This is a genomic window from Methylobacterium longum, assembly GCF_022179385.1.
Classification (GTDB): domain Bacteria; phylum Pseudomonadota; class Alphaproteobacteria; order Rhizobiales; family Beijerinckiaceae; genus Methylobacterium; species Methylobacterium longum.
The window spans coordinates 1-57001 of sequence record NZ_BPQS01000001.1 but is presented as its reverse complement, the minus strand read 5'-3'; the positions used below and the strand labels follow the sequence as shown (position 1 = coordinate 57001).

49 protein-coding genes and 1 pseudogene (1 of these 50 cut by a window edge) are annotated in these 57001 nt (G+C 69.3%); 24 read left to right on the top strand and 26 right to left on the bottom strand.

Annotation, left to right across the window (positions count from 1 at the left end; translation table 11 throughout):
* Positions 1–303, bottom strand: partial view of an outer membrane protein gene (locus tag MFF58_RS00250; RefSeq protein ID WP_238284564.1) — the 5' portion only. Its footprint begins 564 nt before the window's first position; only the first 303 of its 867 coding nucleotides appear in the window; its start codon is at positions 301–303; its stop codon lies beyond the left edge, outside the window.
* Between the two features lie 418 nt (positions 304–721).
* Here MFF58_RS00250 and MFF58_RS00245 point away from each other — a divergent pair, with 418 nt between their 5' ends.
* From MFF58_RS00245 to MFF58_RS00235, 3 genes are all read left to right on the top strand, one after another.
* Positions 722–1120: a hypothetical protein gene (locus MFF58_RS00245; protein ID WP_238284563.1), complete on the top strand. Its 399-nt coding sequence runs from the start codon at positions 722–724 to the stop codon at positions 1118–1120.
* 188 nt (positions 1121–1308) lie between these two features.
* Positions 1309–2814 carry a DEAD/DEAH box helicase gene (locus MFF58_RS00240; RefSeq protein WP_238284562.1) on the top strand — a complete coding sequence of 502 codons (1506 nt, stop codon included), beginning with the start codon at positions 1309–1311 and terminating at the stop codon, positions 2812–2814.
* A gap of 103 nt (positions 2815–2917) precedes the next feature.
* Positions 2918–3976 (top strand): GGDEF domain-containing protein, encoded by a 1059-nt coding sequence (locus MFF58_RS00235; protein ID WP_238284561.1) that lies wholly within the window; start codon positions 2918–2920, stop codon positions 3974–3976.
* Positions 3977–4000: 24 nt separating this feature from the next.
* Here the strand turns inward: MFF58_RS00235 and MFF58_RS00230 are convergent, their stop codons facing one another.
* Complete coding sequence (locus MFF58_RS00230) at positions 4001–4378, bottom strand: HesB/IscA family protein (RefSeq protein WP_238284560.1); 378 nt, start codon at positions 4376–4378, stop codon at positions 4001–4003.
* A 122-nt stretch (positions 4379–4500) separates the two neighbouring features.
* On the bottom strand, positions 4501–5484 hold the full coding sequence (locus MFF58_RS00225; RefSeq protein ID WP_238284559.1) for a threo-3-hydroxy-L-aspartate ammonia-lyase: 984 nt from the start codon (positions 5482–5484) through the stop codon (positions 4501–4503).
* A gap of 224 nt (positions 5485–5708) precedes the next feature.
* Between MFF58_RS00225 and MFF58_RS00220 the strand changes: the two genes are divergently transcribed.
* The gene (locus tag MFF58_RS00220) at positions 5709–5933 is read left to right on the top strand and encodes a hypothetical protein (protein ID WP_238284558.1); all 225 of its coding nucleotides are present in this window, start codon (positions 5709–5711) and stop codon (positions 5931–5933) included.
* 45 nt (positions 5934–5978) lie between these two features.
* Here the strand turns inward: MFF58_RS00220 and lpdA are convergent, their stop codons facing one another.
* The 7 genes from lpdA to MFF58_RS00185 all read right to left on the bottom strand — a co-directional run bounded on the left by lpdA (position 5979) and on the right by MFF58_RS00185 (position 12857).
* Positions 5979–7418 carry a dihydrolipoyl dehydrogenase gene (gene lpdA, locus MFF58_RS00215; RefSeq protein WP_238284557.1) on the bottom strand — a complete coding sequence of 480 codons (1440 nt, stop codon included), beginning with the start codon at positions 7416–7418 and terminating at the stop codon, positions 5979–5981.
* Positions 7419–7431: 13 nt separating this feature from the next.
* Positions 7432–8847 carry a pyruvate dehydrogenase complex dihydrolipoamide acetyltransferase gene (locus tag MFF58_RS00210; protein ID WP_238284556.1) on the bottom strand — a complete coding sequence of 472 codons (1416 nt, stop codon included), beginning with the start codon at positions 8845–8847 and terminating at the stop codon, positions 7432–7434.
* 4 nt (positions 8848–8851) lie between these two features.
* Entirely contained in the window at positions 8852–9445 is a 594-nt protein-coding gene (locus MFF58_RS00205) for a Uma2 family endonuclease (protein ID WP_238284555.1), read from the bottom strand.
* A gap of 15 nt (positions 9446–9460) precedes the next feature.
* Positions 9461–9748, bottom strand: a complete 288-nt coding sequence (locus MFF58_RS00200) for a DUF5076 domain-containing protein (RefSeq protein ID WP_238284554.1) — start codon at positions 9746–9748, stop codon at positions 9461–9463.
* Between the two features lie 69 nt (positions 9749–9817).
* Complete coding sequence (locus MFF58_RS00195; RefSeq protein ID WP_238284553.1) at positions 9818–11260, bottom strand: pyruvate dehydrogenase complex E1 component subunit beta; 1443 nt, start codon at positions 11258–11260, stop codon at positions 9818–9820.
* 58 nt (positions 11261–11318) lie between these two features.
* Positions 11319–12407: a pyruvate dehydrogenase (acetyl-transferring) E1 component subunit alpha gene (pdhA, locus tag MFF58_RS00190; protein ID WP_238284552.1), complete on the bottom strand. Its 1089-nt coding sequence runs from the start codon at positions 12405–12407 to the stop codon at positions 11319–11321.
* A 138-nt stretch (positions 12408–12545) separates the two neighbouring features.
* Positions 12546–12857, bottom strand: a complete 312-nt coding sequence (locus MFF58_RS00185; RefSeq protein ID WP_238284551.1) for an FtsB family cell division protein — start codon at positions 12855–12857, stop codon at positions 12546–12548.
* An 80-nt stretch (positions 12858–12937) separates the two neighbouring features.
* Between MFF58_RS00185 and MFF58_RS00180 the strand changes: the two genes are divergently transcribed.
* The gene (locus tag MFF58_RS00180; RefSeq protein WP_238284550.1) at positions 12938–14173 is read left to right on the top strand and encodes an adenylate/guanylate cyclase domain-containing protein; all 1236 of its coding nucleotides are present in this window, start codon (positions 12938–12940) and stop codon (positions 14171–14173) included.
* A gap of 288 nt (positions 14174–14461) precedes the next feature.
* Here MFF58_RS00180 and eno read toward each other — a convergent pair whose 3' ends face one another.
* Positions 14462–15751, bottom strand: a complete 1290-nt coding sequence (eno, locus tag MFF58_RS00175; protein ID WP_238284549.1) for a phosphopyruvate hydratase — start codon at positions 15749–15751, stop codon at positions 14462–14464.
* A 166-nt stretch (positions 15752–15917) separates the two neighbouring features.
* Positions 15918–16145 (bottom strand): hypothetical protein, encoded by a 228-nt coding sequence (locus MFF58_RS00170; RefSeq protein ID WP_238284548.1) that lies wholly within the window; start codon positions 16143–16145, stop codon positions 15918–15920.
* 142 nt (positions 16146–16287) lie between these two features.
* Between MFF58_RS00170 and queF the strand changes: the two genes are divergently transcribed.
* Complete coding sequence (queF, locus tag MFF58_RS00165) at positions 16288–16740, top strand: preQ(1) synthase (RefSeq protein ID WP_238284547.1); 453 nt, start codon at positions 16288–16290, stop codon at positions 16738–16740.
* A 621-nt stretch (positions 16741–17361) separates the two neighbouring features.
* Here queF and MFF58_RS00160 read toward each other — a convergent pair.
* The gene (locus MFF58_RS00160) at positions 17362–17703 is read right to left on the bottom strand and encodes a hypothetical protein (protein WP_238284546.1); all 342 of its coding nucleotides are present in this window, start codon (positions 17701–17703) and stop codon (positions 17362–17364) included.
* Between the two features lie 350 nt (positions 17704–18053).
* Here MFF58_RS00160 and MFF58_RS00155 point away from each other — a divergent pair, with 350 nt between their 5' ends.
* Positions 18054–18731 carry a class I SAM-dependent methyltransferase gene (locus MFF58_RS00155; protein WP_238284545.1) on the top strand — a complete coding sequence of 226 codons (678 nt, stop codon included), beginning with the start codon at positions 18054–18056 and terminating at the stop codon, positions 18729–18731.
* 4 nt (positions 18732–18735) lie between these two features.
* Here the strand turns inward: MFF58_RS00155 and kdsA are convergent, their stop codons facing one another.
* Positions 18736–19590, bottom strand: a complete 855-nt coding sequence (gene kdsA / locus MFF58_RS00150) for a 3-deoxy-8-phosphooctulonate synthase (protein WP_238284544.1) — start codon at positions 19588–19590, stop codon at positions 18736–18738.
* 10 nt (positions 19591–19600) lie between these two features.
* Positions 19601–20092 (bottom strand): hypothetical protein, encoded by a 492-nt coding sequence (locus MFF58_RS00145; protein WP_238284543.1) that lies wholly within the window; start codon positions 20090–20092, stop codon positions 19601–19603.
* Between the two features lie 646 nt (positions 20093–20738).
* Here MFF58_RS00145 and MFF58_RS00140 point away from each other — a divergent pair.
* Positions 20739–21533, top strand: coding sequence for a class I SAM-dependent methyltransferase (locus tag MFF58_RS00140; protein ID WP_238284542.1), 795 nt, complete (start codon positions 20739–20741; stop codon positions 21531–21533).
* A gap of 170 nt (positions 21534–21703) precedes the next feature.
* Positions 21704–22714, top strand: a complete 1011-nt coding sequence (locus tag MFF58_RS00135) for an alpha/beta fold hydrolase (RefSeq protein WP_238284541.1) — start codon at positions 21704–21706, stop codon at positions 22712–22714.
* Between the two features lie 197 nt (positions 22715–22911).
* Here the strand turns inward: MFF58_RS00135 and MFF58_RS00130 are convergent, their stop codons facing one another.
* Entirely contained in the window at positions 22912–24087 is a 1176-nt protein-coding gene (locus MFF58_RS00130) for an amidinotransferase (RefSeq protein WP_238284540.1), read from the bottom strand.
* A gap of 210 nt (positions 24088–24297) precedes the next feature.
* Here MFF58_RS00130 and MFF58_RS00125 point away from each other — a divergent pair, with 210 nt between their 5' ends.
* The 6 genes from MFF58_RS00125 (at position 24298) to MFF58_RS00100 (ending at position 30669) form a co-directional block, all read left to right on the top strand.
* Positions 24298–25410, top strand: a complete 1113-nt coding sequence (locus MFF58_RS00125) for a flippase-like domain-containing protein (protein WP_238284539.1) — start codon at positions 24298–24300, stop codon at positions 25408–25410.
* Complete coding sequence (locus tag MFF58_RS00120) at positions 25401–26012, top strand: MlaC/ttg2D family ABC transporter substrate-binding protein (protein WP_238284538.1); 612 nt, start codon at positions 25401–25403, stop codon at positions 26010–26012. The genes MFF58_RS00125 and MFF58_RS00120 overlap by 10 nt, the downstream gene beginning before the upstream one ends.
* A gap of 84 nt (positions 26013–26096) precedes the next feature.
* Entirely contained in the window at positions 26097–27305 is a 1209-nt protein-coding gene (hpnI, locus tag MFF58_RS00115) for a bacteriohopanetetrol glucosamine biosynthesis glycosyltransferase HpnI (protein WP_238284537.1), read from the top strand.
* Positions 27306–27362: 57 nt separating this feature from the next.
* Positions 27363–28796 (top strand): hopanoid biosynthesis associated radical SAM protein HpnJ, encoded by a 1434-nt coding sequence (gene hpnJ / locus MFF58_RS00110; protein ID WP_238284536.1) that lies wholly within the window; start codon positions 27363–27365, stop codon positions 28794–28796.
* 122 nt (positions 28797–28918) lie between these two features.
* Positions 28919–29761, top strand: a complete 843-nt coding sequence (gene hpnK / locus MFF58_RS00105; protein WP_238284535.1) for a hopanoid biosynthesis-associated protein HpnK — start codon at positions 28919–28921, stop codon at positions 29759–29761.
* 32 nt (positions 29762–29793) lie between these two features.
* The gene (locus MFF58_RS00100; RefSeq protein WP_238284534.1) at positions 29794–30669 is read left to right on the top strand and encodes a helix-turn-helix domain-containing GNAT family N-acetyltransferase; all 876 of its coding nucleotides are present in this window, start codon (positions 29794–29796) and stop codon (positions 30667–30669) included.
* 19 nt (positions 30670–30688) lie between these two features.
* On the opposite strand, the gene MFF58_RS00095 is transcribed toward MFF58_RS00100, so the two are convergent.
* Positions 30689–33355, bottom strand: coding sequence for an MMPL family transporter (locus MFF58_RS00095; RefSeq protein WP_238284533.1), 2667 nt, complete (start codon positions 33353–33355; stop codon positions 30689–30691).
* Positions 33356–33972: 617 nt separating this feature from the next.
* Here MFF58_RS00095 and hpnH point away from each other — a divergent pair.
* Positions 33973–35136, top strand: coding sequence for an adenosyl-hopene transferase HpnH (gene hpnH / locus MFF58_RS00090; protein WP_238284532.1), 1164 nt, complete (start codon positions 33973–33975; stop codon positions 35134–35136).
* 81 nt (positions 35137–35217) lie between these two features.
* Here hpnH and MFF58_RS00085 read toward each other — a convergent pair whose 3' ends face one another.
* Genes MFF58_RS00085 through MFF58_RS00070 form a run of 4 tightly spaced genes read right to left on the bottom strand, consistent with a single transcriptional unit; the run spans position 35218 to position 37924 of the window.
* Positions 35218–35838 carry a GNAT family N-acetyltransferase gene (locus MFF58_RS00085; RefSeq protein ID WP_238284531.1) on the bottom strand — a complete coding sequence of 207 codons (621 nt, stop codon included), beginning with the start codon at positions 35836–35838 and terminating at the stop codon, positions 35218–35220.
* 33 nt (positions 35839–35871) lie between these two features.
* Entirely contained in the window at positions 35872–36654 is a 783-nt protein-coding gene (locus MFF58_RS00080; protein WP_238284530.1) for a hypothetical protein, read from the bottom strand.
* A gap of 23 nt (positions 36655–36677) precedes the next feature.
* A complete protein-coding gene (locus MFF58_RS00075) occupies positions 36678–36878 on the bottom strand; it encodes a hypothetical protein (RefSeq protein ID WP_238284529.1) in 201 nt (66 codons plus the stop codon).
* A complete protein-coding gene (locus MFF58_RS00070) occupies positions 36875–37924 on the bottom strand; it encodes a hydantoinase/oxoprolinase family protein (RefSeq protein WP_238284528.1) in 1050 nt (349 codons plus the stop codon). The genes MFF58_RS00075 and MFF58_RS00070 overlap by 4 nt, the downstream gene beginning before the upstream one ends.
* A gap of 9 nt (positions 37925–37933) precedes the next feature.
* On the opposite strand from MFF58_RS00070, the gene MFF58_RS00065 reads away from it, so the two are divergent.
* Entirely contained in the window at positions 37934–38665 is a 732-nt protein-coding gene (locus MFF58_RS00065; protein WP_238284527.1) for a HisA/HisF-related TIM barrel protein, read from the top strand.
* 68 nt (positions 38666–38733) lie between these two features.
* Entirely contained in the window at positions 38734–39336 is a 603-nt protein-coding gene (leuD, locus tag MFF58_RS00060) for a 3-isopropylmalate dehydratase small subunit (RefSeq protein ID WP_238284526.1), read from the top strand.
* 66 nt (positions 39337–39402) lie between these two features.
* Here leuD and MFF58_RS00055 read toward each other — a convergent pair whose 3' ends face one another.
* A complete protein-coding gene (locus tag MFF58_RS00055; protein ID WP_238284525.1) occupies positions 39403–40074 on the bottom strand; it encodes an O-methyltransferase in 672 nt (223 codons plus the stop codon).
* Between the two features lie 94 nt (positions 40075–40168).
* On the opposite strand from MFF58_RS00055, the gene MFF58_RS00050 reads away from it, so the two are divergent.
* Positions 40169–40822, top strand: a complete 654-nt coding sequence (locus MFF58_RS00050) for a TetR/AcrR family transcriptional regulator (RefSeq protein ID WP_238284524.1) — start codon at positions 40169–40171, stop codon at positions 40820–40822.
* A gap of 55 nt (positions 40823–40877) precedes the next feature.
* Here MFF58_RS00050 and MFF58_RS00045 read toward each other — a convergent pair.
* Positions 40878–41219, bottom strand: a pseudogene (locus MFF58_RS00045) (carboxymuconolactone decarboxylase family protein).
* Between the two features lie 171 nt (positions 41220–41390).
* Between MFF58_RS00045 and MFF58_RS00040 the strand changes: the two are divergent.
* Complete coding sequence (locus tag MFF58_RS00040; protein WP_238284523.1) at positions 41391–42605, top strand: lytic murein transglycosylase; 1215 nt, start codon at positions 41391–41393, stop codon at positions 42603–42605.
* Complete coding sequence (locus MFF58_RS00035; RefSeq protein ID WP_238284522.1) at positions 42602–42985, top strand: RidA family protein; 384 nt, start codon at positions 42602–42604, stop codon at positions 42983–42985. Before MFF58_RS00040 ends, MFF58_RS00035 begins: the two co-directional genes overlap by 4 nt.
* Before the next feature lie 191 nt (positions 42986–43176).
* Here MFF58_RS00035 and rplS read toward each other — a convergent pair whose 3' ends face one another.
* The 3 genes from rplS to argB all read right to left on the bottom strand — a co-directional run bounded on the left by rplS (position 43177) and on the right by argB (position 45594).
* On the bottom strand, positions 43177–43575 hold the full coding sequence (gene rplS / locus MFF58_RS00030) for a 50S ribosomal protein L19 (RefSeq protein ID WP_238284521.1): 399 nt from the start codon (positions 43573–43575) through the stop codon (positions 43177–43179).
* Positions 43576–43815: 240 nt separating this feature from the next.
* Positions 43816–44565 carry a pyrimidine 5'-nucleotidase gene (locus MFF58_RS00025; protein ID WP_238284848.1) on the bottom strand — a complete coding sequence of 250 codons (750 nt, stop codon included), beginning with the start codon at positions 44563–44565 and terminating at the stop codon, positions 43816–43818.
* A gap of 135 nt (positions 44566–44700) precedes the next feature.
* On the bottom strand, positions 44701–45594 hold the full coding sequence (gene argB / locus MFF58_RS00020; RefSeq protein ID WP_020095286.1) for an acetylglutamate kinase: 894 nt from the start codon (positions 45592–45594) through the stop codon (positions 44701–44703).
* A 323-nt stretch (positions 45595–45917) separates the two neighbouring features.
* Between argB and MFF58_RS00015 the strand changes: the two genes are divergently transcribed.
* The 3 genes from MFF58_RS00015 to MFF58_RS00005 all read left to right on the top strand — a co-directional run bounded on the left by MFF58_RS00015 (position 45918) and on the right by MFF58_RS00005 (position 56422).
* On the top strand, positions 45918–47258 hold the full coding sequence (locus MFF58_RS00015) for a UDP-glucose dehydrogenase family protein (RefSeq protein ID WP_238284520.1): 1341 nt from the start codon (positions 45918–45920) through the stop codon (positions 47256–47258).
* A gap of 357 nt (positions 47259–47615) precedes the next feature.
* Positions 47616–55058 carry a type I polyketide synthase gene (locus MFF58_RS00010; protein ID WP_238284519.1) on the top strand — a complete coding sequence of 2481 codons (7443 nt, stop codon included), beginning with the start codon at positions 47616–47618 and terminating at the stop codon, positions 55056–55058.
* Positions 55055–56422 (top strand): aminotransferase class I/II-fold pyridoxal phosphate-dependent enzyme, encoded by a 1368-nt coding sequence (locus tag MFF58_RS00005; protein ID WP_238284518.1) that lies wholly within the window; start codon positions 55055–55057, stop codon positions 56420–56422. The genes MFF58_RS00010 and MFF58_RS00005 overlap by 4 nt, the downstream gene beginning before the upstream one ends.
* Positions 56423–57001 lie beyond the last annotated feature (579 nt).

Genomic DNA, 57001 nt, shown 5'->3' with positions numbered 1-57001 from the left:
GTTGTAGCCGATCTGCGCGCCGCCGGTGAAGCCGTCGTTGTTGCTGCGGTTGTTGACGCTGACCACGGCGTTGGTGTTGCCGGAATTGATCAGCGAGCCGGCGGGCAGCCCGTAGTTGGCGGTGTTGCGGCTGCTGGCGTCGAAGCCGTAGCCGGCGTTCACACCGAAGTAGAAGCCAGTCCACGTGAAGACCGGGACCGGCGTGAACACTGGCGGCGGCGCGGCGCGGCGGGGCAGATCGGCCGCGGATGCTGCAGCGGACATGCCGGCGAGGACGGTCGATGCGAGGAGAAGCTTCTTCATGGTTCCAAAGGTCCTGGTTAGCTTGAGCCGGCAGCCTTCTAGGCGCTCTCGGTCGGCAGGTCTGTCGCTTTCCTGCAACAAGCCAGTTGAGACTAGGACGATCACGTCAACGAAAGGTGAAGACTAACGGAACCCAACCTCAGCACCCGCCGCGGACGCGCCATGCGGATCGGGTAGAAGGTGGTGAAACCGTCCGACACTTGCTGGGTCTCGATGCGACGATGTTCCGGAAGATCGGGCCGGATCCGATGCGATGGTTCATCTCTTCATTGACGCACGGCGAAGGCTGCCGTTGTATTTTGGCACATGCGACGCCGCGGGGTCGGCTCGGCCGTAAGCGTGCGGTTAACCGTGTTGCTGAATGGTGCGCGCGGGCCGGCACCATGTCGGGCCGGAAGGACCGCCGAGGAATCCGCCCATGCACAGCCGCGACGACCGGGGCGTCCAGCCCTTCGGCAGGCGCCGGCCCCCGGACGGCTCGACCGGCCCGGGGGGGCTCCGGACCTCCGATCTTGTCCGCTCCGACGTTCCGGGCTCCGACGTCCTGGGCTCCGACTTGGGGAGCGTCGGCCGCGCGGCGACGCCCCTCGCCTGGGCCCTGCGCGTGTCGGCGGGTGTCGGACTCCTCGCCGTGGTGGCCACGATGCAGCTCGCCCGGCTGAGCGGATCGGACGAGACCCCGGTCCGCGTCACCCTGAATGCCGCTGCTGTGCCAGCCGACCCGGACACGACAGGCGCGATCCTGCCGGCCGGAGCTGCCCGGGCGACCCGGCTCAACCCGTGCCTCGTCCCGGCCGCGGACCACCTCCGGCCCTGATCGGCTGTGCGCGGCGGCGACGTGGCGCGCATTGCGTGATTGACAAGACGCGCCAAGCCCCTAACTGACAGGAACCATGCGCCCTGCGGCCCCGGGAGCATCCGAGCATTCCCGTGCGTGCCTTCCCCAGCCGTTGCCGCGACGGTGTCCATCGCGCCGGCCGGGCGCGCAACGGTTCCTGAACGCAGATGCCTTTTTCCGACCTGGGACTGAGCGATAAAGTCCTGAACGCCGTCGAGACGGCGGGTTACACCGAGCCGACGCCGATTCAGGCGGAAGCCATCCCCCACGTGCTGGCTCGCCGCGACGTCCTCGGCATCGCCCAGACGGGTACCGGCAAGACCGCAGCGTTCACGCTGCCGATGCTGACGCTCCTGGAGAACGGCCGCGCCCGCGCCCGGATGCCGCGCACGCTCATCCTGGAGCCGACGCGGGAACTGGCCGCGCAGGTGGTCGAGAATTTCGACCGCTACGGGACCAACCACAAGCTCAACGTGGCCCTGATCATCGGCGGCGTCTCGTTCGCCGACCAGGACGCCAAGCTGATGCGCGGCACCGACGTGCTGATCGCGACACCCGGCCGACTCCTCGACCATTTCGAGCGCGGCAAGCTGCTGCTCACCGGTGTCGAGCTCCTGGTGATCGACGAGGCCGACCGCATGCTCGACATGGGGTTCATCCCCGACATCGAGCGCATCGTGAAGATGGTGCCGTTCACCCGGCAGACCCTGTTCTTCTCCGCGACCATGCCGCCGGAGATCGAGCGGCTGGCGGACATGTTCCTGCACAACCCGCAGCGGGTCGAGGTGGCCCGGCCAGCCTCCACGGCGACGACGATCACGCAGCGGCTGGTCGCAACCGGTTCGGAGGGGCATGCCAAGCGCGAGCGCCTGCGCGACCTGATCCGCGGCGAGGGCGAACTCAAGAACGGGATCATCTTCTGCAACCGCAAGCGCGACGTCGCCCTACTGCAGAAATCCTTGGTCAGCCACGGCTTCGACGCCGCGGCGCTGCACGGTGACATGGACCAGCGGGCCCGCACCACCGCCCTCGACGCGTTCCGCAACGGCGAAACCGCCCTGCTGGTGGCCAGCGATGTCGCCGCCCGCGGCCTCGACATCCCGGCGGTCAGTCACGTGTTCAACTTCGACGTGCCGCACCATCCCGAGGATTACGTCCATCGGATCGGGCGCACCGGGCGCGCCGGACGGTCGGGCACCGCGTACACGCTCGTATCCCCGGAGGATTCGCGCTCGCTGGGCGCCATCGAGGCGCTGATCGGCCAGCCGGTTCCTTGGTTCGACGGCGACTTGTCGACGATGGCGGACGCGTCCGCCGATACCGGCACCCGGCATCGCGGCCGGTCCGGCGAGGCCCGTCGCGGCGGGCGAACGGCCAAGGGCACTGGCCGGAGCGCCCCCGCCAAGGCCGCCGACGAGGGCGCGGATCGTACCAGCGCCCGGGGCAGCCGCGGCGCCGCGACGGCGCAGCGCGCCGAGGCGCGGCCTCCGGCATCGCGGCCCGAGGCCCGTCCCCCCGCATCGCGCGCCGAGGCTCGTCCTGCCCCGCGTCGCGACATCAACCGCGAGGAGCGGGGACGCCGTCCCGAGACGGATGGCGAGACGCCCGTAGGCCTCGGCTCTCACGTTCCTGCCTTCCTGCTTCGTCCAGTCTTGGCAAAAAAAGAGAAGTAACAGCAGCCTTTTCGGGTTTAACTCTCCGGCTACCATCCTGCTCTAGATTGATCTTCGAGCCACGGCGTATCGGAACGTCGGCGACTCCGGGCGGCGGGACAGGATGAGCCAGGATACCCCTTCGGATCGCGATCGCAGCTTCGCCCTGGCGAAGCGCGCCAACGATCTGATTCACGATTACGGCCCCTGCGCGACGCCGCGCGCCTACGCCGTCTGGTATTCCTACGTGTCGGGCGATCTGCCGCTGCTCGGCGACGCCGTGAAGCGCCTGACCGCGCAGAACGGATGCCTGACGGAATCCGACATCGACACCCTGCACGAAACCTACTTGGACGGCCGGAGGCTGGCGAGCGCCGCCGACGACGTCAGCCGCGTCGTGCTGAGCGAGATCGCGGCGGTGACCGAAATCTTGGACCTCTCGCTCGGCTCCACCGCCCAGTACGGCGAATCCCTGCGTGGCCTGGCGCAGGACCTCGCCCAGGGGGTCCCGAGCCGCGCGCGCCTCGGCGAGATCCTCTCGACGCTGGTCTCCACCACCCGCGAGGTCGTCGCCAACAATCGCATCCTGGAGGCCCGGATGCGCGACACCCGCGGCGAGATCGAGACCCTGCGCGAGAAGCTCGAAGCGACCCGGCTCGAGAGCCTCACCGACACGCTCACCAGCCTGTTCAACCGCAAGCATTTCGAGGAGACCCTGAAGGCCACGATCGACGCCGCCCGCGGACGGGCGACGCCCATGAGCCTGATCATCCTCGACATCGACTTCTTCAAGCGTTTCAACGACCTGTACGGTCATCTCACCGGCGATCAGGTCCTGCGCCTCGTGGCCATCGTCATGCGCGAGAGCGCGGGCAAGCAGGCGTTCCTGGCGCGGTTCGGCGGCGAGGAGTTCGGCATCGTGCTGCCCGGCGTGGATCGAGCCGCGGCCCGGCAGCTGGCCGAGACGGTCCGGGCCAGCGTGATGGGACGCGAATTGGTCAAGCGCTCGACGGGAGAATCGCTTGGCAAGATCACCGTGTCCCTCGGGATCGCCGTGCTCCGCCAGGGCGACACGCCGGCCTCGCTCATGGAGCGGGCCGACCTGTGCATGTTCGCGGCCAAGCGCGCGGGTCGAAACCGTGCCGTGGACGACACGGCCGAGTCGCTGTCTCAGGTGGCCTGAGCAGCCGCCCGAGTGGCGGCCGGTTCAGGCCCGGGCCGGCATCCGGTCGGCGTCGACCGGCGTGATCGCGACGGATTCGCCGCAGCCGCAAGCCGAGGTCTGGTTCGGGTTGTTGAACACGAACTGCGACGCCAGCTTGTTGGTAGTGAAATCCATCTCGGTGCCGAGCAGGAACAGGACCGCCTTCGGATCGACGAAGACCCGGACGCCGCGATCCTCGACCACGTCCTCGCCGGGCTTGACCGCCTCGGCATATTCCATCGTGTAGGACATGCCGGCGCAGCCGCCGTTGCGGACGCCGACCCGCAGGCCCGCGATCGGCCGGTCGGCCTCCGCCATGATCGCCTTGATCCGATCGGCGGCGCGATCGGTCAGCGAGAGAACCTTGAACCCAGTCGACATCGTCACCCTCCCGCCCAGCCGGGTTCAAGGCCCGGGGACGCGCATTCTGACAGCCACAAGATAAGCATCCGTCCGCGGACGGTCCACCGCGGCGGGGTCACACCCGCCCGGCATTCGGCGCGTCAGGCATCCGCGGCGGTGAGACGCGCGAAAGTGGCGAGGTCGACGTTGCCGCCGCTGATCACCACGCCCACGCGCTTGTCTTTCACATCCACGAGCCCGTGGAGCAAAGCCGCCGCCGCCAGGCAGCCGGTCGGTTCGACCAGGATCTTCATCCGGGTCGCGAAGAACCGCATAGTCTCGACGAGCTGCCCGTCCGTGACGGTGAGGATGTCGGTGACGTGCCGGCGGATGATCGCGAAGGTGAGGTCGCCGAGCGCTGTCGACTGCGCCCCATCGGCGATGGTGCGGGGCACCGGGATCGTCACCACCTGCCCCTCCCGGAACGAGCGCTGGCCATCGTTACCGGCCTCCGGCTCGACGCCGAAGACCCGGCAGCCTGGCGAGAGCGCAGCGGCGGCCAGTGCGCAGCCCGCGAGCTGGCCGCCGCCGCCGAGGCAGGCCACCAGAACGTCCAGGGGGCCCACCGTCTCGATCAGCTCCTGCGCGAGCGTCCCCTGCCCGGCGATGACGTCGCGATGGTTGAACGGCGGGATGACGGTCAGGCCCCGTGGGCCCGCGATCTCCCGTCCCAGCGCCTCCCGGTCCTGGCTGTAGCGGTCGTACAGGACCACCTCGGCGCCGTAGCCGCGGGTGGCGGCGATCTTGGCGGCCGGCGCGTCGCCCGGCATGATGATCGTCGCGGGGACGCCGAGGAGCCGGCTCGCCAGGGCGATAGCCTGGGCGTGGTTGCCCGACGAGAAGGTGAGCACACCGCGAGTGCGAGACGCCTCCGGCAGGGCGCTGATGGCGTTGTAGGCCCCGCGGAACTTGAAGGCGCCGGCCCGCTGGAGGTTCTCGGCCTTGAAGAACAGTCTCCCGCCGGTCATCGCGTCGGCCGTGCGCGAGGTCAGGACGGGGGTACGGTGCGCGATGCCCGCGATGCGCTCCGCGGCGCGTTCGACATCCGCGAAGGTGGGAAGGCCGTCCGTGTCCGCGTCCCGCATCGAATTCGCAACTTCCCTGTCTGCCGCTGCGCTACCCATAGGGCCGATTGCCGTCGGGCGCATCCCACCCGAGCCGCGTGTCCGAAGCGGAGCCATTCGGCAACTCACGGATTGTCGCTGCAGGGCAAACTTGGCCGGAACGCCGGGGGCGTGATCGGGATGCGGATGGAATCGTCGGACGGTCAGTGCGCGCCGGTCAGCCGGCATGCGCCGAGCAGGATCGCATGAGTGCCTGGGCGCGGGACCGGGCCTCGGGCGACGGGGAGACGGAGGTCACGTTCCGGGGACGGGGTCTGGCGCTCCGGTCCGGCACGCGGCTGATCCTGCTCGTCTGCCCGCTCTGCTCGCAGCGCAACGCGCAGCGGGGAGCCGAGCGGGGCATCTGCGAATGGTGCGCCTACGTGCCGTCCCCGGAGGAGGCGGAGCCGGTAGAGGCCGGGCGGGGGTGATCCGGGCGCCGCGACCGCCTTCGGCCGGGCGCCGCGACCCTGTTCCTACGTGTGGATCACCTTCCCATACGCATCGAGCACGCTCTCGTGCATCATCTCGCTGAGCGTCGGGTGCGGGAACACCGTGTGCATCAGCTCCTCCTCGGTGCTCTCCAGATTCATCGCCACCACGTAGCCCTGGATCAGCTCGGTTACTTCCGCGCCGACCATGTGGGCACCGAGCAGCTGGCCGGTCTTGGCGTCGAACACGGTCTTGATCAGCCCGTCCGGCTCACCCAGCGCGATCGCCTTGCCGTTGCCCGCGAATGGGAAGCGGCCGACCTTGACGGCAAAACCCAGCTCCTTGGCCTTGGCCTCGGTCAGACCGACGCTGGCGATCTGCGGCTGGCAATAGGTGCAGCCCGGGATCTTGGCCTTGTCCATCGGATGGGTGTGCAGGCCCTTGATGGTCTCGATGCAGATGACGCCCTCGTGCTCGGCCTTGTGGGCGAGCATCGGCGGCCCGGCGACGTCGCCGATCGCGTAGAGGCCGGGCACGTTGGTGCGGCCGAGCCCGTCGGTCACGACGATCCCGCGATCGATCGTCACGCCGAGCTTCTCGAGGCCGATACTCTCGATGTTGCCCACGACGCCCACGGCCGAGATCAGCTTCTCGGCGGTGATCTGCTGGGTCTTGCCGTCGCCGCCCTCGACGGTGGCGGTGACCGAGTTCGCGCCCTTCTCGACCTTGGTCACCTTGGCGCCGGTGAGGATCTTGATGCCCTGCTTCTCGAAGCGCTTGCGGGCGAGGCCCGCGATCTCGGCATCCTCCACGGGCAGGATTTGCGGCAGCAGCTCGACCACGGTCACCTCGGCGCCCATGGTCCGGTAGAACGAGGCGAACTCGATCCCGATCGCGCCCGAGCCCATCACCAGCAGGCTCTTGGGCATGGTCTCGGGGACCATGGCCTCGTAGTAGGTCCAGATCAGCTTTTTGTCGGGCTCGATGCCGGGGATCGCCCGGGGCCGGGCGCCGGTCGCCACGATGATGTGCTTGGCCTGATAGGTGCCGGCGCCCTTGGCGCCCTTCGGCGCCTCTGCGCGCTTGGTCTCCTTCACGGTGACTTGGCCGGGCTGGTTGCCCTTGGCGACGTTGTCGACCGCGGCCTCGCCCCAGATCACGTCGACCTTGTTCTTCTTGAGCAGCATGCCGACGCCGCCGTTGAGCCGGCCCGAGACGCCGCGGGAGCGCTTCACGATCGCGGCGGTGTCGAACCCGACCTTCTCGGCCGTCAGGCCGTAATCGCCGGCGTGCTGGAAGTAGTGGTAGATCTCGGCCGAGCGGAGCAGGGCCTTGGTGGGGATGCAGCCCCAGTTCAGGCAGATGCCGCCGAGATGCTCGCGGTCGACCACGGCGGTCTTGAAGCCGAGCTGCGCCGCGCGGATCGCCGTGACGTAGCCGCCGGGGCCGGCGCCGATGATGAGGACGTCGTAGGTGTCGGACATCGTGTGCTCCGGCTCAGACCAGCATGCCCATCGGGTTCTCGATCAGCCCCTTGAAGGCCGAGACCAGCTCCGCCCCGAGCGCCCCGTCGAGCACCCGGTGGTCGCACGACAGGGTGCAGGTCATGACCTGGACCACCGCCGGCGCCCCGTCCTTCACGACGACGCGCTTCTCGCCCGCGCCCACCGCCAGGATGCTCGATTGCGGCGGGTTGATCACCGCGGTGAAGTGCTTGATTCCGAACATGCCGAGGTTCGACACCGAGGTGACGCCACCCTGGTACTCCTCGGGCTTCAGCTTCTTGGCGCGCGCCCGGGCCGCGAAATCCTTCATCTCGTTGGAGATGGTGGACAGCGTCTTCTCGTTGGCCCGGCGGATCACCGGGGTGAACAACCCGCCGTCGATCGCCACCGCGACGCCGACCTCGGCGTTCTTGAAGCGCAGGATCCGGTCCTCGGCCCAGACCGCGTTGGCGGCCGGCACCCGGGTGAGCGCGAGGCCCATGGCCTTGATGACGAAGTCGTTGACCGAGAGCTTGAAGGCGGGCTTCCCGTCCTTGTCCTTGCCGGCGGAGCCGTTGAGGGTCTCGCGCAGCTTCATCAGCGCGTCGAGTTCACAATCCACCGTCAGGTAGAAGTGCGGCGCCACCTGCATCGCCTCGGTGAGGCGCTTGGCGATGGTCTTGCGCATGCCGTCGAGCGGCACTTCCTCGTACGCATCCTTGGCGAAGAAGCCCTTGACCTGATCGGTCGTGAGCCCGGCCGGTGCGCCGCCCGCGGGGGCAGCCTTGGGAGCGGGGGCTGCCGCCTTGGGCGCCTCCGCTCCGGCCTGAGGCGCCGGCGCCTTTGTGGTGCCGGAGGCCTTCGCGGCCTGGACGTCGCGGGCGATGATGCGGCCGTGCGGGCCGCTACCCTGGACGGCGCCGAGTTCGACCCCCTCCTGCTTGGCGATCCGCCGGGCGAGCGGCGAGGCGAAGACACGGCCGCCCGAGCCGGCCTGCCCGGCCGCCTGTGGGGCTCCGGTCGGCTGTGCGCCCTCCGGCGCGGCGTTCACCCGCTCGTACGACATGTGACCGCCGCCGGGCGTGGTATTCTGCGAGGCGGCCGACGGTTCGGCCTTCTCCGCCTTGACCTCGCCGTTGGACGCCGCCTTGGGCGCGCCGCCGGCCTGCACGCTCGAGGGATCCTCGCCCTCGGCGGCGATGATCGCGATCAGGCCGTTGACCGGCACGTCCGCCGTGCCCTCGGGCACGAGGATCTTGGCGAGGACGCCCTCGTCGATCGCTTCCACCTCCATGGTGGCCTTGTCGGTCTCGATCTCGGCCAGCACGTCGCCGGACTTGATCGCGTCGCCCTCCTTCTTGAGCCACTTGGCGAGGTTGCCCTTCTCCATGGTCGGCGAGAGGGCGGGCATCAGCACGTTGATCGGCATGGCATCAGGTCTCGGGCAAGGCCGGGGCGGCCGGATCGTCGAAGGGGAAGTGGTCGTCGAGGGGAAACGGCACGGCGTCGATGGGTGGCAGCTCTACGGTCTCGCCGCGCTGGATGGTGGCGGGGAGCACCCACCGCCCGTCCGCAAGCCCGAAGCCTTCGAGCACGCCCGCGGCCGGGCCGAGCAGCCAGAGATGGCCGATCCCGGCATCCCCATAGATCCGGCGCTTCGGACCCCGATCGAGGCGGGTGGTCGACGGCGAGACGATCTCGCAGACCATGTCCGGGGCGTTCTCGATGACGGTGTCCTGGGGGTCGGTCGGCATCCGCGCGCGGCGCCAGACCGCCAGATCGGGCACGACCACCTGGGATCCAAGGTGAAGTTCCGGCTCGATGAAGAACACCGGTCCGCCAGGACCATCACGGCCGCGTGCGAAGGGCCGATTCAACTCTCCCGACAGGCGGGCTGCTGCGATCCCTTGCCGGGGCCGCGGACGCGGATGCGTCTCCGGCACCCCGTCGATGATCTCGGCGACGCGATGCTCCGAAACCGCTTCGAGATCCGCGTAGCTCGCCTGCCGGACCGCCGCCTCAGCCATGGTCGGGTACCATCGCTAGTTGAGGCCGCCGGGGTCGAGCCCCTCGGCCTCCCAGCCGGCACGGATGCGCTCGACCGCCTCCTCTTCCGACATGTCGGTCTCCAGCGCGTAGGCGCGGGCGGCCTGCCGGGCGAGGTCGGCCAGCAGCCGGCCCCAGGTCGCTGGGTCGTCGAAGGAGCGGCGGAGCGCGACGCTGACCGCGCCATCGACCACGGCCGCGCGCAGCACCTCGATGCCACCCTGTTCCTGGGCGTCGGGCGGGATGGCGAGTTCGGCGAAGTCGCTGCTGGAATCTTGGCTCATGGTGCGCCGGCTATTCCCTGACCCCCTGCCGAGACGGAGACGGGATCATGGATCCCGCCCGCGCACCGGTCACTTGTAGCAGACGCTCTTGGCCGCCTCGACGACCTCCGCCACGTTCGGCAGCGCCAACTTCTCCAGGTTGGCGGCGTAGGGCATCGGCACGTCCTTGCCGGTGATGCGCAGGACCGGTGCGTCGAGGTAGTCGAACGCGTCGACCATCAGGCGGGCCACGATCTCGGCGCCGATGCCGGATTGCGGGAACCCCTCCTCGACGGTGATGCAGCGGCCGGTCTTCTTCACCGACTTGACCACCGTCTCAGAATCCATCGGGCGGATCGTGCGCAGGTCGATGACCTCGGCCTCGATGCCCTGCTCGGCGAGCACCTGCGCCGCCTTGAGCGCGTAGGTCATGCCGATCGAGAACGACACGATGGTCACGTCCGTGCCGGGCCGGTGGATCCGAGCCTTTCCGATCGGCAGCACGAAATCGTCGAGCTGCGGCACCGGGAAGGACTGCCCGTACAGGATCTCGTTCTCGAGGAAGATCACCGGGTTCGGGTCGCGGATCGCGGCCTTGAGCAGGCCCTTGGCGTCCGAGGCCGTGTAGGGCGCGATCACCTTCAGGCCCGGGACGTTGGAGTACCACGCGGCGTAGTCGTGGCTGTGCTGCGCGCCGACGCGGGCGGCCGCGCCGTTGGGTCCGCGGAACACGATCGGGCAGCCGAGCTGGCCGCCGGACATGTAGAGGGTCTTGGCGGCCGAGTTGATGATGTGATCGATCGCCTGCATGGCGAAGTTGAAGGTCATGAACTCGATGATCGGCTTCAGGCCTGCGAGCGCCGCGCCGACGCCGATTCCCGCGAAGCCGTGCTCGGTGATCGGCGTGTCGACCACGCGCTTGGCGCCGAATTCCTGCAGGAGGTTCTGGGTGATCTTGTAGGCGCCCTGATACTCAGCGACCTCCTCGCCCATCACAAACACGTCGCCGTCGCGCCGCATCTCCTCGGCCATGGCGTCGCGCAGGGCCTCGCGCACGGTCGTGGTGACCATCGGCGTGCCCGCCGGGAACTCCTCCATCACCGGCTCGTCGGCCTTGTTGGTGATGACGGCCGGAGCTGCCGGCGCCTTCGGGGCGTCCTCGCCGGTCTTGGCGGCGGGCGCGGCCGTGTCGGCCATGCCTTCGGCCTGCATGTCGGGGGTCGGGGCCGGGTGGCCGCCGGTGCCGTTGGGCTTGGCGCCGCCGCCGGACTGGACGCTCGCCGGATCCTCGCCCTCGCCGGCGATGATGGCGATCGGCGTGTTCACCGCGACGCCCTCGGTGCCCTCGGCGATCAGGATCTTGGCGAGGACGCCCTCGTCGATCGCCTCCACCTCCATGGTGGCCTTGTCGGTCTCGATCTCGGCCAGCACGTCGCCGGACTTGATCGGATCGCCCTCCTTCTTCAGCCACTTGGCGAGCTTGCCCTCCTCCATGGTGGGCGAGAGGGCGGGCATCAGGATGTCGGTCGCCATGCTCAGCTCTGCGGTCGTCGTCTCGATGGGGGGGCGGCCAGCGTCGTCGGCGACGCGCTCAGGCGTGCGCGTCCAGCAGGATGTCGGTCCAGAGCTCCGACGGATCCGGCTCGGGATCGTTGGTGGCGAACTCGGCCGAGGCGTTGACGGTCTCGCGGACCTTGGCGTCGGTCGCCTTGAGATCCGCCTCCGGCACCCCGTGCAGTTCGAGCAGGCGCTTGCGCACCATCTCGATCGGGTCGTGCTCGTCGCGCATCTTCGAGACTTCGTCCTTGGTCCGGTACTTGGCCGGGTCGGACATCGAGTGGCCGCGGTAGCGGTAGGTCTGCATCTCCAGGATGTAGGGGCCCTGGCCCGTGCGGGCGTGCTCGATCGCCCGCGTGGCCGCCTCGCGCACCGTGCGCACGTCCATGCCGTCGACCTGCTCGCCCGGGATGCCGAACGAGAGGCCGCGCTTCGAGAAGTCCGTCTGCGCCGAGGCCCGGGCAACCGAGGTGCCCATGGCGTAGCGGTTGTTCTCGATGACGTAGACCACCGGCAGCTTCCAGAGCGCCGCCATGTTGAAGCTCTCGTAGACCTGACCCTGGTTGGCGGCGCCGTCGCCCATGTAGGTCAGGCTGACTTTGCCGTTCTCCCGGTAATGGTCGGCGAAGGCGAGACCGGTGCCGAGGGAGACCTGGGCGCCGACGATCCCGTGGCCGCCGAAGAACTGCTTCTCGCGGCTGAACATGTGCATCGAGCCGCCCTTGCCGCGACTGTAGCCGCCGCGGCGTCCGGTCAGCTCGGCCATGACGCCCTTCGGGTCCATGCCGCAGGCGAGCATGTGGCCGTGGTCGCGGTATCCGGTGATGACTTGGTCGCCCTCGACCGAGGCCATCTGCATGCCGATCACAACGGCTTCCTGCCCGATGTAGAGGTGGCAGAAGCCGCCGATCAGGCCCATGCCGTAGAGCTGGCCGGCCTTCTCCTCGAAACGCCGGATCAGCAGCATCTCGTGGTAGGCGTGGAGGTCTTCCTCGCGGGTGAACTGCGGCATGTTGGGCGCCGGCTTGTGGGCCTCGACGACCTGAGGACTTCCGGCCGGAGGACTCGCGGCCTGCGTTTGCGAGGACGGTGCGTCCTTGGCAGGCTCCTTGGCGGCATCCATCGGCGCTCTCCCCGTGATTCCACGCGACTTCGTGGGGGTGTAGGACAGCGCTGAGGGGAAAGCGAGGGCTGCCGCTCTGACAGGAGGCCGCTCTTGTCAGAGGGTCGCGGGGACTAGGGAATACTTCGGTCCGGACGGTCAGGGCGTGATGATGACCACGTCGTTCGCGTGCACACGCCCGAGCACGATCCGCGCGCGCTCTTCCAGGAGATCGCGGTCGATCTGATCGCTCTTCAGGAGCGTCACCCTGTGTTCCCAGGTGGCGCGCTCGGCCCTGACGGCGGCCAGTTCCTGGTTCAGACCGTAGGCCCGGATCTTGAGGGCCTTCTTGGCCTCCAGGCCGCGGTTGCCACTCTCGGCCTGCCACACGAAGTAGCCGACCACGAGCGCCGACAGGGTCCAGAGACCCAGCGGCAACACGACCATTCTGACTCGGCGGCGCACGACCATGGCGCGACCGTGGCGCGGAAAGGTTAATGGATCCTGTCGGTCGCGCCACGACCAGTACGAACAGAGGATAATCTCGAGGGATGGACCTGACGCTTCTGGGCCGCTGGATCGCCGAGCACGCCACGGCGACGGACGATCACGACCTCCTGCTGACCGGCTTCTGCGAGGCGCTGGCCGGCGCCGGCATCCCGGTCTGGCGGGTCAGCGTGATGACCCCGGCGCTCGACCCGATGCTGCGCGGCGTCAGCCTGAATTGGCACGCGGGCGAGGGGATGTCCTTCGTGGCCAACGCCCACGGCTCCGACGAGGAGAGCGACTGGCTGTTCAGCCCCGTCTACGCGCTGGTGGAGAAGGGCGAGACCTTCGGGCGCTGGCGCCTCGATGCACCGGACTTGGAGGCGGATTTCCCGGTCCTGAAGGCGCTCGGCGCACAGGGTGGGGTCGACTACGTGCTTCACATCGTGGAGTTCGCACCCGGTACGGCGCTGCAAGGCATCGCGGTGTCGTTCTGCACCCGCGACGTGTCCGGCTTCACCGAGGGCCACCTGTCGGCCATCGCCGATGTCCTCCCGTTCCTGACCCTGGCGATCGCCAAGATCGGCCTGGCTCACACGTTCCGCGAGGTGTCGGCGACCTATCTCGGCCGCTCCACCGCCGAGCGCATCCTCAACGGCCAGATCCGGCGCGGCGAGGGGCGCGCCGTGCCGGCGGCCATCCTGCTGACGGACCTGCGCGGCTTCACGGCCCTGGCCGACCGGGTGGACCCGGCCGACATGGTCACGTGGCTCAACGAGCATTTCGATGCCCTCGGCGACCCGGTGGCGCGGCACGGCGGCGAGATCCTGAAATTCCTCGGTGACGGATTCCTGGCGATCTTCCCGGTGCCGGACGCCGGAACCCTCCCCTGCCCGGTCTGCGGCGGCGCCCTGGACGCCGCGATCGACGGCCTCGCCGCGAACGCGGCGCTGAATGCCCGCCGCCGCACGGCGGGACTGCCCGAACTCGCGGCCGAATGCGTCGTGCATTTCGGGACGGTGATCTACGGCAATGTCGGGACCGAACGGCGCCTCGACTTCACGATCATCGGGCGAGCGGTCAACGAGGCCAGCCGCATCGAGAGCCAATGCGCGGCACTCGGCCACGAACTGCTGGTGTCGGATTCCTTCGCCGAGCGCTGCGCCCGGAGGCTCGAGCCGGTCGGAACGATCGATTTGCGGGGCCTGTCGCGACCGATGCGGGTCTGGACGGTGCCCGAGGAGCCGTCCGGCGCCGCCTCCGCCGAACAGGGCACGGGTTCACCGGCGAGGACGGTGTGACCGAGACACGGGGATCCGGTCCGGAGACGAGAAGCGACGGGCTCCGCGCCCCAGCCTCACCCGAATATGGCCTGTCCGGGTCGGCATCCGAGGCGGGCTCGCCCGCTACCGGATGACGTGCGGATGTCCGGTCCCACGGGGAAGGCAGCGCCGGTCATACTTCGGCGGGGGCGTGTCCGAGCCCGAGGGTCCGCCGGTGTCGTTGCCGGTTGCAGTTTGCCTCGACGGCGACCGCAGACTCGGCCGGCCGCTCCGGGGGGAGCGGACCGGCCAGCAGAGTCCGCCGGATCAGCGGCGGGCGAGCTGCTTGAGCGCCGACGGGCCGGCGTAGAGGGCCTGCGGGCCGAGGCCTTCCTCGATGCGGATCAGCTGGTTGTACTTGGCCAGTCTGTCCGAGCGGGCGAGCGAGCCAGTCTTGATCTGCCCGCAATTGGTGGCGACCGCGAGATCCGCGATGGTGGAGTCCTCGGTCTCGCCCGAGCGGTGGGACATCACCGCGGTGTAACCGGCGCGCTGGGCCATATCGACGGCCGCCAGCGTCTCGGTGAGTGAGCCGATCTGGTTGACCTTGATCAGGATCGAGTTGGCGGTGCCCTCCGCGATCCCGCGGGAGAGGCGCTCGACGTTGGTGACGAACAGGTCGTCGCCCACGAGCTGGCATCGGTCGCCGATCTTGTCGGTCAGGAGCTTCCACCCGGCCCAGTCATCCTCCGACATGCCGTCCTCGATGGAGACGATCGGATAGGTGGCCACCAGCTGCGCGAGGTAGTCGACCTGCGCCTCGATGGTGCGGGTCGTGCCCTCGCCCTCGTACGCGTAGGCGCCGTCCTTGAAGAACTCGGTGGCGGCGCAGTCGAGCGCGATGGCCATGTCCTGCCCCGGCTTGAAGCCGGCGGCGCTGATCGCGTCCATCACGAAATCGAGGGCCGCCTCGGCCGACGGCAGATTCGGGGCGAAGCCGCCCTCGTCGCCGACATTGGTGTTGTGGCCGGCCTTCTTCAGCTTGCCCTTGAGGGTGTGGAACACCTCGGAGCCCATGCGCACGGCCTCGGCGATCGAATCCGCGCCCACCGGCATGATCATGAATTCCTGGAAGTCGATCGGGTTGTCGGCATGCGCCCCGCCGTTGATGATGTTCATCATCGGCACCGGCAGCACCCGGCCCTGCACGCCACCGACGTAGCGGTAGAGCGGCAGGCCGGAGGCCTCGGCCGCGGCCTTCGCCACCGCCAGCGACACGCCAAGGATCGCGTTGGCACCCAGCCGTGCCTTGTTGGGCGTGCCGTCGAGCTCGATCATCGCCTCGTCGACCGCGACCTGATCCTCGGCCTCCATGCCGCCGATGGCGTCGAGGATCTCCGTCTGCGCCGCCTCGACCGCCTTCAGCACGCCCTTGCCGAGGAAGCGATTCTTGTCGCCGTCGCGCAGTTCCACCGCCTCGTGGGCCCCCGTGGAAGCACCGGACGGCACGGCCGCACGGCCGAAGGAGCCGTCCTCCAGGATGACGTCGACCTCGACCGTGGGGTTTCCACGGCTGTCGAGGATCTCGCGGGCGCTGATATTGGTGATCGCGGTCATGGAAGGTCCTCTCGCGGGGGCCGCGGGTCGGCAATCGCCCCGTGAGCGGGGCGGTGGGCGCATCGCGGCGGCTTATCGGTCAAGCCGTGGCCTGCGGCAAGCGTCGGGATAGTCTTCGTCTGTGCCGATGCCGTGACGACTGGCCGGAGGCACGACGTCCTCGGACCTACCGCGCGCGCTTTGCATCCGCTTGGCGGCTGACGCCTCCTGCGAGGGAGCGACTCAACTTCTGCAACTGCTTGTCATCGCGTGCGCACAGATCGTGACGGGTCATGTCGTCGAGCAGGCGCTGGCTCGCGCGATCGCTGCCGCGCTCGGCGGCACGGCTCGGCGCGAGCGGGAGGGTGACGAGGATCGATACCGTCGCGGCGAGTCCGAAGATCGAATCGCGCATCTGGTCGGCCTGACTGAAACGCGGCTGCGGCGCGGGCCCGGTGTTCCAAGCCCAGCGGCGCCGATATCGCCCACGCGCAGGTGAAGATTTCGTCGCGGCGCCAGCGGGTGCGTCGCTGCACGCGCCGGTTTATATGCGCGTCATGACGACGCCCGAATCTCTTCAGCTCGGCCAGCCGACGCCCTTCCCCTCCTCGCCCGAGGAGGCGCGGCTCGACCGTGTCCCGAACCCGCATGCGGACACCGACTACGTCGCCCGCTTCACCGCGCCTGAATTTACCTCAATCTGTCCGGTCACCGGCCAGCCGGACTTCGCGATCCTGGTGATCGACTACGTGCCCGGAGACTGGCTGGTCGAGTCGAAGTCGCTCAAGCTCTACCTCGGCTCGTTCCGCAACCATGGCGCGTTTCACGAGGATTGCACGGTGGCGATCGGCAAGCGGCTCCGGGATCTGCTGGAGCCGCGCTACCTCCGCATCGGCGGCTTCTGGTACCCCCGCGGCGGCATCCCGATCGACGTATTCTGGCAGACGGGCGAACCGCCCAAGAGCGTCTGGCTCCCCGACCCCGGGGTTCCGCCCTACCGGGGCCGCTGAAGCACGACCGCCGTCGGGCCCGAAACGTGCCACAGCCGTCAGGTCCCCGACGGCTTGCGCGATTCCCGGGTCCTGTGCCCAGCTCTCGAAGGGGCGTGGCCACAGCACCGGGGGCACCGTCCGCGGTCAGCGAACTCGCACGGAACGGGCATCTCGCGGCATGACCGCCCGAGATCCCGAGCCGCGTACGATCAGCACGCCGGCGGCATCGACTGCGTTAAGACGCGGTCCGGACCGGCGCGGCGCGAAGGAGCGTCTCAACCCTCGGATGGGATCTCGTCAGCAAAACGGTGACGTTCAGGTACCGAATCGGTCGAGCCTATTCAGTCATCGGACGGGAGCGGCGCGCATAGCCCGGTACTGGCCGCTCCAGCCACGGCCGTCGTGATCAGCATCGTCCGCCTCCGACGGACCGCACCGGGTACGCGGTGGTCCAGATTCTCGCGGACTAGATTCACAATTCTGGGCTTGGAACCTTGCCACGGTGTCGGTGGGCGTGGCGTTGCCGGGAGGCGGCCTGCAACCCGAGTGGTGCGCGTCGAAGGTCTCGAAGGAAGCCAACGAAAAAGGGACGGCCGGCTTGTGCCGGTCGCCCCTCTCGACCCTCGCGGATCTCAGATCTCAGTAGCCGTAGCCGTAGTAGCCGTAACCCGGGTTGGCGTAGCCGTAGCCGCCGTAGACCGGGGCGTAGCCGTAGCCGTAGGACGGAGCGTAACCGTAGCCCCCGCCGTAGTAGCTGTCGCGGGCGGCGCCGGCGGCGATCGCGCCGGCCGCGAGGCCGGCAATGCCGAGGCCGATGGCGGCGCCGGTGCCGATGCCGCGACGGCCACGGTAGTAACCGCCGTGACCGTAACCGCCGTAGCCACCGTGGTAGCCGTACGGACGGGCCTCGGCGCTCGTGGTGGCAGCGACGCTACCGAGGGCCAGGGCGGCGGCGGTGGCGATGATACCGATCTTGCGCATAGTGTTCCTTCTCGATCCTCGATCGAACATGCCCAATAACGTGGCCGCAGCCAGACAGTTCCAGATCTCACATCGGTCTTGGGTGCGGATCCGCACAGGGCCGCGATCCTGAACCGTCGTTCATCGTCGGCGGCGTTCGGGCGACGACGGTCAAGCTTAAAACTCTGTATGCGGATCAGGCTTGAACTCTTGCGAAGACTCCCAGAGCCGAGCGCGGTCGAACAGGCGGATCGGGAACAGGGTCGCCAGGAACGATCGCGGGGAACGGTCGCGCGGATGGCGACGATCGGTCGGGGGTCCGGTGAAATACGCCCTGCCAGCGTCATGCTACCAGAAGCCCCAGAGGACCGATGATGGACGCCCTGACCCTGATCCGCGACACCTTCGCGCCCCTTCCGGGCAAGCGGATCCTCGATATCGGTTGCGGACCGGGGACGCTCGCGAGACGGCTGGTCGATGCCGGGGCGGCGGTCGTCGGCATCGACCCTGGCCTGACCGCACTCGCCACGGCACGCGCCGCCGTGCCGGAAGCGCGGTTCGAGGCTGCCGCCGGCGAGGCCCTGCCTTTTCCCGATGCGGGTTTCGACGGGGCGGTCATGCTCAATGCGCTGCACCACGTGCCGGACCCCGGGGCCGCCCTCGTCGAGGCCGCGCGCGTGCTGGTGCCGGGTGGGCATCTCGTCGTGGTGGAGCCCCTCGCAGAGGGCAGCTTCTTCGACGCCCTGCGGCCGATCGAGGACGAGACGGCGGTCAGGGCCTCCGCCCAGGAGGCGATCGCGGCCGCGCTGTCCCGCGGCGCTTTCGTGTGTCGGCGTGACGAGACCATCGAGAGGCGGGAGAGTTTCGCCTCCCTTGACGCGTTTCTCGCCCGCGTCAGCGCCGTAGACCCGGCCCGCGAGACCACGATCCGCGCGCGGCGTCCTGTGGTCGAGGCGGCTTTCCTAGCAGCGGCCGCACGCGAGACGGACGGCCGCTACGGCCTCGTCCAGCCCCTGCGGATCCACGTGCTGGAAAAGGGCGGCGCCTGAGCCGTCAGGCGAGACGCTGCTTGGCGAGACGGTCGAAGGCAAGCAGTTCCGCGACAAGCGCCGGGAGGTCCTTCAACGCCACCATGTTGGGTCCATCGGACGGCGCCCGATCGGGATCCGGGTGGGTCTCGATGAACACGCCGGCGACGCCCACCGCCACGGCGGCCCGAGCCAGGACGGCGACGAATTCCCGCTGGCCGCCGGAGCTTGCCCCCTGCCCGCCCGGCTGTTGCACGGAATGAGTGGCGTCGAACACCACCGGCGCGCCCTGCGTGACCTGGGCCATGATCGGCAGGCTCCGCATGTCCGAGACCAGGGTGTTGTAACCGAACGAGGCGCCCCGCTCGGTCACGATGACGTTGGGGTTGCCGGCCTCGGTCACCTTGGCGGCCACGTGCTTCATGTCCCAAGGCGCCAGGAACTGGCCCTTCTTGATGTTGACCGCCCGGCCGGTGGCGGCGGCCGCCAGGAGCAGGTCTGTCTGGCGACACAGGAAGGCGGGGATCTGCAGCACGTCCACCGCCTCCGCGGCGCGGGCGCACTGCTCGGCCGCGTGCACATCGGTCAGCACCGGCAGCCGCAGGGTCTCGCGGATCTCGGCGAAGACCGGGAGCGCCCCATCGAGGCCGATGCCCCGGGCGGCGCCGCCCGAGGTGCGGTTGGCTTTGTCGAAGGACGTCTTGAACACGAGGCCGAGCCCCAGATCCGCGGCCATCTCCTTGAGGGCCGCGGCGATCTCCAGGGCGTGGTTGCGCCCTTCGAGCTGGCACGGGCCGGCGATCAGCGTCAGCGGCAGGTGGTTGGCGACGCGCACGCCGCCGACTTCGACGACGGGACCGGGGACAGGAAGGCTCGACATGGGCGCCGGTCTAGCCCTTGCGGCGGATCCGCGAAAGCCCGGACCGGGCCGCGATACGGCAGACGGTGCGTTCGCCCTGCAGTGCGTCCGTGCGCGGGCCGGTCTCACACAGCATAGCCGCCCGGCCGGTGACACCCCGCCGTGGCGCGCGCGCGCGCAGGCTGTCCTGATGGAGGTTCAGCGCCAGCCCCTCCGCGGCATCGGCATCCGCCCCGGCGAGCGCATGGGACGCGAGGCCTACCAGAGCGAAGTAGGTCGGCGACGGCTCGCGATCGAGGGACGCTACCGTCATCCGTGCGGGGGCGCGGCAATCGAGGCTCATCCGCTCGGCAGCCTGCGCCCGGAACACCGCGACGGGGCCGGCCCTGCCGGCAAGGGAGGCGCCGGTGTCGTGGATGATCCTGGCGGCCAGGATGTCGCAAGCATCCGCGGAGCGTGCCGGATGTGGTGACAGTCCGGAAAGGAAGATAGAAAACAGGGCTGTTCCGATGAGGCGTGTCATTGACTTGAGTTTGACTCCCTGTAAGAGCGGACCTGTAACGAATGTCTTGTACGTCGATCGCGATATCGATTTAAATACTAGTATCATTTGTGTATATAATTGTGAATATGCGTGTATAATTTGCAAATGTCGATCTGATAAGCGCAAATGCACGTGAATAGCCGAGGAATGGATTTGCTACGCGATCTGATTACGGGGCGGCGCGGTCCTGTTGGTGTCGGCTGAGCTCTTGAGTGTGATCAGGTCATCATGGTTCATGGAAGTGAGATCGATGCTGAGCGGCGACGCGCCTTCCTACCTCCGGCGAGCATCGGGCACGCCATCGACCGTCGTCCGGTGGCACGGGCCGGTCGTCGATCTCCGGCCATAGAAGATCGCGGGTCCGACGGCGAGGGCGTGACGCGGAGGCGGGCTTCGTCCCTGCGCGTTCCCGCCACCGCGATCTGTGCCGGGAGCCCCGGATCGGACGCGGATCCGCCGGGATCGAGAGCCTCGTTCCCGGAAATGCCCAGCGTATCGGGGGTGTCCAATGCGCGTCCGAGAGATCGCGCGGCGCAGGATCGCGCCACAGATCAGTTTCTGTGCAAGTCTTTTACAAATGCCGTGCAGGCATTCTGAACTCACGGATTGAACTGGGAGTTGCGTCGTGGATCAGGTTCTCGGTAACGTCTTCACTTCTGTCTTGGGGATCAAAGACACTCTCGAGACATCCATAGGAGACATCAAAACTCTCGTCCACGAAGGGGAGGCTGCGCACCGCGACGAGATCGAGTTCCTGATCTTCGCGGCGCGACGGGCGCCGCTCTCGAGCGCGAGCCGCTTGCAGGATCTCTGGGTCCTGTTCGAGCGGGGTGAGAAGCGGAACGGGTATTTCGTCGAATTCGGTGGCTCGGGCGATGGGGCCGGGCGCAACACGCTGCTGTTGGAGAAGTTCTATGGATGGAGCGGCGCCATTGCCGAGCCTGCCCGGAGTCGGCAGGAGACGCTCCGCGCCCATCGCGACTGCTACATCACGGACAAATTCATCTACAAGGATGACGGGCTGAAGATCTTGTTCAGCGACGCGGACAGATCGCAGGATGCGGCAACGGGCGTATCCGCCGGTGCCGATCCTGCCGGGCGCGTGCGCCGGGCCGGGAAGCGGTACGAGGTCGAAACTCTCTCGCTGCGCGGCTTCCTGCAGGCTGCCGACGCACCGCGGGTCATCGACTACCTGAGTATCGGTATCGAGGACGACTCCCTCGATGTCCTGCAACACTTCGAGTTTTCTGAGTACGACGTCAAGCTTCTGAGTATCGCGGCCGGGGATCCTGATCAAGGTCGAGAGGTTCGCGAATTCATGACTCAAAAAGGTTACGTTTCGAGATTCAAGACGTTCTCCGCCTCGGAGGACTGGTACGTCACCGTCGACAGCGCTTCGGCGTCATCGGCGTCTGTGTAGGCCTGGGACGTCCGATCGCATGGCGCCGATCGTCCGGCGAAGAGCGGGATCGCCGAAGGCGCGATGGTCAGGCGTCGTGGTGCGCGGCGTAGACAGGATCGGCGCGATGTCCGATCTGAGCGGGCGGCGCGGCGTCCTGCGGCGCCCGCAGATCAGGTCCCGGCACCGCCATGCTCCGATCCGTCCTCGCCACTCTCCTGATGGTCATCGCCCTTCCCGGCGGCGCCTCGGCAGAACCTCTGCCGCTTCCGGCCTACGGCCCGGAGCTCGAAGGCTTCGCCTACCCGTTCCCGGTGGAGCGCTTCCTGCTCACGTCGCAGCGTCAGCCGCTCCAGATGGCGTATCTCGACATCCGGCCCGGATCGCCAAACGGCCGCACGGTCGTCCTGCTCCACGGCAAGAACTTCTGCGCCGCAACCTGGGAAAGCCAGATCCGGGCGCTCAGCGCGGCCGGCTACCGGGTGATCGCTCTGGACCAGATCGGCTTCTGCAAGTCGAGCAAGCCGGCGGCCTACCAGTTCACCTTCCGCCAACTCGCAGAGAATACCCACGCCCTGATGGACAAGCTCGGGATCGAGCGCCCGATCCTGGTCGGTCATTCCACGGGCGGCATGCTCGCCGCGCACTACGCCCTGCTCTACCCGAAAGCGGTCGGGCAGCTCGTACTGGTCAACCCGATCGGCTTGGAGGACTGGGCCGCCAAGGGCGTGCCGCCGACCTCGGTGGAGCAATGGTACCAGCGCGAGCTGAAGGTCTCGGCGGACGCGATCCGTGCCTACGAGACTGCGACCTACTACGCGGGAAAATGGGAGGCCCGCTACGAGCCCTGGGTGACGATGCTGGCCGGCCTCAACAACGGTCCCGGCAAGGAGGCGGTCGCCTGGGATTCGGCGCTGCTCTACGACATGATCGTCACCGAGCCGGTGGTTTACCGGTTCCCGGAGATCGCGGTGCCGACCCTCCTGCTCATCGGCCAGAAGGACAACACGGCGATCGGCAAGGATCTGGCCCCGCCGGAGATGCGGGCGGGCCTCGGCAACTACCCCGAACTCGGCAAGGCCGCCGCGAAGGCGATCCCGGGGGCGCGGCTCATCGAGTTTCCGGATCTCGGCCACGCGCCGCAGATGTCGGATCCCGAGGGGTTCAACACAGCGCTCATCGAGGGCATCGCGGCGCCCTGATCGGCCCGGTCGGAGGCGTGGATCCGACCCGTCACACCGGCCGAGCCCGCGCAGGGGCTCGAACGCCCGCCTCGTCATCCCGGATCCGCGTGCGGCGCCCCGGGACGACACGACGTGGTCTTCGGGATCTGCGCGCAGGCATGCCCCGTCGCGGGTTCACCCTCCCGCAGCCGGGCGGGAGGGTGACGGTTCAGCCCCTAGAAATACGACTTCAGGACGCCGCGGCGGCGCACGTCGAGGGTCGCGCAGTGGAACGAGCCGCCGAACGGGCCGTAGCTGAGGAACGGCGCCGGGATCGGGTCGAAGCCCCAATCCTTCAGCGCCTTGATCAGCGTCGGCTGGCTCTGGTCGACAACGATCTTCTTCTCGGTGATCGCCAGGACGTTGATCGAGGTCCAGGGCGAGCACATCGAGATCTTGCTCATGAAGCCCTCGACCGGGTCGGGGCGCGGGGCGATCAACACGTCCCACTTCTTGAGCACGGCGGGCAGCTTCTCGACGTCGACGTAGTCCGGGTTCACCAGCACCTTGCCGGGCGCCAGCGGCATGAACGACGAGTCGATGTGCATGGGCTGCGGGCAGCGGCTCTCGATCTCGTGGATGCGGAAGCCCGGGCCGAGGTGGCGGCGCAGCCACTCGATGCCCATCAGGTTCGTGACGTTGGAGCGGGTCACGAACAGGTCGCGGCCGCAGCGGACGAAATCGGCGGCGTCGAAGACCGGCTCGAACTCGTTCACCGTGAACTGCATGGGCTCGCCGGCCTTCAGGTCCGGCACCCGGTAATCGTAGTTGTAGAGGTCGTCGGTCAGTTGCGGACGCGGAGCCGAGGTCCAGCGGGCGCCGGCTCGGAAATACTCCTTGAACAGCGACCGGTAGGCATCGCCCTCGAAGTAGCGCGAGCGCCAGCACATCGGGCTCTCGATGATCTCGTCGCCGATGACGAGGTACGGGTCCCGCGGACAGGCGACGCAGAAGCCCCGCGAGGTCCAGCGCGGTGCCTTGAACTTCTTGGAGAAGTCCACCGTGTCCGGGCGGCGGACCTTCACGCCTTCCCCAGCCAGGATGGTGATGAAGTTGTCGAGCTCGGCCTGGGCGAGCTTCTTCATGAACTTCGGATATTTCCAGCCGCTCGCCAGCCGGTAGAAGGGCTGCGCGGCGCGCGGCAGGTTGAAGATCACGGTCAGGTGGTGGGTCGGGATCGTGGCGCCGTCCAGCGAGCCGACGATCACCTCCTCGAGCGGATCCCACTCGTTCCAGGCCATCACCGGCGATTGCGGCGCCGGCGCGCCCGGGCCCGCTCCGCCGTGGACGCCGCCGGCATGCGTGTCCTCCGTCACGGCCTCGACGGCCGTGATCGTTGATTCGCGCTCCATGACGTGTGCCCCTTCTGCGACGTGGCGCGGCCTTCTACGCGGGCTGTTCAGCTCCGCCGCCGCTTTGGCCCTCGGTGTGTCAAACGGGTGATAGACACCGCTAATCCATGCTGCAACGTGGCAGAAACGTTCTCGGCCCGGCGGACCTATTTCTGCCGCGACCGTGACCGATTTCCCGCATCAAGCCTTCTGCGAGCTTGAAAGACGATAATGAAGCGCCTGACGACCTTGGCCTTGATCGCCGGTCTGTGCACGGTCGTGGGCCTGTTCATGTCCTCCGGCCTGGAAGACGTGTCGGCCGCCGTCCTGAGTGCCGGCTGGGGCGCCGCCCTCGTGGTCCTGGCCCGCATCGTGGCGGTCGCCTGGGCGGGGCTCGGGTGGCACGTCGTGTTTCCGGCCGGAACGGCCAAGCTGCGCGACTGCGTCTCCCTCCGGTTCGTGCGCGAGGGCATCAACACGCTGCTGCCGGTGGCCACCGTGGGGGGGGATTTCGTCGGCGCGCGCCTTCTGGCGAAGCGCAGCGTCCCCGGGGCTCTCGCAGGTGCCAGCATGTTCGTCGACCTGATGACCCAGGCCCTGACGCAGCTCCTGTTCACCGTGGCCGGCCTCGCCCTGCTGGTCATGATCTCCGGCAACGGACCGATCGCCCACACGGTCGAGGGCGGTCTCGCCCTGGCGGTGCCCGCGCTCGGCGCCTTCTACCTGATCCAGAGGCGTGCCGGGCACCGGCTCATCCAGGGTCTGCTCAGCCGCTTCGCCTCCGGCCGCGAATGGCGGGCCTTCGGTGCCATCGACCAGCTCTACGACAGCCTCCGCCGCCTCTACGGCAACCACGGCCGCTTCGCGGTGGCGTTGCTGGTCCACCTCGTGGGCTGGGTGATCGGAACGCTGGAAGTCTATGTCTGTCTGCGGTTCATGGGGTATCCCATCGACTTCGCGCAGGCGCTGATGATCGAGAGTCTCGCCCAGGCCGTGCGCGGCGCGGCCTTCGCGGTACCGGGCGCGCTGGGTGCCCAGGAAGGCGGCCTGATCGCCCTCTGCGGCCTGTTCGACATCCCGGCCGAGGCGGCGCTCGCCCTGTCCCTGGTCAAGCGCTTCGCGGATCTCGGAGTCGGGCTGCCGAGCCTGCTGCTCTGGCATCGGATCGAGGCCAAGCTCCGCGCCGAGGCGCCGGAGGACGAAGAGCGGGAGGCGGATTCCGCGGTCGGACGCACGGCTCAGCGCGTGTCCCAGCCCGCGACTCTCGGGCCGTTCTACAGCTACGCCCCGCCCCGCATGGTCGCGCGGCTCGGCGACGGCGAGGAGTTGAAGAAGTGCGCCTGACCCGCCGCCTCGCGGCCACCCTCATCGCCGCGTCAATCTTCGTCCCGGTCCAGGCATGGGCCGCGGACGACCCCGCCGTTCAGACGGTCCGCGACCTCTACGCGGCCTTCTCCACCGCCCTGAAGGACGGTCCCGGTCCGCTGCCCGCGCGGGTCGACGCCGTCGGGCCGGCCCTCGACAAGGCATTCGACTTCCCCGCCATGGCCCGCGTCGCCGTCGGCTCGAAGTGGTCGAGCTTCACCCCGGATCAGCAGGAGGCGGTGACCGACGCGTTCAAGCGCAGCCTGATCGTCACCTACGCGAACCGGCTGGCCCGCGCCGCCGGCGGCAAGTTCGAGGTCACGCCCAAGATCGAGGAGCGCGGCTCGCAGCGCGTGGTGCCGACCCGCGTCACCACCTCGGACGGCGACGATTCCGCGGTCGACTTCGTGGTGAACGACAGCAACCGCATCCAGGATGTCCTGCTCAACGGCGACGTCAGCGAGATCGCCGCGCAGCGCAATGCGCTGTCCGCGCCGCTGAAGTCCGGGGGCGCCGACGGCGTCGTCAAGTTCCTCCGCCAGCGGGCCGACGGCATGCTCGCCGCCAAGCCGACGCCCTGAGCCGAGCCGACAGGGGCCCACTGAACCGGCCGCACGCGGCCATCGCCGCCCGAAGCGGCCGGACGATCGCACGGACCCGACCGGATGGACCTCTCCTCGCTGGCACTGCTCAGCCTCTCGTGGCTCTCGCTGCTCTGCCTGATCCTGGCGGCGGCGGGCTGCCTCTACGGGCTGGCCGCGGCCTATTGCGCGGGCCGTTACGTGGCGCGCGACGTTCCGGTTCTGGCGTCCGGCTGCGCCGCGCCCTCCGTGACCGTGCTCAAGCCGCTCTGCGGCCTCGAACCGAACCTCTACGAGAACCTCGAGACCGTGCTGCGCCAGGATTACGCCGGCGCGGTGCAGGTGGTGTTCGGCGTCCAGAAGGCCGGTGATCCCGCAATTGCCGTCGTGCAGCGGCTGAAGCAGGCCTATCCGCAAGCGCGCATCGACCTCGTGATCGATGGCCGCCAGCATGGCTCGAACCGCAAGGTCTCGAACCTGATCAACATGGCCGAGGCGATCGCCCACGACGTGGTGGTGCTGGCCGACAGCGACATGGTGGTCCGGCCCGATTACCTGGAGCGCCTCGTCGCGGAGTTGTCGCAGGAGGGGGTAACCGGCGTCACCTGCCTCTACCACGGCGTTCCCGCCTTCCGGGGCCTCTACGATCAACTCTCCGCCCTGGCGATCGACACGCAGTTCCTGCCGAACGTCGTGATGGGCCTCAGCCTGGGACTGGCCAAGCCGTGCTTCGGCTCCACCGTGGCGTTCACCCGGGCGAACCTGGAGGCGGTGGGCGGCTTCCGCACCTTCCGCAACGACCTCGCGGACGATTACGCGATCGGCGCCGCCCTGCGCGGCCTCGGCGGCCGGGTGGTGATCCCGAGCTTCACCATCGGCCATACCAGCGTCGACACCGATCTCTCCGGCCTGTGGCGGCACGAACTGCGGTGGAACCGCACGATTCGCACCGTCGATCCCGCCGGCTATGCCGGCTCAATCGTCACCCACGCCTTCCCCCTCGCCCTCGTGGGCGCCCTGCTGCCGGGGGCCGGAACCGGCGCGCTGTGGGTCGCCGCCGCCGCGCTGGCCAGCCGGATCCTGCTCTGCCGCCAGCTGGAGCGCGCCTTCGGTCTCGCCCCGCACCCCTACGGACTGTTGCCGATCCGCGACATCCTCTCCTTCCTGAACTTCTCCTGGGCCTTCGTGTCGGGGGCGGTGACATGGAAAGGTCACGATTATCACGTGGTTGCGGATGGCACCCTGATCCCGGACGCCGAACTCGGCCGCGATGCCGGCGCGCCGCTCCGCTGAACCCGGTTTCCTCGTCCTCCGCCCTCCCCCCGGCATTGCCCTGAGGCCTTGAACCCCATGCGCACGCTCTTCCTCCAGGCCCCCACCTTCGACGGTTTCGACGGCGGTGCCGGCTCCCGTTACCAGGCCAAGCGCGAGATCAAGTCGTTCTGGTACCCGACCTGGCTGGCCCAGCCGGCCGCCCTGGTGCCGAACTCGAAGCTGATCGACGCGCCGCCGCACAACATCAAGCTCGCCGAGATCGTGGCCCAGGCCAACGACTTCGACCTCGTCGTGCTCCACACCTCGGTGCCGTCGTTCAAATCCGACGTGAAGACCATCGAGGCGCTGAAGGCCGCCAACCCGAAGCTGATCGCCGGCCTGATCGGCGCCAAGGTCGCGGTCGACGCCGCCGGCGCGATGGCCCAGGCCCCCGTGGTCGATTTCTGCGCCCGCAACGAGTTCGACTTCACCGTCAAGGAAGTCGCCGACGGCGTGCCGATGTCGGAGATCAAGGGGCTGTCCTATCGCGATGCCAACGGGGTCGTGGTCCACAACGAGGACCGCGAGATCATGACCGACATGGATCAGCTGCCCTTCGTCACCAGCGTCTACAAGCGCGACCTGGAGATGGAGAAGTACTTCATCGGTTACCTGAAGCACCCCTACATCTCGTTCTACTCGGGGCGGGGCTGCAAGAGCCGCTGCACCTTCTGCCTCTGGCCGCAGACGGTCGGCGGCCACACCTATCGCACCCGCTCGGTCGCCCACGTGATCGAGGAGATCAAGTACTGCCTGAAGGAGTTCCCGCAGACCAAGGAGTTCTTCTTCGACGACGATACCTTCACCGACAACCTGCCGCGCGCCGAGGAGATCGCCCGCGAGCTGGGCAAGCTCGGCGTCACGTGGTCGTGCAACGCCAAGGCGAACGTGCCGCGCGAGACCCTGAAGGTGCTCAAGGAGAACGGCCTGCGCCTGCTGCTGGTCGGCTACGAGTCCGGCAATCAGGCCATCCTGCACAACATCAAGAAGGGCATGCGGGTCGAGGTCGCTGAGAAGTTCACCCAGGATTGCCATGACCTGGGCATCGCCATCCACGGCACCTTCATCCTCGGCCTGCCGGGCGAGACGAAGGAGACGATCCAGGAGACGATCGCCTTCGCCAAGCGGATCAACCCGCACACGATCCAGGTCTCGCTCGCGGCCCCATACCCGGGCACCTTCCTGTACAAGCAGGCGGTAGAGAACGGCTGGCTCGACATCGAGAACGCCGAGCTCGTCGACGAGAACGGCGTGCAGGTCGCGCCGCTGCATTACCCGCACCTCTCGCACACCGAGATCTTCACCTCGGTTGAGGAGTTCTACAAGAAGTTCTACTTCCGGGCTCCGAAGATCGCCTCGATCGTCAGCGAGATGGTACGCTCGCCCGACATGATGAAGCGCCGCCTGCGCGAGGGCGTGGAGTTCTACCGCTTCCTCAAGGAGCGCCAGGGCACCGCCAAAGCGGCCTGACGTCAGGGGTCCGGGGCCTACGGCCCCGGCGGGGAGCGGGGCGGAGCCCCGCGCCTCTTCCAGGGCTCCGCCCTGGACCCGCGAGAGGGCGCGCCCTCTCGACACCCGTGACCGAGGTCCCAGTGAAGCGTCTTGTCGTCACCGCCGACGATTTCGGGCTGAGCCCCGAGGTCAACGAGGCCGTCGAGCAGGCGCATCGCGACGGGATCCTCACCGCCGCGAGCCTGATGGTCTCGGCGCCGGCCGCCGCGGATGCGGTGGCGCGGGCGAGGCGGATGCCGTCCCTGCGGGTCGGGCTGCACCTCGTCCTCGTGGAGGCATGGCCGACTCTCCCGGCGACTCAGCTGCCGGACCTGACCGATGCGGCCGGCCTGATGCGCGCCGACATGGGTCGTCTCGGATTCGACTTCGCCCGCAAGTCCGCCGCGCGCCGTCAGCTCGCCGCCGAGATCCGGGCCCAGTTCGAAGCCTACCGGGCCACCGGCCTGCCCCTCGACCACGTCAACGCCCACAAGCACTTCCACGTCCACCCGCTGATCGCGGGCGCGGTGCTGCGCATCGGCCGCGACTTCGGAATGCGCGCCCTGCGCGTGCCTCGGGAGCCGCGGGAGATCCTCCGCCGCGCCGAGCCCGGTGCCCGCCCCTCGGCCGCCCTCGACATCGCCCCCTGGGCGGCGCTGCTGGCCGTGCGCGCCCGGCAGGCTGGGCTGCTGATCCCGGACCGCACCCTCGGCCTCGCTTGGTCCGGCGCCATGACGCCGGCCCGCGTCGCCGCGCTGCTGGCCGAACTTCCTGACGGTCTGACCGAACTCTACACCCATCCCGCGACCGCCGGCGGCTTCCCCGGCGAGGCGCCGGGCTACCGCTACGCGGACGAGCGGGACGCGCTGATCGCCCCCGCCTCCCGATCTGCCGCCGACGCGTCGGGCGCGATCCGCGGCGGCTTCTCCGACTTCCTCGGTTGACCGGCGTTGATATCTGACTTTAGTCAGATATCATGAGACCTGCCGACATCGCCCGCGTCCGCCGGTTCGCCCGCGCCGTCACCGCCGAGGTCGGAGCCCTCGATTCCTCGTTCCTCGGCCGGGGCCGTCCCCTGGGCGCGGCCCGCGTCCTCAACGCCATCGGTGCGGGACGCACCGAGATCGCCGAGATTCGCGCCTATCTGGACCTGGATTCCGGCCTGATGAGCCGTCTCCTGCGGAGCCTGGAGGACGAGGGGCTGGTCGCGACGGCGCCGCATCCTGCGGATGCCCGCCGCCGGATCGCGTCCGTGACCGAGGCCGGCCAGCGGGAATTCGAGGCCTATGAAGCCCTGTCGGATGCCCGCGCCACAGCGCTGCTGGAGCGCGCGCCGCGGGCCGACGCCCTCCTGCAGGCCATGGATCGTGTCGCTCTCGTCCTGGGCCGCGACGCCATCACGATCGTCGCGGCCGATCCCGTCGACGCGCCGGCGCGGGTCTGCCTTGCGGCCTACTACGCCGAATTGGCTGCCCGATTTCCCGGAGGATTCGACGTCGCGCGGTCCTGCGATCCGGAGGCCGGCGACATGGTGCGGCCGCGTGGCGCCTTCCTGCTCGCCGTCGCCGACGGTCTGCCGGTCGGCTGCGTCGGGCTCAAAGGGTGGGGTGGCCCCGAGGCGGAGATCAAGCGGCTCTGGATCGATCCCGCGGCCCGCGGGCTGGGCCTCTCCAAGCGCCTGATGCACGAGGCCGAGCGGGTCGCTCGCGAGCTCGGCATCCGGATGCTGCGGCTCGACACCAACAGCGCACTTCCGGAAGCCCTGATGCTCTACCGGGGCACGGGCTGGGTGGAGATCGACCGCTTCAACGACGACCCCTACCCGGACCATTTCTTCGAGAAGGCCCTCTAGGGCCTCGGGGTGCCGGCCGTTACTTGGCCGGCACAGGATCCTTCTGCGCGACGCTCTTGCGCAAGGCGGCACCGGCGGCCTTCTCGGCTTCCGGACGGTCCTCGTCGGGCTGCGCCGGCGGCTCGCCGAGGGTCGCCGGCACGACGAAGAAGGCCGCCACCAGGGTGAAGAACAGCGAGAGCGCGAGCAGCTTGCCCATGCTCGCCGTGCCCGGGTGGCTGGACAGGACCAGCGAGCCGAAGGCGCTGCCGGTGGTCAGCGCCGAGAAGAAGATCGCTCGGGTCAGGCTCGACGCGAGCATGTCGTTCACGCCCGCTCGCCAGGCGATCACGTAGTAGATGTGGAACGCGACGCCCACCGCGAGCATCAGCGGCAGCGCGATGATGTTGGCGAAGTTCAGCGGCATGCCGATGATGCGCAGGGCCATCAGCGTCCAGAGGGTCGCGATCACCAGCGGGCCGAGCGTCATCGCCACGTCCCAGGGCTTGCGCAGGGCCACCGACAGGATGACGAAGATCAGCACGAAGGCCGTCACCGCCGCCTGAACGAAGGCGCCCAGAATCGTGTAGCTCGACTGCGTGGTCGCGACCGGAGCGCCGGTGGCATGGGGCGCGACCTTCAGGACTTCATCGGAGAAGGTGCGCAGCACTTGATCGTCGTTCGAATCCCCCTTGGGATGGACCTCGATGCGGGCGCGGCCGTCGGCCGCCACCCAGTCGGCCTTGAGCTGCGGTGGCAGGTTGTCGAGGGTGATCTTGTCGGGATGCAGCAGGTCGCGCAGATGCGCCAGCAGCGGTCCGAGATCCTTCGTGAGGGCGACGGAGGCCGCCTCGCGCTGCGCCACGGGGCTGGTCGCGAGCTTGTCCAGGGTGCCGGCAAGCTGCTTGGCCGCCTGAGCGCCCGTCGCGTCGCCCTTCGCCTCGCTCCCGACGCCGTTGAGCGCCGTCGCGGCGTCCTTGAGCGCCTTGACGTTGTCGGCGTCGGTGGGCGGCGGCGGCCGGCGGCCCGGGTTGAGGACGGGGTCGAGGAGCTGCGCCGTGTCGGCGATCTGGGCGAGCTTCTTGTCCTGATCGCGCGGCACGAAGGTGTCGATGCTGTTGACCGACGCAGTGACCGGCAACGCCGTGAGCGTCTTCGAGAGCGACGGAACGGCCTCGACGCTCGGGGCGAGCACGTCGATGACGTTCGGGCTGGTCTCGGGGTTCTTGATCAGGTCGAGATAGGTGGCGATCGACTGCGTCTTCGCGCTGCGCAGGTGCATCGGATTGGAGTCGAACGGCAGGTGCCAGAGAAGCGGCGCACCGGCCAGGGTCACGAGCCCGACGCCGATCAGGATCGCCTTGCGGTGGCGGATGATCCACGGATCGACGCCCACCAGCCACGCGGTCTGGACGGCCGTCTTCTCGCCCTCCGGCTTGAACACCGCGATCAGCGCCGGCAGTAGCGTCAGCGAGAACAGGAAGGCCACGACCATGCCGACGCCGGCGATCAGGCCGAGTTCCGACACACCCCGGAACGCCGTGGGCAGGAACGCGAAGAAGCCCGCGACCAGCGATACGGCGGCGAGCGTCAACGACCAGCCGACGCCCCGAGCGGCAGCGCGGATCGCGCTGTCCAAGCTCGGCTGCTCGTAGCGGTCGGCGCGGTAGCGCACCGAGAACTGGATGCCGAAATCGATGCCCAGTCCCACGAACAGGGCCGCGAAGGCCACGGAGATCGGGTTCAGCTCCTTGACCATGACGAGGCCCAGCGCCGCCGTGACGACAAGGCCCGCGAAGGTCGTGATGATGACTGCGCCGACGAGCTTGCCCGAGCGCAGGGCGAGCCACAGGAACAGCACGATCGCGCCGACGATGATGCTGTTGTTGAGGCCCGCATCCTCTGAGAGCGTCGCGAACTCCTCGTCCGCCACGGCGACGGTGCCGGTCAACCGCATGCGCAGGCCGTGCTGCGCATCGATCTTGAGATCCTGGGCGACGTTCCGGATCAGCTTGGTCGCCTGGTAGCCCGGCTCCAAGGCGTTGAAGTCGAGCACGGGCTGGATGATCACGAACTTCATCTTGTCCGTGACGCGGCCTTCGCCATTGGACAGGAGTTCCTGCCACGACATCCGCGCCGGCTCGCCCGCCAACACCTTCTGCAGCGTGGCGTCGATCTGCCCCATGGGCTTCTCGAGGTCGTCCAGTTTGGCATCGCCGGTCTTCACGCCACGGGCGCCCAGCGTCAGCACGCGCATCACGCCCCGCAGCGACGGATCGGCGGCAAGCGGCCCGAGCAGCCCCTGCTGCTGGGTCAGTGCCTCAAGGGTCTTGTCGAGTTCGGGCTGGGGCATCAGCAGCAGCCCGTTCTTGTCGAAGAACGGTCCGCCGTCCGGGCGATAGACGGTCTCGATCAGGTTCTTGTGAGCGGTCAGCGCCTTGGCGAGGCTGGCGGCCGCCTCCTCGGTCTCTTCCGGCGTCTGCCCGTTGATCACCGCGACGATCGTGTTGGTGCGCTGAGGGAAAGCCTGCTCGTAGTTGATCTCGTCCTGGCGCCACGGCTCCTTCGGATCGATCAGCCGCTCGACGTCGGTATTGATTCGAAACAGGTGCGCCGCGACTCCGGCACTCGCGACCGTGACGAACGCCAGGACGGCAATCACGATCCACCGATACCGCACCGAGAACGCGACGAGACTTTCGATCACGAGTATCCTGCCTGTTCGCCTCGGATGCGCTGTCGGCGCATCCGGCTCATCCAATCCGGCTCAGCGGACCCACGGTGACCGGCGCGGCCGGGGCCCGAAGCCCCGGTGTCGGCCGCCCCGCGCTCCGCTCGAACACGCCTCAGGTTCGGGAAACGCCGTACCGTCCGCTCCGGCCGTCCGCCACGCTTGTGCGCGCAAATCGCGACCGATATGGGCTCCAGCGCCGCGATCCGCCACGGGTCGCTCTTGCGTTGCAGCCACGTGGCTCAGTAAAGAGAGCGATGCCAGAATGCAACGCGACCGCCCCGGCGTGGTCCTTGCACTCGTCCATGTGCGCTGGCGCACATCGATATCGGCGGGGCGACCAAAATCATGGATGTCCGGTCGCATTGCCGACGCATTGCGCGTGCTGACCTCAGCGACCGAGCTTTCCCGTCCCGCACGTCCGCGCAGGCGGGCCGTGTGGCAGCGTTGCGTCAGGCGCGGAATAAGATGTCATGATCCCGCCGAAACGGGGTCGTTTGAGATTAGTTCCAAGCTAGGTCGCTGGAAATCGATATTTTTTCGCGTTAAGCACCCCGACGCCCCGGGGTCGACGAAGTGAAGGAGCCGCAATCTTGGGTATCCCCCTCCGGTACGTCGCGAAGATCGGCGGCTACATCCTCAAGCAGCACCTGACGGGTCGTAAGCGCTACCCGCTCGTGATGATGATGGAACCGCTGTTCCGCTGCAATCTCGCCTGCGCCGGCTGCGGCAAGATCGATTACCCGGACGAGATCCTCAACAAGCGCCTGCCGGTCGCCGACGCCCTGGAATCGGTGCGCGAGTGCGGCGCCCCGGTGGTGGTGATCGCCGGCGGCGAGCCGCTCCTGCACAAGGATCTGCCGCAGATCGTCGAGGGCATCATCGCCCAGAAGAAATTTGCGATCGTCTGCACCAACGCGCTGCTCCTCGAGAAGAAGATCAAGGAGTACAAGCCCAGCCCGTACTTCACGTGGTCGATCCATCTCGACGGCGACAAGGAGATGCACGACCAGTCGGTGTGCCAGCGCGGCGTCTACGACAAGGCGGTGGCGGCGATCGCGAAGGCCAAGGAGATGGGCTTCCGCGTCACCATCAACTGCACCTTCTTCAACAATTCCGCGCCTGAGAAGATCGCCGACTTCTTCGACAGCGTGACCCGGATGGGCATCGACGGCATCACCGTCTCCCCCGGCTACGCCTACGAGCGCGCCCCGGACCAGAAGCACTTCCTGAACCGCAAGGCGACCAAGGAACTGTTCCGCGGCGTGTTCCGGCACGGCAAGGAGAAGGGCCGCGAGAAGTGGACCTTCCAGCAGTCGGGCCTGTTCCTCGACTTCCTCGCCGGCAACCAGACCTATCACTGCACCCCGTGGGGCAACCCGACCCGTACCGTGTTCGGCTGGCAGAAGCCCTGCTACCTGCTCGGCGAGGGCTACGCGGCGACCTTCAAGGAGCTGATGGAATCCACCGACTGGGATTCCTACGGCACCGGCAACTACGAGAAGTGCGCCGACTGCATGGTGCATTCGGGCTACGAGGCCTCCTCGGTGGTCGATTCGGTCCGCAAGCCCTGGAAGCCGCTGGTGCACGCGATTCGCGGCATCAAGACCGAGGGCGCGATGGCTCCCGAGGTCAGCCTCGAGCACCAGCGGCCCGCCGAGTTCGTGTTCTCGCGCAACGTCGCGCAGAAGCTGTCCGAGATCAAAGCGGCCGGCGTCGACACGAAGCAGGAAGCCCGCAAGCGCACCGCCGCGTGAGCGGCGCGCGCCGCTGACGACACGAGACCCGCGGCCGCGAGGCCCGCGGGTCTCTTTCGTTTCAAGGTCTTCGCAGGCGCGTCAGCCGAGCCGCGGCACGTGCGGTGCGCAATCCCGCGGCAGGGTCCCGTCGAGCCGCGGATCGGGGGCGACCTCGACATGGACGGCGAAGGGAGCGAAGCCCGCGCGGCGATAGAAGGCGAGCGCGCCGGGATGGTCCAGGGTGCAGGTATGCACCCAGAACCGCGTGATCGGGCGCGCCCAGGCCCGGCTTGTCGCCGCGTCCATCAGCGTGCGGCCGATCCCCGTTCCGACCACGTCTCCGGTCAATCCGAGGAAGACGAGTTCGCAGGCGCCGGGCTGTCGGAAATCCAGTTCCAGCAGGCCGAGGTTCCGGCCCTCCCGGCGGAGCGCGAAGATCTCGACGTCCCTGTCGGTGAGGATCGTCGCCAGCGCGCCCTCCGCCAGGGTGAGTCGCGAGAACCAGAGCCAGTCGGCCCCGACCTCCCGGAACAGGGCCCGGTAGGTCTCCGGTTCGGGGCGCAGCAGCGGCTCCAGGGCGAGCTCGGGCGGGAACGGGCGCCCGGGACGCGGGGGCGGTGGGCGGAGCATCTCCAGGCTGGTGACGATCGTCGCGATATGGCCGGGCGGCACCGCCGCGTATCCCGGCGCCAGGGTCGGGATGCCCGTGTTCGGCAGCATGGCGTCCTCCGAGGTCCTTCCGGAGCAGCTTCGTCACGCCGCCCGCGGGCGGCGTCGCGCCACCAGCCAGGGCAGGACGCAGGCGGCCGACCCCGCGATGGACGCGGCGTAGGCCGCGACCGGATCGATCCGTCCGAGCAGCAGGTGCACGCAGACATAGAAGGCGAGCACGCCGAACGCGCCCTGGGCGCTGCCCCGCACCACGGCGAGCGCGGCGTCGACCCCGTCCTGCGCCCGAGCGAAGACGATGAGCGGCCAGGAAATGATCGGGATCGGCGCCAGCACGCCGCTCAGGCCGGAGCCGAGGTGCGGCGCCAGCGTCGACACCACCAGGACCAGGGCGGTGGCTGCCGCGAGCCGGGCCGGCATGTCCCAGCGCGGCGGTCGCGCCCTGCGCGTCGTCACCCCCGCGTCGGCGGACGGCCGGCCCAGGACGACGACCAGCACCATCGCGGGCAGGTCGATCGCCGTGGCGAGCCACAGGTTGGGCTGGATCACGCCGTGCAGGAGTGCGCCTCCAAGGACGAAGGCGGCTAGGGCGAGGAGGACGGACGCGAGACTCCCCAGCCGCGGCGCGCAGGTCGTGTAGGCGAGATAGCTGGCGGTGACCGCGCCCAGCCCCTCCACCGACCCCACGGCGGCATCGGCGGCGAAACGCTCCCCCTGCTCGGCCGCCAGGTAGATCGAGATCGGTGCCGAGGTCAGCGGCAGGCCCGACAGCAGGCCGCCGACGAGGCTGCCCCACCGGCGCGCGGCCGCCGATACGGCCCACATCAGCGTCGGCGTGACGATGATCTTGGCGGCGATGAGGCTCATGGCGACTCTCGCCTCCGGGCGTTTCAGGCCGCCTCGGGGGGACCGTCATCCTCGGGCTCGGCAGGGGAGTTGAGGATGTCCTCCAGCTCATCCACCAGCCGGTCGATCTGATCCTGGGTCGCGAGCACCTTCAGGATCTCGCCGCTTTCCGCCTCGATGGCCAGCTCGATATGCGGGCCGACCCGGGCCGTGAGGATCCGGGCCAAAATCTTGATTGCGCTCATGCGTGTGCATCCTCCGCGGCGATCAGCCCGACCGCAACCGCCGGTCCGCAGGTTGAGATCCACGCGTCCGCGCCGGCGATCCGATTCTTCAGGAGCGATACCAGGAGCCTCGCCGGGCGCCCGAGCCGCCCGGCGAGGCGCTCGCCCAGGAAGGTGCCGGCGCCGCACAGGATCAGCGGCGCGTCCGGCGGCAGGTCGGGCCGGGTCAGCAGGAGGGAAGCCGCATCGTGCATCAGCCGCAACTGCGCCTCGGCGAAGTGGTCTGCGAGCGCCGTCCAGGCTTTGGCCGTCCCCTCCCCCCGGTCACGGCCGACGATTCGGGCGAGCCGAGTCTCGCTCTCCGGGATCGACTTGCCCTTGCGGTCGCCGCTCGCCTGCTGGTCCGCGCCCTCGGGGAGAAGTCCGAGGATCCGATAGACATCTGCCATGTGGGCGAAGGTCTCGGTCATCAGCCGGGTCCGACGTCCCGCGAAGGGGGCATGGTCGGCGAGCGCGATCACCGGCGTGCGCACCACCCCCGTGTAGACGAGCTCGCCGGTCTCCAGGCGCTCGGCGTCGCTGTAGCCGGCCGCGGAGGGGCGACCCCGCACGATCGGGATCAGGTCGGCGGTCGTGGAGCCGACATCGACGAGGAGCGCGTCCGGCACGCTGTATCCGGCGAGCGCCGCAGTGGCGTGCCAGTTGGCCGATGCGACGTCCGCGGAGACCGCAGCGGCCGCCGCGGGGGCGACGAAGCCTGAACGGCCGGCATAGATGCGTACGGAGCCCTCGAGATGGGCCTCCGCCCATTCCGAGAGCGAAGCCACGCCCGCGTGCCGGTCGGCGAAGCAGTCGGTCAGCTCCCCGGTCATGGTGACGGCGTGGAGAGCCTCGCCGCGCGCCCAGTCGGGTGCGGCGGCGAGCGCCTGGTCGAGGGCCGAGACACCCTGCCAGAGGGGGCACGGCACCTGTGCGGCGGCGACGATCCGCCCGTCCGCAACCAGCGCAGCCTTGACGTGGACCCCGCCGAGGTCCCACCCGATGGTCTTTGAGGTTGGTGAGCGCATGGGACCGCGATGAGCGCCTCGATGGACCACAGGATCGGGCGCCCCGGCTTCGCGGTGATCCCGGTGCTCGACCTGCGGGGTGGCCGCGTCGTGCGGGCGCGCCGGGGCGAGCGCTCCTCCTATGCCCCGATCGAGACGCCCTTGGCAAAGGGATCGGCGCCCGGAGCGGTGGCGCGCGGGCTCCTCGACGCGTGGCCGGCCGAGATTCTCTACGTCGCAGATCTCGACGCGATCATGGACGGGACCGGGCCCGATCTCGACGCGCTGGAGGCGATCGCGGTCGCGTGCCCGGGCACTGCGCTGTGGGTGGATGCGGGCTTCGCGGACGCCGCGGCCGCGGAGGCTTTCCTGGTCTCCGGCCTCGGGCGACCGGTGATCGGCAGCGAGAGCCAGGCGGATGCCGGCCTCGTGACGCGCCTCGCGGATCGCGCCGTGCTCTCCCTGGATACGCGCGGCGCGGAGCGCCTCGGGCCGCCGATGCTCCACGACGACCCGTCGCTCTGGCCGCCCGAGGTGATCGCCATGACCCTCGCGCGGGTGGGCGCCGGAGCCGGGCCCGACCTCGCCGCCCTCGCCGTCCTGCGGGCGCGGGCTCCGGATCGCCGCCTCTACGCGGCCGGCGGCGTGCGCGGCCCCGACGACCTGCGGGCGCTTCACGGAGCCGGGATCGCCGGCGCGCTGGTCGCCTCCGCGCTCCACGACGGCACCCTGTCCCGGGCGACGGCCCCCGACCTCGCGTGATGCTTCCGGCCCGGGCCGGCGGCTGCTAAACGCTTCCCGGAGAGACCACCGGCACGAGCTGTCAGACGATGGAAAAATTCACCACCCTGGAGGGCGTCGCCGCGCCCATTCGGACGATCAACGTCGACACCGACCGGATCATCCCGGCCAAGTACCTCAAGACGATCAAGCGGACCGGGCTCGGCACGAGCCTGTTCGCCGAGATGCGTTATCGCGAGGACGGTTCGGAGAACCCGGACTTCGTGCTCAACCAGCCCGCCTACCGGAACTCCAAGATCCTGGTCGTGGGGGATAATTTCGGCTGCGGCTCGTCCCGGGAGCACGCCCCCTGGGCGCTCGCCGATTTCGGCATCCGCTGCGTGATCTCCACGAGCTTCGCCGACATCTTCTTCAACAACTGCGCCAAGAACGGCATCCTGGCGATCGTCGTATCGCCCGAGGATCTGGAGAAGCTGTTCGAGGATGCTGAGCGCGGCGCGAACGCCACCCTGTCGATCGATCTGGCGGCGCAGACCATCCGGGGGCCGGATGGCGGCACCCTGCATTTCGACATCGACGAGGGCCGCAAGCACAACCTGCTGAACGGGCTCGACGAGATTGGCCTGACGCTGGCGCGCGCCGCGTCCATCGACGCCTACGAGCAGAAGCTCGCCCAGCGGGAATGGGCCTGAGCATCCCGACGGCGGTCGCGGCGCGCTGAGGCGACCGCCGGTCCGGCCTGGATACCGGGCCCTGCCTCATCCGAGCCGCATCGACAGCTCGACATCCTCGGCGAACGGCACCGACAGGTAGCCGCGGCTCGGCGCGCGCACCCGGGCCAGATAATCGGAACTGTATTCCGCGTTGTCGGCGACCACCAGGGCACCCGGTCCGAGGCGGCTCTCCACGAGGCTCAGAATGTCCGGATAAAGACCCTTCGCTCCGTCAAGGAGCAGCAGGTCGACCGAGTCGGGCAGGTCGAGGCCGAGGGTCTGCAGGGCGTCGCCCTCGCGGAACTCGACCAGATCCGCCAGTCCGGCCTCCATCAGATTCGCTCGCGCCCGCACCACCTTGGAGGGCTCGAACTCGCAGGTGATGAGCCGGCCGCCGCCGTTGTCGCGCAGGGCCGCGGCGAGGTGCAGGGTTGAGAGGCCGAAGGAGGTGCCGAACTCGACGATCGTCCGCGCTCGGCAGCTCCGGGCGAGCATGTAGAGCAGCCGGCCGGTCTCTCGCGAGACCGCGAGCGGCATGTCCTTGAGCCGGCTGTAGAAGTCTCGGTAGCCGGTGCGGCTGCCCATGAGACGCGTCCGCTCTCCGGCCGAAAGATCGCCGACGATGTTCAGGGGTGAGGATGCCTCCGCCTGCACGAAGAGACTGTCCAACAGCGACGCGACGCGCGGTTCAGTGAGTTTAGACGCTGAGCGTGACATGGCGTGTTGCTTTCCGTCTTGCGTGTTCAACTGAACACGACGCAGAATACCGGCGCCCCCTGCCCGCGCCTATTCGCGTTCCGAGCACCACCCCATGCCTGATCGGCCAAGTCTCGGGATTTCCAGGCGAAAGCAGCCCCGACAGGCCCGCTCCAGCGACCTTGTCGCGGCTATTCTGGAGGCGGCCACTCAGGTTCTGGCGGAGGTCGGCGCGGAGCGCTTCACGACGGCGCGAGTCGCCGAGCGCGCCGGCGTCAGCATCGGCTCGCTCTACCAGTACTTCCCCAACAAGGCGGCGGTCCTGTTCGAGTTGCAGAGCGACGAGTGGCGGGACACGACCGCCCTGCTGGCCGGGATCCTGACGGATCCCGAGACGGCGCCCGGCGAGCGTCTGCGCCGCGCCGTCCACGCCTTCGTGCGCTCGGAATGCGCCGAGGCCGCGATGCGCCGGGCCCTCGACGAAGCCGCCCCGGCCTACCGCGATGCGCCCGAGGCCGCGGAGCCGCAGCTGATCGGCACGCAGGCGTTCCGCGATTTTCTCCGCGCGGCGCTTCCGGCGGTTCCCGAAGCGGAGCTGCAGGTCGCGGGCGAGATCATCGCGATGACGCTCGGCGAGGTCGGCGAGCGCATCTCGGAGGCGGTCCGGACCGAAGCGGCCGTGGAGGTCCTCGCGGGCGCCCTGGCCGACATGCTCTGTGCTTATCTGGACCGCCTGGGAGGCGGAGACCGGGCTGGCGCACCGTCCTGATAACCAGCCCCCGGCTCCGCTGGAGGTTCCGGGGCGCGGGCCCGGCTCGGCCGGTTCAGCCGGACTCGCCGCTGAACGCCTCGAAGGCGCGGGCGGTGTAGACCAGGGCGGCGCCGGCGTTCAGCGCCACCGCGACGCCGAGCGCCTCCACGACCTCCTCCTTGCTCGCGCCGGCCGTGCGGGCGAAGTCGGAGTGCACGGCGATGCAGCCGTCGCACCGCGTCGTGACCGCGACCGGGAGGGCGATCCGCTCGCGGGTCTTGGCGTCCGGCTAGCGCTCGGTCGGGGCCGCCGCGGCCAGCTGGTCATGGGCTTCGAGGAGGTCCGGGCTCACAGCACCGATACGCCCGAGCGTGCTGACGAGCGCGGCGCCGTGCTGAGTCCAATCCTTCATCATGCGTCCCGCCTCCCGACTCCATGGGCCGGCCGCTGGTGGACCGGCTCCGGATCAACCTATCGATTGGTAGGCAAATGGATGAAGGCGCGGCGGCTTTCCTCATGCTTCGTTAACCCACATGTCGCCTGAATCCGCGCCCAGACTCCGTCCCGCATCGTGAGGATCGCCAGTATGCCGAAGCACCCGACGGGACCGAGGACTGTGCGCGCGCTCGGGCTTCTCGCCGGCATCGCGGCACTGCCGCTGGCAGCCCTTCCGGCCCGGGCCGATTTCGACAGCTGCCTCGCCGGCATCCAGGGTCAGGCCGCCGCGGCCGGCGTCTCGGCGCAGACCTTCCGGTCGGCCACGAGCGGCATCAGCTTCGACGACAAGGTGATCGAGCTGTCCCAGGCGCAGCCCGAGTTCAAGACGCCGATCTGGGACTACATGGCGGCGCTGGTCGACGACGAGCGGGTCGAGGACGGGCGCGCGGCCATGCGCCAGCACGCGGCGGCCCTGGCCCAGGCCGAGGGCCGCTACGGCGTCGACCGCTACACGATCGCGGCGGTCTGGGGCGTGGAATCGAATTTTGGCAAGAACCTCGGCAAGATGCCGCTGGTGCAGTCGCTGGCGACGCTGGCCTGCTCCAACAACCGCCGCCGGGACTTCTTCCGCGGCGAGCTGATCGCCACCCTCCGGATCATCGAGCGCGGCGATATCGCGCCGGAGCGACTGACCGGCTCCTGGGCGGGCGCCTTCGGCCAGACCCAGTTCATGCCGACCACCTACCATCGCCTCGCCGTCGACGGCGACGGCGACGGGCGGCGCGACGTCGTCGATTCGGTGGCCGACGCAGTCGGCTCGACGGCCAACTTCCTGCACGTCGCCAAGTGGCAGAACGGGCAGGTCTGGGGTTACGAGGTGAAGCTGCCGCGCAGCTTCAACGTCGCCGCCGCCGGGCGCAAGAACAAGAAGCCGGTTGCCCACTGGGCGTCGCTGGGTGTAACTCGTGTGGACGGTCGCCCGCTCTCGGGCGAGGGCCCGACCGGGATCATCGCGCCCGCCGGCATCGACGGCCCGGCCTTCCTGGTGACCCGGAACTTCGACGCGATCTACTCGTACAACGCCGCCGAATCTTACGGCCTCGCCATCGCGGTCCTCTCCGACCGATTGCGCGGCAAGGCCGGCGTCCAGGCCGCTTGGCCGACCGACGACCCGCCCCTGTCCCGGGCCGAACGGCGCGACCTCCAGACCCGGCTGGCCGCCCGTGGCTACGACGTCGGCGAACCGGACGGCAAGGTCGGCCAGAAGACCCGCGACGCCATCAAGGACGTGGAGCGCCGGCTGGGCATGGCGCCGACGGGCCGCCCCGGCGGCAAGGTACTGGAAGCGCTGCGCGGCGGATGAACCGGCGGCTGATCTCGTCCGGCTCGCCGTTCGAACGGGATTACGGCTACTCCCGGGCGGTGGTCGATGGGGACTTCGTCTACGTCTCCGGAACCACTGGCTACGACTACGCCGCCATGACGATGCCGGAGGGCGGCGGCGCGCAGGCCGAGGCCTGCTGGCGGACGATCCGGGACGTCCTGGCAGAGGCGGGAGCCGGCCTCGCCGGGATCGTACGCGCCACCTACTACGTCACCGACCGGGCCGACGCTGATGCCGTGCTGGCGGTCTGCGGCCGGGTGCTGGCCGACGTGCGCCCGGCCGCCACGATCGTGGTGGTGGCCGGGCTCCTGCGTGCTGAGATGCGGGTCGAGATCGAGGTCACCGCACGCATCGGATAGGCGCCGAGCTTCCTTGCGGCCGCGCGCGACGGCCAAGGCGCTGGAAATGGCCCCAATCACCCCAGCCACAGACCTGCCGGCCGCCTCGCTCCCCCTCCGTCGATGCGTTCGAGTGGTCCGAAACAGAAAACCGGCCCGGCTGAGCCGGACCGGTCTGTGACGCGGTCGATCCTGCGGCGCAGGCGGACTGCTTACTCGGCGGCGGCGGGCGCCGCCGGGGCCTCCTTGGCCTTGTAGCGATCGGTCCGCTCGACGATGCGGGCCGACTTCCCGCGGCGGTCGCGCAGGTAGTACAGCTTGGCACGGCGCACCTTGCCGCGGCGGGCCACCTTGATCGAATCGATCATCGGCGAATGCACCGGGAAAACGCGCTCCACACCCTCGCCGTACGAGATCTTGCGCACCGTGAAGCTCTCATTCAGGCCGCCGCCCGAGCGGGCGATGCAGACGCCCTCGTAGGCCTGGACGCGCGTGCGCTCGCCTTCCTTCACGCGGACGTTGACGATGAGCGTGTCGCCCGGCTCAAAATCCGGGATGGTCTTGGCAAGGCGCGCGACTTCCTCGCGCTCCAGCTGCTCGATGATGTTCATGGCATAGCTCCAGCCGTCGCGCCGTTCCGCCCCTCATGGGCGATCGGCACCAGGATTTCGGCGATCCTGTTGTGAGTTGCGCGGGTCTCTACAGGATCACCGCCGGCTTGTCGATTGGGTTGCCGAGATCGGTCCGCGGTTCCGCTTCGCAGATCCGGTCGGGTCGAGGACAGGTGCCTCAGCGATGCGCCTCGACCGTCCGGCTTCATCGGACGATCCGCGATGAGGCGCCGATGCTCGTCAGCGGTGCTCGTCGGGCTCGCGTTCCGCCTGGGGGAGCACGCAGGCGGTGAGGAACGTGGCGAGATCGTCGGTGATGTGGTCGATATGCGGTTCGCGCACCGCCTCTTGCTCGAACGCCTCCCGGTAGGGGTCGACGATCTTGGGCACCACCAGCACGGTCGCCATGCCGAGGTCGTGCGGCACCGCTAGGTTGCGGGCGATATCCTCGAACAGGACTGCGCGCGTCGGTTCGACCTCGTGAGCCCGGAGAAAGCGCTCGTAGGTCGAGCGCTCCGGCTTCGGCACGAAGTCGGCGGCCGCGATGTCGAACACGTCCTCGAAATGGTCGAGGATGCCGAGCTTGGCCGCGACGTTCTCGGCGTGGCGGCGCGAGCCGTTGGTGAGGATCAGCTTGCGGCCCGGGAGCCGCTCGATCGCATCGCCGAGGTCCTTGTCGAGCCTGATCGACGAATGGTCGATGTCGTGGGCGAAGTCGAGGAAGTCGTGCGGATCGACCCCTTCCTCCTGCATCAGCGCCGACAGGGTCGTGCCGTAGCGGTGATAGAAGTGCTTCTGCAGGGCCCGGGCGGAGATCCCGTCGAGACCGTAGAGCCGCATTACGTAGAGGGTGATGCGCTCGTCCACCTTCGGCCACACCTGCGCATCGCTCGGGTAGAGCGTGTTGTCGAGGTCGAACACCCAGGTGTCGACGTCGGCGAACCCGCGGGCCGCGGCGGTGGTGAACTGCGCCTTGCCGGGGTGATGCACAGGATCCCTTTGGCTCGTGGTCCCCTGCGGCCGAGTCTGGACCTTCACGGCCACGCTCGCAAGGCTGGCTTGCGCGAGCCTTGTCCGGGGAACGACAATGTGCGAGCGGGGCGGAAGTTGCCGCCCCGCTCGCCGTCAGCCGCGCCGGATCAGCGTGCCGGCACCGTAATCGGTGAACAGCTCCAGCAGCACCGCGTGGTTGACCTTGCCGTCGAGGATGACGACGGCCTCGACCCCACGCTCGATCGCGTACATGCAGGTCTCGATCTTGGGGATCATCCCGCCCGTGATGGTGCCGTCCGCGATCAGGCGGCGGCAATCCTCGACGGTGAGTTCGGGAATCAGCTTCTTGTCCTTGTCGAGCACGCCCGGGACGTCGGTGAGCAGCAGAAGGCGCTTGGCTCGGAGCGCCCCGGCGATCGCCCCCGCGAAGGTGTCGGCGTTGACGTTGTAGGTCTGCCCGTCCGCCCCGTAGGCTACGGGCGCCAGCACCGGGATCAGCTCGGCCTTCAGCACCGCGTCGAGGACGCCGCGCTCGACGTGATCGGGCTCGCCGACGAGGCCGAGATCGACGGTCTGCTCCACGCGGCTCTCGGGATCGACGACGGTCTTCATCGCCCGCTTGGCCCGAACCATGTTGCCGTCCTTGCCGCACAGGCCGACGGCCCGGCCGCCCTCGGCCGAGATCCAGCCGACGATCTGCTTGTTGATCAGACCGGCCAGGACCATCTCGACCACCTCGACGGTGGCTTCGTCGGTGACGCGCAGGCCGCCGCGGAACTCGGACTGGATGCCGAGCCGGTCGAGCATCTTGCCGATCTGCGGTCCGCCGCCGTGGACCACGATCGGCTTCAGCCCGGACTGCTCCAGAAGGACGATGTCCTCGGCGAAGTCCTCCGCGGCCGCCCGGTCACCCATGGCGTGGCCGCCATACTTGATCACCACGATTTCCTGGTCGTAGCGCTGCATGTGGGGCAGCGCCTGTGCCAGGACCTCGGCGCGCACGTGCACGTTCGGCAATTCGGTCATCGCGGTCCTTCACCGATCCTTGGGTCGGGTCCGTTGGGGGCGGATCTGCGGCCCCCCGTCGGGCGGGGGCGCTTCTACAGGAAGCCGCCCGCGCTGCGAAGCCGCGCGACGCGCGGCGCAGGACCGGGCCAGAACCGGGCCAGCCTCGGGACGCGCGTCGGGATCGCCGCCAAGGCCACGCTGTCAAAAAACAGTCACCCTTCCGGAGTGTTGCTCGCAGGCGACAGATTGGACCGGATCCAGGGTCGCCCGGGTTGCATCACCGTGCGACCCGGATCATGCTGCGTTGCAACAAGCTCAGATCGGGCTGCCGGGAGGGCCGGATGCGGATCGCGATGATTGGAGCCGGGTATGTCGGCCTGGTCTCCGGAGCGTGCCTGGCCGATTTCGGCCACAGCGTCGTCTGCATCGACCGGGAGCCCGAAAAGGTCGCGAGCCTGAACGCCGGCCGCATGCCGATCTACGAGCCGGGCCTGGACGCCCTGGTCGCCGAGAACGTCAGGCAGGGCCGGCTCGCCTTCCACACCTCCCTGCCGGAGGCCGTGGCCGAGGCCGACGCGGTGTTCATCGCGGTGGGCACGCCGTCGCGCCGCGGCGATGGCTTCGCCGACCTCAGCTTCGTGTTCGACGCCGCCCGGGAGATCGCCGGGGCGCTCTCGGGCTTCACCGTGGTGGTGACGAAGTCGACGGTCCCGGTGGGGACGGGCGACGAGGTCGAGCGGATCATCCGGGAGGCCAACCCCGGCGCGGACGTCTCGGTGGCGTCGAATCCCGAGTTCCTGCGCGAGGGCGCGGCCATCGCAGATTTCAAGCGCCCCGACCGCATCGTGGTCGGCACCGGTGACGCCCGCGCCGAGGCGGTGATGCGCGAAGTCTACCGGCCGCTCTACCTAAATCAGGCGCCGATCCTGGTCACCGACCGGCGCACGGCGGAGCTGACCAAGTACGCCGCCAACGCCTTCCTGGCCGCCAAGATCACCTTCATCAACGAGATCGCGGATCTCTGCGAGCAGGTCGGCGCCGACGTCCAGCAGGTCGCCCGCGGCATCGGGCTGGACAAGCGCATCGGGCCGAAGTTCCTGCATGCCGGCCCGGGCTACGGCGGCTCGTGCTTCCCCAAGGACACGCTGGCGCTGGTCAAGACCGCCCAGGATGCCGGCACCCCGCTGCGGCTGGTCGAGACCGTGGTGGCGGTCAACGAGCAGCGGAAGCGGGCCATGGCCCGCAAGGTGATCAAGGCCTGCGGCGGCTCCGTGCGGGGCAAGACGATCGCGCTGCTCGGGCTGACGTTCAAGCCCGATACCGACGACATGCGCGACGCGCCCTCGCTGGCCATCGTGGCCGGGCTGCAGGATGCGGGCGCGAAGGTGCGCGCCTACGATCCGGAGGGCATGGACCACGCGCGGGCGCTGATGCCGGCCGTCGATTACGCCGAGAACGCCTATGCCTGCGCGGAGGGCGCGGACGCCCTGGTCATCGTCACCGAGTGGAACGCCTTCCGGGCCCTCGACCTCGACCGCCTGCGCAGAACCATGTCGTCGGGATCCGCGCCGGTGCTGGTCGACCTGCGCAACATCTACGACCCGGCGAGCGCCGCCCGGTACGGTTTCACCTATTGCGGCGTCGGACGAAGCAAGGAGAACGCGGCGGTGAGCGCGTCCTGATCGTCGCAGCAAGTGCCGCGCACCGGTATTGCCGCATCAGATCCGTGCGGCGTCGCGAAGATCTCCTTCCGGGTGCGCCTAGACGGGTCCCGGCTGCCGGAACGCAACTGTGGCTTTCTGATGATCGTCTCAGCGTCTCGGCGGGCCGCCGCGCTGTTCAATCCTGGCAATCCAATCGTTGGCACTGGATAAGCGCCTGATGAATACATGTCACAGCCGACGGCAATTTCACTGCGCAGGGATGACCTCGCGTGTAGGCCGGTTGGACACCGCAATGGTGCCACAGTAAGGGGTGACAGGGTACTCACTCGTCGCGAGCCGAGCCGACTTCCGATAACGAGCGTGTGCGAACCGAACGTGACACAACGTACAGACATTGCGATCGTCGGACGCGCATGCCGACTGCCCGGAGCCCCCAGCGTCGATGGGCTGTGGTCACTCCTGTCCGAAGGGCGCTGCGCCGTCAGCAAGGTGCCGGCCGACCGGTTCTCCCTGGAGCGGTTCGCGCACCCCCGCGCCCATGAGCGCGGCAAGAGCTACACCTGGGCGGCGGGCGTCATCGACGACGTCTGGTCGTTCGACCCGGCGGTGTTCGGCATCTCGCCCCGCGAGGCCGAGCAGATGGATCCGCAGCAGCGGATGCTGCTGGAGCTGACCTGGGAAGCCCTTGAGGATGCGGGCCTGCGCCCGTCGAGCGTGGCCGGCAGCAACATAGGCGTCTTCGTCGGTGCGTCCTCGCTCGATTACGGCAATCTGCGCATCCTCGACGCGCCGTCGGGCGACGCCTACGCGGCCACCGGCAACACGCTCTCGATCATCTCGAACCGCATCTCCTACATCTTCGACCTGAAGGGCCCGAGCTTCACGGTCGACACGGCCTGCTCGTCCTCGCTCGTCGCCTTCGACAACGCCGTCCAGGCGATCCGGTCGGGCCGCGTGGACACCGCCGTCGTCGCCGGCGTCAACGTGCTGGCCAGCCCGTTCAACTTCATCTGCTTCTCCACCGCGCAGATGCTCTCGCGCACCGGCCTGTGCCAGGCGTTCTCCAAGAACGCCGACGGCTACGTGCGCTCGGAGGGCGGCGTGGTGTTCGTGCTGCAATCGGCCGAGGCCGCGCGGCGCAACGGCGCCACGGTCCGCGCCGTGGTGGCGGCGTCGGGGATCAACTCCGACGGGCGCACCACCGGCATCTCGCTCCCCTCCGGCTACGCCCAGGGCGCCCTGCTGGAAAAGGTCTACCGCGAGGCCGAGATCGGGCTCGACGACCTCGCCTTCATGGAGGCGCACGGCACCGGCACGCCGGTGGGCGACCCGATCGAGGCCTCGGCCATCGGTTCGAAGCTCGGCCGCGGCCGGCAGGCGCCGCTGCCGATCGGCTCGATCAAGACCAATATCGGCCACACCGAGCCGGTCTCGGGCCTCGCCGGCCTGATGAAGGCGACGCTGGCGCTGGAGCACGACCTCGTGCCCCCGTCGCTGCACGCGGCCGAGCTGAATCCCGACATTCCCTTCGACGACCTCAACCTGCACGTCGTGCGCAAGGCCCTGCCGATCAGCCGCGGCGCGCGCGAGCGCTTCGCGGGCGTGAACTCCTTCGGGTTCGGCGGAACCAACGCCCACGTGGTCATCACCGACGCGCCCGCCTGGGCGAGGCCTGCCGAACCGGCTCCCCAGCCGGCCGCGCAGGTGCTGCTGCTCTCGGCGCAGAGCCGGGCGGCCCTGAACGAGCTCGCCCTGGACTACGCCGAGCGCCTTGAGGCCGAGCCGGACCAGGTCGCGACCGTGGCTGCCGCCGTCGCGCATCGCCGCGAGCGCATGCCGGCCCGCCTCGCCGTCTCCCTGGATGGCAAGACCGACGTCGCCGCAGCCCTGCGGGCCGTCGGCGAGGGTGAGGACAGCCAGGACGCGTTCACCGGCACGGCGGTCGATCGCGTCGCAGAAGTCGCCTTCGTGTATTCCGGCAACGGCAGCCAGTGGGCCGGCATGGGCCGCGAGGCCTACGAGGAGAACCCCTCCTTCCGCGCCGCCTTCGACCGGGTCGACACCCTGTTCCGGGCCTACTCCGACTGGTCGCTGAAGGACGCGCTCTACGCCGACGACCTGGACGAGCGCCTCGCGCTCACCAGCGTCTCGCAGCCGCTGATCTTCGCCATCGAGAGCGCTTCCACGGCCGCGCTCAAGGCCAAGGGCCTCGTCCCGTCCTACGTTCTCGGCCACAGCGTCGGCGAGATCGCGGCCGCCGAGGCTGCCGGCGTCCTGAGCCTGGAGGATGCGGTCCGGGTCATCTACTACCGCAGCCACCATCAGGAGACGACGCACGGCCAGGGCACCATGGCGGTGCTGCTGATGCCGTCGGAGGAGGTCGAGACCTTCCTCAAGGATTTCCCGACCCTCGACATCGCCGCCTACAACAGCCCGAAGGCCGTGACGGTCGCCGGGCCGGTGGCCGATATCGACGCGGCCCTCAAGGCCCTGTCGCGCAAGCGCCGCCGCGGCCGCAAGCTCGACCTCGCCTACGCCTTCCACGGAAGGCTGATGGATCCGACCGAGAAGCCGCTGCTGCGCGACCTCGCCGGGTTGAAGGCCAAGGCCGGCACCACCGCGATGGTCTCCACCGTCACGGGCTCGGTGCTGGACGGGACCCATTTCGGCGCCGGCTACTGGTGGCGCAACATCCGCGAGCCGGTGCGCTTCTGCGAGGCCGTGCAGGACGCCACCCGTCGCGGCGCCCGCGTCTTCGTCGAGGTCGGCCCGCGCGCGACCCTGATGTCCCATGTCGGCGACGCGGTCGAGCCACTGGGCATCGAGACCGCCACGGTCGGCGTGATGCACCGGAAGGCCTCCGGCGGCGATCCGATCGCCAAGGCGGTCAGCGCCGCCCTGGTCCAGGGCGCGCAGGTCGACGAGAGCCTGCTGTTCGGCGACGCGCCGAAGGGCGACGTGCGCCTGCCGACCTATCCCTGGCAGCGCCGCCCGTTCCGCCTCGCGGACACCACCGAGGGCGTCGGTGCCATGAGCGCCCGTCCCTACCACCCGCTGATCGGCTCGCGCACGACCTTCGACGGGCTGGAATGGAACGGCTTCGTCGACCCGGCGACCGTGCCCGAGCTGGAGGACCACAAGGTCGACGGCCAGGTGATCATGCCGGGCGCCGGCTTCGTCGAGATGGCCCTCGCCTGCGTCCGCGAGGCCCTGCGCGACGACGAGGTCGTGCTGGCCGATTTCGAGATCGTGGCGCCGATGGTCTTCACCGAGGAGGCCCTGCGCGAGGTCGCGGTGCGCCTGTCGGGATCCGGCAACGGCATCCAGGTTCTCAGCCGCCCCCGCCTGACGCAGACGCCGTGGCAACTCCATGCCCAGGCCAAGATCGTCGAGGGCAGCTTCTCCGCCCCGAAGGCGCCCGACCTGAACGGCTTCAGCTTCGAGACCGCCGGCGACCATGTGCTGACCGGCGATGCGCTCTACGCCCGCGCCCTCGCCTCCGGCCTGGGCTTCGGCCCGAGCTTCCAGCAGGTGGCGATGAGCGCCCGGCTGGATGACAGCACCATCGTGTCCGACCTGCTGCCGGCCCAGCCCGACACCCGCTACGCCCTGGTGCCGAACCGGCTCGACGCCTGCTTCCACGGGCTGATCCTGCTCTTCGCCGACCTCCTCGGCGAGAACGGCGGCAAGGCCTATATCCCGGTGCGCTTCGGCGAGGTGCGCCTGCTGCGCCCCGGCGCCGTGATCGCCCGCTCGATCATCCGCACCCGTCGCTGCAACGAGCGCTCGATCCTGGCGGATTTCACCCTGCTCGACGCCGAGGGCGGCATCGTCGCGACGATCCGCGAAGGGCGGTTCCAGGCCCTGCGCGCGAAGGCCGGCGGGGACCTCGCCGCCTTCGCGATCTCGCAGATGCCGGAATTGGCAACCGAGCCGACCGCTATCCCGATGGAGCGCCGGCCGAGCGTCGCCGCACGCCTGCGGCCGCTGGCTGCCGAGGCGAAGGGGCCGGCCGACGCGGCCCTGTCGCCGGGGCATCTCCTCCTGGAAGGCTGGGCGACCTCGCTGGCCTACCGCCTCGCCTCCGGGCTGGCGGAGGGTGAGACCGTCTCGTCCGCCGACCGGCGCGTGCCCGAGACCCTGCGTCCCTGGCTGCTGAATGCCCTCTACGCCCTCGAGAGCAGCGGCCTCGCCGACCGGGTCGGCCAGAACTGGTCGCTGGGCGACGGCTCCGCCCTGCCGGCGCCCGACGAGATCATGCGCTGGATCGCGGGCGACCACCCGGATCTCTCCGCCGAACTCGTGCTGATCGCCGACGTCGGCGCCATGGTCGACCGTCTCCTCGCGGGCGAGCTGACGGACGCGCCGAGCCTGCCGCAGGGTGCCATCGACGCCTTCGCGCTTCGCTCGGCCACCGCGCGCCACGGCGCCGACGTCGTCGCGAACCTGATCGAACGGAGCCGTGCGCAACTCCCGAAGGAGCGGGCGCTCCGGATCCTTCAGGTCGGGTTCGGCCCGCTCTCGGCCCAGGCCGCGACTTTCGCGTCCGCTGCCGAAGCCCGGCTCACGGTGTTCGAGACCGACCGCAGGCTCGCCGAGCGCGCCCGCCTGTCCCTGGGCCGTGCCGCCGCCGTCATCGAGGCGGCCGATGAGCTGGCGCCCGGCAGCTTCGACCTGATCCTGGCCTCCGGCAGCCTGCATCGCGGCGACCGGGCCCTGCCGGGTCAGCTCGCCGGGGCACTCGCCACCGGCGGCCTCCTGGTGGCCGTGGAGCCCAGCGCCTCCCTGTTCCGCGACCTCGTCTTCGGCCTCTCGGCGGGCTGGTTCGAGGAGGCGGTGGGCGGCATGCCCGTGGGCCGGCTCGAGGATATCGAGGGTTGGCAGCGCACGCTCAGCGCCCATGGCCTCGTCAAGGTCGAGGTCGAGCGGGCCGCGTCCGCCAACGGCAACGATCTGCTGCTGACCGCCGAGGCGCCGGTCCGGCCCGGACCCGCGCCGGCGCAGAGCTTCGCCTTCATCATCGGCTCGGATGACGAGTTCGCGGCCGAGACCGCCTCCTCCCTCGCGACCCTGCTGGTCGCGGGCGGCGTGCACGTCTCGATCATCCTCGACTCCGAGACCTCCCTGATGGAGCTGGAGCGGGAGACCCCCGACACGGTGGTGTTCCTGGCCGGCGCCTTCACCCGCGGCGGCGAGGCGGCCGAGCGGCTGCGCGACCGCTGCCTCAGCCTGAAGCGCTGCACCGAGCATCTCGGCGCCCGCCAGACCCGCCTCTGGGTCGTGGCGCCGGGCGCCACCCGGGACCGTGGTGGCCAGACCACCAACATCGAGGCCGGCGTGTGGGCCTTCTCCCGCACGCTCGCCAACGAGGCCCCGAACCTCGACATCCGCCGCATCGACCTCTCGCCCGAGATGTCGTCCAAGCGCGCCTCCGAGCGCCTGCGCGACCTGATCCTTTCCGGCACGCCGGAGACCGAGATCGTGCTGGACGACGAGCGGACCCAGGTGGTGCGCTTCCATGCCGGCCGGCCGAAGCACCGGGATCCGGCGGACGCCGTCCCGGCCGAGGCCGCGCGGCTGGAGCGCAGCAACACCGGCGGCCTCAGCGAGATGATCTGGGGACCGGCCGAGCGCCGCACCCCCGGCAAGGGCGAGATGGAAATCGCGGTCGAGGCCACCGGCCTCAACTTCCGCGACGTTCTCTGGGCGCTCTCGATGCTCCCCGAGGAAATCCTGGAGGACGGCTTCGCCGGTCCGCGCCTCGGCCTCGAATGCGCCGGCCGCGTCACGGCCGTCGGACCGGGCGTGAAGGGCTTCAAGGTCGGCGATCCGGTGGTCGCCTTCGCCCAGTCGGGCTTCGCGACGCACATCGTCGTGCCCGACCTCGTCGTCGCGCCGATGCCGCAGGGCCTCGACCCGATGGCGGCGGCCACCGTGCCGGTCGCCTTCCTCACCGCCTATTACGGCCTCGTCTCCTGCGCCCGGATGCGGCGCGGCGAGTGGGTGCTGGTCCATGGCGGCGCGGGCGGTGTCGGCCTCGCGGCCCTGCAGATCGCCAAGCTGAAGGGCGCGCGGGTTATCGCCACCGCCGGCTCCCGCGAGAAGCGGGCGCTCGTGAAGGCGCTGGGCGCCGAGCACGTGCTCGACTCCCGCTCGCTCGCCTTCGTGGACGAGGTCCGGGCGATCACCGGCGACGGCGTCGACATCGTGCTGAACAGCCTGTTCGGCGAGGCCATGGAGCGCTCGCTCAACGCGCTGCGGCCGTTCGGCCGCTTCGTCGAGCTGGGCAAGCGCGACTACGTCGCCAACACCCATATCGGCCTGCGCCCGTTCCGGCGGAACCTGAGCTACTTCGGCGTCGACCTCGATCAGGTGATCCAGCACCAGGGCGATGACGGCGCGCGGATGTTCCGCGAAGTCATGGCCCTGTTCAACGACGGCGGCCTGAAGCCGCTGCCCTACCAGCCCTTCACGGCGGCCGAGACCTCGGACGCGTTCCGGCTGATGCAGCAATCCGGGCATATCGGGAAGATCGTGATCAGCCCGCCGAAGGCCGGCACGATCATGAAGGAGACCGGCCGGTCGTTCACGGTCTCGGACTCCGGGGTCCACCTGCTCACCGGCGGCCTCGGCGGCTTCGGCCTGGAGGCGGCGCGCTGGCTCATCGACCGGGGCGCGAAGCACCTCGTGCTCGCCGGCCGCAAGGGTGCGGCCACCGACGAGGCCAAGGCCATCGTCGCGGAACTCGCCGGACGGGGCGTGACGGTCGAGGCGAAGGCCGTCGATATCACCAGCCGCTCGTCGGTGGACCGCCTGATCGCCGGCATCGAGCAGGGCGGTAAGAAGCTCGCGGGCGTGCTCCACGCCGCCGCGGTGCTTCAGGACGGCCTGATCTCCAACATCGACGCCGCGGCACTCGACGCGGTGATCGGCCCGAAGGTGATCGGCGCCCAGCACCTGGACGCCGCCACCCGCGACCGGAGCCTCGACTACTTCGTCCTGTTCTCCTCGGCGACGACCTTCATCGGCAATCCGGGCCAGGGCTCCTACGTGGCCGCCAACGGCTTCATGGAAGGACTCGCGCGGCAGCGCCGCCGCCGCGGCCTGCCGGCCCTGGCGGTGGCCTGGGGCGCGATCGGAGACGTCGGCATGCTCGCCCGCAACAGGGCCGTCATGGAAGGCCTCGCGGGCCGCGTCGGCGTCACCCCGATGGAGGCGCGCCGCTGCCTGGACCTGATGGCCGAGGCGCTGGAGAGCCAGGGCACGTCTCCGGACGAGGCGGTGATCGGTATCGCCGCGATGCACTGGGGCAAGGCGCGTGAGCGGCTCGCCACCATGCGCTCGCCGAGCTACGCGGAACTCGGGTCGGACCAGCAGGCCGAGGCCGGCGGCGTTCAGGCGATCAACATCGGCGCCCTGCTCAAGGGCGGCGACCTCGATGCGGCCCGCAAGACCGTGTCGGACGCGATCGTCGAGGACATCGCCCGCATCCTGCGCCTGCCGAAGGACGACATCAGCCGCGTGCGCCAGCTCTCGGAGATCGGCCTCGATTCGCTGATGGGTGTCGAGCTGGGGGCCAGCCTGCAGGAGCGCTTCGCCCTCGACGCGCCGCCGGCAGGCCTGTCGTCGGGCATGACCGTCAACGAACTGTCCGAGTCCTTAATTCAGGCGGTTTCCGCGCCCATGGACGAGACGGCCGGCGTCGCGATGAGCCTCGTCTCGAAGCATGTCGGCGGTGAGGTCGATGCGCAGATGATCGCGCCTCTCAAGGAACTCATCGAGCAGACATCCATCGGTATCAAAGAGACTCACTCATGACCGACACGGCACGGCCGGATGGCGGGCGCGCGGCGCTCGCCGGCTTCGTGACCAACCGGCTCGGGCGCGCGACGCCGCGCCCGGCCCCCGTCAAGGCGGCGTCGCCGGCCGGCAAGTCGGCGGCGCAGAACTTCGAGAACCTGCCCGGCTACCGCGAACTGAAGCTGCAACGTCAGGCGGCCGAGCTGATCGGTCTGGGCAACCCGTTCTTCCGCGTCCATGACGCCAAGGCCGGCGCCACGACGCGGATCGACCAGAAGAGCTTCACCAACTTCTCGTCCTACGATTATCTCGGCCTGAACGGCCACCCGCGGGTAAGCAACGCGGCGCGCGAGGCGATCGACGCCTACGGCACCTCCGCGTCGGCGAGCCGGGTGGTGGCGGGCGAGCGGCCCGGCCATATCAGCCTCGAGCAGGCTCTGGCCAAGCACTACCAGTCCGAGGGCTGTATCGTGATGGTGAGCGGGCACGCCACCAACGTCACGACCATCGGCGCCCTTCTGGAAGCCGGCGACGTGATCTTCCACGACGCCCTGTCCCACAACAGCATCGTCACGGGCGCGCAGCTCTCGGGTGCCCAGCGGCGCTCCTTCGCGCACAACGACCTCGACGCCTTGGAGACCCTGCTCCAGTCGACCCGTCACGAGCATCGCCGGGCGCTGATCGTGGTCGAGGGCCTCTACAGCATGGACGGCGACGCGCCGGACCTCGCGGGGCTCGTCGCCCTCAAGAAACGCTACGACGCGTGGCTGATGGTCGACGAGGCGCACGGCCTCGGCGTCACCGGCCGCACCGGCGCGGGCCTGTTCGAGCATTGCGGTGTCGACCCCCGGGAGGTCGACATCTGGATGGGCACGCTGTCGAAGACGCTCTCGACCTGCGGCGGCTACATCTGCGGCCCGATCGCGCTGATCGAGTACCTGAAGCATACGGCCGGCGGCTTCGTGTACAGCGTCGGCATGTCGCCGCCGCTCGCCGCCGCGGCCGAGGCGGCCCTCGCCGTGATGCATGCCGAGCCGGAGCGGGTCGAGCGCCTGCGCCAGAACGGCACCCTGTTCCTGGCCACCGCCAAGAAGCTCGGCCTCGACACCGGCTTCAGCCTCGGGCTCGCGGTGGTGCCGATCATCGTCGGCGACTCACTGAAGGCCGTGACCCTGTCGGACCGGCTGTTCCGCCGGGGCATCAACGTGCAGCCGATCATCCACCCGGCGGTGCCGGAGCGGGCCTCGCGCCTGCGCTTCTTCCTGACCTCCGAGCACACGCCCGACCAGATCCGCGACACCGTGAACGCGGTGGCCGAGGAGTTGGCGGCCATCGACAAGGGCGGCTCGCTGATCGAGCAGCTGCTGGCCAAGCGGGTCTGATCGAAGGGTCTGATCGAAGGCTCTGATCGAACCGGGGCCGCGGGCCCCGGAGCCACCGAGCAGTATGATGCAGGGCGATCGGGCGCGGATCACATCCGCGCCCGATTTGCGTTCAGGCTACAGGCATCGGCGGCGAACCGGCGTCGGATCGAAAACTTCGCTCGACGCAGCGCGTCCTCTCGCGGCGCGTGGATCCGGGTGATCCGGGGCGGCGTGGTCGGAGAGGACCTGGCGCGGACTGGATGCTCACTCCGGCCGTGGAAAAGCAGCGGAGACGGGTCCGCACGCCGGGGATGTGCGGTCGGGCTAGCCGCTGGCGCGTCCACCAGTCGGAGGCCCGGGCTCGGTGGCGCGTCGCCGGGATGACCGGGCGATGCCCGCTGCGGGCCGATTCCGCCGCGGCGGCGCAAGCCCCCGCGGGGCCGGCGCCGCGCTGATCGCCGGCCCGGAACCGGCGACGCGGCCTATTTCGCGTAGGCGTACGCGGTTGCCGCGGAGGCGAGGGGTCCTGTGACGCCGTTGAAGGCGGCGAGCACCTTGGAGACTTCGGTGAAGGGGGCGTTGGAGACGTAGACGAGG

Bases quoted from the DNA above. Each gene is read 5' to 3' on its own strand.
- MFF58_RS00245 (WP_238284563.1), top strand. From the start codon at position 722: ATGCACAGCCGCGACGACCGGGGCGTCCAGCCCTTCGGCAGGCGCCGG.
- MFF58_RS00240 (WP_238284562.1), top strand. From the start codon at position 1,309: ATGCCTTTTTCCGACCTGGGACTGAGCGATAAAGTCCTGAACGCCGTC.
- MFF58_RS00235 (WP_238284561.1), top strand. From the start codon at position 2,918: ATGAGCCAGGATACCCCTTCGGATCGCGATCGCAGCTTCGCCCTGGCG.
- MFF58_RS00230 (WP_238284560.1), bottom strand. From the start codon at position 4,378: ATGTCGACTGGGTTCAAGGTTCTCTCGCTGACCGATCGCGCCGCCGAT.
- MFF58_RS00225 (WP_238284559.1), bottom strand. From the start codon at position 5,484: ATGCGGGACGCGGACACGGACGGCCTTCCCACCTTCGCGGATGTCGAA.
- MFF58_RS00220 (WP_238284558.1), top strand. From the start codon at position 5,709: ATGAGTGCCTGGGCGCGGGACCGGGCCTCGGGCGACGGGGAGACGGAG.
- lpdA (WP_238284557.1), bottom strand. From the start codon at position 7,418: ATGTCCGACACCTACGACGTCCTCATCATCGGCGCCGGCCCCGGCGGC.
- MFF58_RS00210 (WP_238284556.1), bottom strand. From the start codon at position 8,847: ATGCCGATCAACGTGCTGATGCCCGCCCTCTCGCCGACCATGGAGAAG.
- MFF58_RS00205 (WP_238284555.1), bottom strand. From the start codon at position 9,445: ATGGCTGAGGCGGCGGTCCGGCAGGCGAGCTACGCGGATCTCGAAGCG.
- MFF58_RS00200 (WP_238284554.1), bottom strand. From the start codon at position 9,748: ATGAGCCAAGATTCCAGCAGCGACTTCGCCGAACTCGCCATCCCGCCC.
- MFF58_RS00195 (WP_238284553.1), bottom strand. From the start codon at position 11,260: ATGGCGACCGACATCCTGATGCCCGCCCTCTCGCCCACCATGGAGGAG.
- pdhA (WP_238284552.1), bottom strand. From the start codon at position 12,407: ATGGATGCCGCCAAGGAGCCTGCCAAGGACGCACCGTCCTCGCAAACG.
- MFF58_RS00185 (WP_238284551.1), bottom strand. From the start codon at position 12,857: ATGGTCGTGCGCCGCCGAGTCAGAATGGTCGTGTTGCCGCTGGGTCTC.
- MFF58_RS00180 (WP_238284550.1), top strand. From the start codon at position 12,938: ATGGACCTGACGCTTCTGGGCCGCTGGATCGCCGAGCACGCCACGGCG.
- eno (WP_238284549.1), bottom strand. From the start codon at position 15,751: ATGACCGCGATCACCAATATCAGCGCCCGCGAGATCCTCGACAGCCGT.
- MFF58_RS00170 (WP_238284548.1), bottom strand. From the start codon at position 16,145: ATGCGCGATTCGATCTTCGGACTCGCCGCGACGGTATCGATCCTCGTC.
- queF (WP_238284547.1), top strand. From the start codon at position 16,288: ATGACGACGCCCGAATCTCTTCAGCTCGGCCAGCCGACGCCCTTCCCC.
- MFF58_RS00160 (WP_238284546.1), bottom strand. From the start codon at position 17,703: ATGCGCAAGATCGGTATCATCGCCACCGCCGCCGCCCTGGCCCTCGGT.
- MFF58_RS00155 (WP_238284545.1), top strand. From the start codon at position 18,054: ATGATGGACGCCCTGACCCTGATCCGCGACACCTTCGCGCCCCTTCCG.
- kdsA (WP_238284544.1), bottom strand. From the start codon at position 19,590: ATGTCGAGCCTTCCTGTCCCCGGTCCCGTCGTCGAAGTCGGCGGCGTG.
- MFF58_RS00145 (WP_238284543.1), bottom strand. From the start codon at position 20,092: ATGACACGCCTCATCGGAACAGCCCTGTTTTCTATCTTCCTTTCCGGA.
- MFF58_RS00135 (WP_238284541.1), top strand. From the start codon at position 21,704: ATGCTCCGATCCGTCCTCGCCACTCTCCTGATGGTCATCGCCCTTCCC.
- MFF58_RS00130 (WP_238284540.1), bottom strand. From the start codon at position 24,087: ATGGAGCGCGAATCAACGATCACGGCCGTCGAGGCCGTGACGGAGGAC.
- MFF58_RS00125 (WP_238284539.1), top strand. From the start codon at position 24,298: ATGAAGCGCCTGACGACCTTGGCCTTGATCGCCGGTCTGTGCACGGTC.
- hpnI (WP_238284537.1), top strand. From the start codon at position 26,097: ATGGACCTCTCCTCGCTGGCACTGCTCAGCCTCTCGTGGCTCTCGCTG.
- hpnJ (WP_238284536.1), top strand. From the start codon at position 27,363: ATGCGCACGCTCTTCCTCCAGGCCCCCACCTTCGACGGTTTCGACGGC.
- MFF58_RS00100 (WP_238284534.1), top strand. From the start codon at position 29,794: ATGAGACCTGCCGACATCGCCCGCGTCCGCCGGTTCGCCCGCGCCGTC.
- MFF58_RS00085 (WP_238284531.1), bottom strand. From the start codon at position 35,838: ATGCTGCCGAACACGGGCATCCCGACCCTGGCGCCGGGATACGCGGCG.
- MFF58_RS00080 (WP_238284530.1), bottom strand. From the start codon at position 36,654: ATGAGCCTCATCGCCGCCAAGATCATCGTCACGCCGACGCTGATGTGG.
- MFF58_RS00075 (WP_238284529.1), bottom strand. From the start codon at position 36,878: ATGAGCGCAATCAAGATTTTGGCCCGGATCCTCACGGCCCGGGTCGGC.
- MFF58_RS00070 (WP_238284528.1), bottom strand. From the start codon at position 37,924: ATGCGCTCACCAACCTCAAAGACCATCGGGTGGGACCTCGGCGGGGTC.
- MFF58_RS00065 (WP_238284527.1), top strand. From the start codon at position 37,934: ATGAGCGCCTCGATGGACCACAGGATCGGGCGCCCCGGCTTCGCGGTG.
- leuD (WP_238284526.1), top strand. From the start codon at position 38,734: ATGGAAAAATTCACCACCCTGGAGGGCGTCGCCGCGCCCATTCGGACG.
- MFF58_RS00055 (WP_238284525.1), bottom strand. From the start codon at position 40,074: ATGTCACGCTCAGCGTCTAAACTCACTGAACCGCGCGTCGCGTCGCTG.
- MFF58_RS00050 (WP_238284524.1), top strand. From the start codon at position 40,169: ATGCCTGATCGGCCAAGTCTCGGGATTTCCAGGCGAAAGCAGCCCCGA.
- MFF58_RS00040 (WP_238284523.1), top strand. From the start codon at position 41,391: ATGCCGAAGCACCCGACGGGACCGAGGACTGTGCGCGCGCTCGGGCTT.
- MFF58_RS00035 (WP_238284522.1), top strand. From the start codon at position 42,602: ATGAACCGGCGGCTGATCTCGTCCGGCTCGCCGTTCGAACGGGATTAC.
- rplS (WP_238284521.1), bottom strand. From the start codon at position 43,575: ATGAACATCATCGAGCAGCTGGAGCGCGAGGAAGTCGCGCGCCTTGCC.
- argB (WP_020095286.1), bottom strand. From the start codon at position 45,594: ATGACCGAATTGCCGAACGTGCACGTGCGCGCCGAGGTCCTGGCACAG.
- MFF58_RS00015 (WP_238284520.1), top strand. From the start codon at position 45,918: ATGCGGATCGCGATGATTGGAGCCGGGTATGTCGGCCTGGTCTCCGGA.
- MFF58_RS00005 (WP_238284518.1), top strand. From the start codon at position 55,055: ATGACCGACACGGCACGGCCGGATGGCGGGCGCGCGGCGCTCGCCGGC.